At 61.7% G+C, this 57,671-nt stretch carries 51 protein-coding genes and 1 tRNA gene (2 of these 52 only partly in view); 21 read left to right on the forward strand and 31 right to left on the reverse strand.

The features are described 5' to 3' along the window. Positions 1-333 carry the 3' end of a winged helix-turn-helix domain-containing protein gene (locus LZ496_RS05670; RefSeq protein WP_249903615.1) on the forward strand. Its footprint begins 1,224 nt before the window's first position, so 333 of the gene's 1,557 nt are visible here — the last part of the coding sequence; the start codon falls outside the window, past its left edge; it ends in the stop codon at positions 331-333. Here LZ496_RS05670 and LZ496_RS05675 read toward each other — a convergent pair. Continuing rightward, positions 330-2,366 carry a TonB-dependent receptor gene (locus LZ496_RS05675; RefSeq protein ID WP_249903616.1) on the reverse strand — a complete coding sequence of 679 codons (2,037 nt, stop codon included), beginning with the start codon at positions 2,364-2,366 and terminating at the stop codon, positions 330-332. The two genes, LZ496_RS05670 and LZ496_RS05675, sit on opposite strands and share 4 nt — an antisense overlap. A gap of 177 nt (positions 2,367-2,543) precedes the next feature. Here LZ496_RS05675 and LZ496_RS05680 point away from each other — a divergent pair, with 177 nt between their 5' ends. The 8 genes from LZ496_RS05680 to LZ496_RS05715 all read left to right on the forward strand — a co-directional run bounded on the left by LZ496_RS05680 (position 2,544) and on the right by LZ496_RS05715 (position 12,148). Then, a complete protein-coding gene (locus LZ496_RS05680; protein ID WP_249903617.1) occupies positions 2,544-3,209 on the forward strand; it encodes a response regulator transcription factor in 666 nt (221 codons plus the stop codon). 68 nt (positions 3,210-3,277) lie between these two features. Then, positions 3,278-4,606, forward strand: coding sequence for a sensor histidine kinase (locus LZ496_RS05685; protein WP_249903873.1), 1,329 nt, complete (start codon positions 3,278-3,280; stop codon positions 4,604-4,606). A gap of 80 nt (positions 4,607-4,686) precedes the next feature. Then, on the forward strand, positions 4,687-6,714 hold the full coding sequence (locus LZ496_RS05690) for a M13 family metallopeptidase (RefSeq protein ID WP_249903618.1): 2,028 nt from the start codon (positions 4,687-4,689) through the stop codon (positions 6,712-6,714). 126 nt (positions 6,715-6,840) lie between these two features. After that, positions 6,841-7,854, forward strand: a complete 1,014-nt coding sequence (locus LZ496_RS05695; protein WP_249903619.1) for a polyprenyl synthetase family protein — start codon at positions 6,841-6,843, stop codon at positions 7,852-7,854. Positions 7,855-7,861: 7 nt separating this feature from the next. Continuing rightward, positions 7,862-8,296, forward strand: coding sequence for a DUF411 domain-containing protein (locus LZ496_RS05700; protein ID WP_249903620.1), 435 nt, complete (start codon positions 7,862-7,864; stop codon positions 8,294-8,296). 62 nt (positions 8,297-8,358) lie between these two features. Next, positions 8,359-9,333: a L,D-transpeptidase family protein gene (locus LZ496_RS05705; RefSeq protein WP_249903621.1), complete on the forward strand. Its 975-nt coding sequence runs from the start codon at positions 8,359-8,361 to the stop codon at positions 9,331-9,333. Between the two features lie 45 nt (positions 9,334-9,378). Continuing rightward, positions 9,379-11,835, forward strand: coding sequence for an ATP-dependent helicase HrpB (gene hrpB, locus LZ496_RS05710; RefSeq protein WP_249903622.1), 2,457 nt, complete (start codon positions 9,379-9,381; stop codon positions 11,833-11,835). A 31-nt stretch (positions 11,836-11,866) separates the two neighbouring features. Next, positions 11,867-12,148, forward strand: coding sequence for an NADH dehydrogenase ubiquinone Fe-S protein 4 (locus tag LZ496_RS05715; RefSeq protein WP_249903623.1), 282 nt, complete (start codon positions 11,867-11,869; stop codon positions 12,146-12,148). A gap of 3 nt (positions 12,149-12,151) precedes the next feature. Here LZ496_RS05715 and LZ496_RS05720 read toward each other — a convergent pair whose 3' ends face one another. Next, positions 12,152-13,036, reverse strand: a complete 885-nt coding sequence (locus LZ496_RS05720; protein WP_249903624.1) for a phosphodiesterase — start codon at positions 13,034-13,036, stop codon at positions 12,152-12,154. An 82-nt stretch (positions 13,037-13,118) separates the two neighbouring features. Between LZ496_RS05720 and wecB the strand changes: the two genes are divergently transcribed. Together wecB and LZ496_RS05730 are read left to right on the forward strand one after the other, a co-directional pair. Beyond that, entirely contained in the window at positions 13,119-14,297 is a 1,179-nt protein-coding gene (gene wecB, locus LZ496_RS05725) for a non-hydrolyzing UDP-N-acetylglucosamine 2-epimerase (RefSeq protein WP_249903625.1), read from the forward strand. Between the two features lie 52 nt (positions 14,298-14,349). After that, positions 14,350-14,425: transfer RNA gene (locus LZ496_RS05730), tRNA-Glu, on the forward strand. A gap of 85 nt (positions 14,426-14,510) precedes the next feature. Here LZ496_RS05730 and LZ496_RS05735 read toward each other — a convergent pair. The 8 genes from LZ496_RS05735 to LZ496_RS05770 all read right to left on the reverse strand — a co-directional run bounded on the left by LZ496_RS05735 (position 14,511) and on the right by LZ496_RS05770 (position 26,099). Continuing rightward, entirely contained in the window at positions 14,511-14,720 is a 210-nt protein-coding gene (locus LZ496_RS05735) for a hypothetical protein (RefSeq protein ID WP_249903626.1), read from the reverse strand. A gap of 10 nt (positions 14,721-14,730) precedes the next feature. Next, positions 14,731-15,135, reverse strand: coding sequence for a hypothetical protein (locus LZ496_RS05740; protein WP_249903627.1), 405 nt, complete (start codon positions 15,133-15,135; stop codon positions 14,731-14,733). Between the two features lie 38 nt (positions 15,136-15,173). Further along, positions 15,174-17,141: a 3'-5' exonuclease gene (locus LZ496_RS05745; RefSeq protein ID WP_249903628.1), complete on the reverse strand. Its 1,968-nt coding sequence runs from the start codon at positions 17,139-17,141 to the stop codon at positions 15,174-15,176. A 119-nt stretch (positions 17,142-17,260) separates the two neighbouring features. Beyond that, positions 17,261-19,051, reverse strand: coding sequence for a DEAD/DEAH box helicase (locus tag LZ496_RS05750; RefSeq protein ID WP_249903629.1), 1,791 nt, complete (start codon positions 19,049-19,051; stop codon positions 17,261-17,263). A gap of 3 nt (positions 19,052-19,054) precedes the next feature. Further along, positions 19,055-19,729 (reverse strand): hypothetical protein, encoded by a 675-nt coding sequence (locus LZ496_RS05755; RefSeq protein WP_249903630.1) that lies wholly within the window; start codon positions 19,727-19,729, stop codon positions 19,055-19,057. Further along, positions 19,722-20,141, reverse strand: coding sequence for a hypothetical protein (locus tag LZ496_RS05760; RefSeq protein WP_249903631.1), 420 nt, complete (start codon positions 20,139-20,141; stop codon positions 19,722-19,724). Before LZ496_RS05760 ends, LZ496_RS05755 begins: the two co-directional genes overlap by 8 nt. A gap of 1 nt (position 20,142) precedes the next feature. Next, complete coding sequence (locus LZ496_RS05765) at positions 20,143-23,064, reverse strand: site-specific DNA-methyltransferase (protein WP_249903632.1); 2,922 nt, start codon at positions 23,062-23,064, stop codon at positions 20,143-20,145. Then, a complete protein-coding gene (locus tag LZ496_RS05770; RefSeq protein ID WP_366516693.1) occupies positions 23,064-26,099 on the reverse strand; it encodes a BPTD_3080 family restriction endonuclease in 3,036 nt (1,011 codons plus the stop codon). The genes LZ496_RS05765 and LZ496_RS05770 overlap by 1 nt, the downstream gene beginning before the upstream one ends. Before the next feature lie 306 nt (positions 26,100-26,405). On the opposite strand from LZ496_RS05770, the gene LZ496_RS05775 reads away from it, so the two are divergent. Continuing rightward, complete coding sequence (locus LZ496_RS05775) at positions 26,406-26,885, forward strand: hypothetical protein (RefSeq protein ID WP_249903634.1); 480 nt, start codon at positions 26,406-26,408, stop codon at positions 26,883-26,885. Between the two features lie 74 nt (positions 26,886-26,959). Here LZ496_RS05775 and LZ496_RS05780 read toward each other — a convergent pair whose 3' ends face one another. From LZ496_RS05780 to LZ496_RS05835, 12 genes are all read right to left on the reverse strand, one after another. Further along, complete coding sequence (locus LZ496_RS05780) at positions 26,960-27,676, reverse strand: rolling circle replication-associated protein (RefSeq protein WP_249903635.1); 717 nt, start codon at positions 27,674-27,676, stop codon at positions 26,960-26,962. Between the two features lie 235 nt (positions 27,677-27,911). Beyond that, positions 27,912-28,127 carry a transcriptional coactivator p15/PC4 family protein gene (locus LZ496_RS05785; RefSeq protein WP_249903636.1) on the reverse strand — a complete coding sequence of 72 codons (216 nt, stop codon included), beginning with the start codon at positions 28,125-28,127 and terminating at the stop codon, positions 27,912-27,914. Continuing rightward, entirely contained in the window at positions 28,124-28,300 is a 177-nt protein-coding gene (locus LZ496_RS05790; protein ID WP_249903637.1) for a helix-turn-helix domain-containing protein, read from the reverse strand. The genes LZ496_RS05785 and LZ496_RS05790 overlap by 4 nt, the downstream gene beginning before the upstream one ends. A 131-nt stretch (positions 28,301-28,431) precedes the next feature. Beyond that, positions 28,432-29,799, reverse strand: coding sequence for a tyrosine-type recombinase/integrase (locus LZ496_RS05795; RefSeq protein ID WP_249903638.1), 1,368 nt, complete (start codon positions 29,797-29,799; stop codon positions 28,432-28,434). 404 nt (positions 29,800-30,203) lie between these two features. Beyond that, positions 30,204-30,413, reverse strand: a complete 210-nt coding sequence (locus LZ496_RS05800; RefSeq protein ID WP_249903639.1) for a hypothetical protein — start codon at positions 30,411-30,413, stop codon at positions 30,204-30,206. Between the two features lie 412 nt (positions 30,414-30,825). After that, positions 30,826-31,371 carry a PilZ domain-containing protein gene (locus LZ496_RS05805; RefSeq protein WP_249903640.1) on the reverse strand — a complete coding sequence of 182 codons (546 nt, stop codon included), beginning with the start codon at positions 31,369-31,371 and terminating at the stop codon, positions 30,826-30,828. A 76-nt stretch (positions 31,372-31,447) separates the two neighbouring features. After that, positions 31,448-32,833 (reverse strand): efflux transporter outer membrane subunit, encoded by a 1,386-nt coding sequence (locus LZ496_RS05810; RefSeq protein ID WP_249903641.1) that lies wholly within the window; start codon positions 32,831-32,833, stop codon positions 31,448-31,450. Between the two features lie 12 nt (positions 32,834-32,845). Beyond that, entirely contained in the window at positions 32,846-36,025 is a 3,180-nt protein-coding gene (locus LZ496_RS05815) for an efflux RND transporter permease subunit (protein ID WP_249903642.1), read from the reverse strand. A 25-nt stretch (positions 36,026-36,050) separates the two neighbouring features. Further along, positions 36,051-37,325 (reverse strand): efflux RND transporter periplasmic adaptor subunit, encoded by a 1,275-nt coding sequence (locus LZ496_RS05820; protein ID WP_436286454.1) that lies wholly within the window; start codon positions 37,323-37,325, stop codon positions 36,051-36,053. Beyond that, on the reverse strand, positions 37,322-37,714 hold the full coding sequence (locus LZ496_RS05825; protein WP_249903643.1) for a hypothetical protein: 393 nt from the start codon (positions 37,712-37,714) through the stop codon (positions 37,322-37,324). The genes LZ496_RS05820 and LZ496_RS05825 overlap by 4 nt, the downstream gene beginning before the upstream one ends. A gap of 334 nt (positions 37,715-38,048) precedes the next feature. After that, positions 38,049-38,660 (reverse strand): TetR/AcrR family transcriptional regulator, encoded by a 612-nt coding sequence (locus LZ496_RS05830; RefSeq protein ID WP_249903644.1) that lies wholly within the window; start codon positions 38,658-38,660, stop codon positions 38,049-38,051. A gap of 84 nt (positions 38,661-38,744) precedes the next feature. After that, the gene (locus tag LZ496_RS05835; RefSeq protein ID WP_249903645.1) at positions 38,745-40,199 is read right to left on the reverse strand and encodes a DcaP family trimeric outer membrane transporter; all 1,455 of its coding nucleotides are present in this window, start codon (positions 40,197-40,199) and stop codon (positions 38,745-38,747) included. 161 nt (positions 40,200-40,360) lie between these two features. On the opposite strand from LZ496_RS05835, the gene LZ496_RS05840 reads away from it, so the two are divergent. From LZ496_RS05840 to LZ496_RS05855, 4 genes are read left to right on the forward strand one after another with little or no spacing between them, the layout of a single operon-like run. Continuing rightward, positions 40,361-41,182 carry a bestrophin-like domain gene (locus LZ496_RS05840; protein WP_249903646.1) on the forward strand — a complete coding sequence of 274 codons (822 nt, stop codon included), beginning with the start codon at positions 40,361-40,363 and terminating at the stop codon, positions 41,180-41,182. After that, entirely contained in the window at positions 41,179-42,627 is a 1,449-nt protein-coding gene (locus LZ496_RS05845) for an efflux transporter outer membrane subunit (protein WP_249903647.1), read from the forward strand. Before LZ496_RS05840 ends, LZ496_RS05845 begins: the two co-directional genes overlap by 4 nt. After that, positions 42,624-43,775 carry an HlyD family secretion protein gene (locus tag LZ496_RS05850; protein ID WP_249903648.1) on the forward strand — a complete coding sequence of 384 codons (1,152 nt, stop codon included), beginning with the start codon at positions 42,624-42,626 and terminating at the stop codon, positions 43,773-43,775. Before LZ496_RS05845 ends, LZ496_RS05850 begins: the two co-directional genes overlap by 4 nt. Before the next feature lie 2 nt (positions 43,776-43,777). Then, a complete protein-coding gene (locus tag LZ496_RS05855; protein ID WP_249903649.1) occupies positions 43,778-44,839 on the forward strand; it encodes a DUF2955 domain-containing protein in 1,062 nt (353 codons plus the stop codon). Between the two features lie 76 nt (positions 44,840-44,915). Here LZ496_RS05855 and LZ496_RS05860 read toward each other — a convergent pair whose 3' ends face one another. The 3 genes from LZ496_RS05860 to LZ496_RS05870 all read right to left on the reverse strand — a co-directional run bounded on the left by LZ496_RS05860 (position 44,916) and on the right by LZ496_RS05870 (position 47,583). Beyond that, positions 44,916-45,842, reverse strand: a complete 927-nt coding sequence (locus LZ496_RS05860) for a hypothetical protein (RefSeq protein WP_249903650.1) — start codon at positions 45,840-45,842, stop codon at positions 44,916-44,918. A 1-nt stretch (position 45,843) separates the two neighbouring features. Then, a complete protein-coding gene (locus LZ496_RS05865) occupies positions 45,844-46,554 on the reverse strand; it encodes a DUF2092 domain-containing protein (protein WP_249903651.1) in 711 nt (236 codons plus the stop codon). 339 nt (positions 46,555-46,893) lie between these two features. Then, complete coding sequence (locus tag LZ496_RS05870) at positions 46,894-47,583, reverse strand: DUF3313 family protein (protein ID WP_249903652.1); 690 nt, start codon at positions 47,581-47,583, stop codon at positions 46,894-46,896. Positions 47,584-47,927: 344 nt separating this feature from the next. Between LZ496_RS05870 and LZ496_RS05875 the strand changes: the two genes are divergently transcribed. After that, positions 47,928-48,575 (forward strand): response regulator, encoded by a 648-nt coding sequence (locus LZ496_RS05875; RefSeq protein WP_249903653.1) that lies wholly within the window; start codon positions 47,928-47,930, stop codon positions 48,573-48,575. Positions 48,576-48,584: 9 nt separating this feature from the next. Here LZ496_RS05875 and LZ496_RS05880 read toward each other — a convergent pair whose 3' ends face one another. From LZ496_RS05880 to LZ496_RS05900, 5 genes are all read right to left on the reverse strand, one after another. Next, positions 48,585-49,454 (reverse strand): sensor histidine kinase, encoded by an 870-nt coding sequence (locus LZ496_RS05880; RefSeq protein WP_249903654.1) that lies wholly within the window; start codon positions 49,452-49,454, stop codon positions 48,585-48,587. A 445-nt stretch (positions 49,455-49,899) separates the two neighbouring features. Then, complete coding sequence (locus LZ496_RS05885) at positions 49,900-50,595, reverse strand: DUF3313 domain-containing protein (RefSeq protein ID WP_249903655.1); 696 nt, start codon at positions 50,593-50,595, stop codon at positions 49,900-49,902. Positions 50,596-50,729: 134 nt separating this feature from the next. Then, positions 50,730-51,956: a patatin-like phospholipase family protein gene (locus LZ496_RS05890; RefSeq protein WP_249903656.1), complete on the reverse strand. Its 1,227-nt coding sequence runs from the start codon at positions 51,954-51,956 to the stop codon at positions 50,730-50,732. Between the two features lie 122 nt (positions 51,957-52,078). After that, positions 52,079-52,366, reverse strand: coding sequence for a hypothetical protein (locus tag LZ496_RS05895; RefSeq protein WP_249903657.1), 288 nt, complete (start codon positions 52,364-52,366; stop codon positions 52,079-52,081). Continuing rightward, positions 52,363-52,863: a DNA-deoxyinosine glycosylase gene (locus tag LZ496_RS05900; protein ID WP_249903658.1), complete on the reverse strand. Its 501-nt coding sequence runs from the start codon at positions 52,861-52,863 to the stop codon at positions 52,363-52,365. The genes LZ496_RS05895 and LZ496_RS05900 overlap by 4 nt, the downstream gene beginning before the upstream one ends. 72 nt (positions 52,864-52,935) lie before the next feature. Between LZ496_RS05900 and LZ496_RS05905 the strand changes: the two genes are divergently transcribed. Beyond that, complete coding sequence (locus LZ496_RS05905) at positions 52,936-54,096, forward strand: glycosyltransferase family 4 protein (protein WP_249903659.1); 1,161 nt, start codon at positions 52,936-52,938, stop codon at positions 54,094-54,096. Here the strand turns inward: LZ496_RS05905 and LZ496_RS05910 are convergent. Next, positions 54,093-54,743 (reverse strand): PadR family transcriptional regulator, encoded by a 651-nt coding sequence (locus tag LZ496_RS05910; protein WP_249903660.1) that lies wholly within the window; start codon positions 54,741-54,743, stop codon positions 54,093-54,095. The genes LZ496_RS05905 and LZ496_RS05910 overlap by 4 nt on opposite strands. Before the next feature lie 94 nt (positions 54,744-54,837). On the opposite strand from LZ496_RS05910, the gene LZ496_RS05915 reads away from it, so the two are divergent. The 3 genes in view from LZ496_RS05915 to LZ496_RS05925 are tightly spaced (at most 17 nt apart) and all read left to right on the forward strand, a layout consistent with a single transcriptional unit that may run on beyond the window. Continuing rightward, complete coding sequence (locus LZ496_RS05915; RefSeq protein ID WP_249903661.1) at positions 54,838-56,166, forward strand: replication-associated recombination protein A; 1,329 nt, start codon at positions 54,838-54,840, stop codon at positions 56,164-56,166. A 17-nt stretch (positions 56,167-56,183) separates the two neighbouring features. Next, entirely contained in the window at positions 56,184-57,497 is a 1,314-nt protein-coding gene (locus LZ496_RS05920) for a mechanosensitive ion channel (protein ID WP_249903662.1), read from the forward strand. Beyond that, on the forward strand, positions 57,494-57,671 hold the 5' portion of the coding sequence (locus tag LZ496_RS05925) for a hypothetical protein (RefSeq protein ID WP_249903663.1). It continues 671 nt past the right edge of the window; only the first 178 of its 849 coding nucleotides appear in the window; the start codon lies at positions 57,494-57,496; its stop codon lies off the right edge, out of view. Before LZ496_RS05920 ends, LZ496_RS05925 begins: the two co-directional genes overlap by 4 nt.

A 57,671-nucleotide genomic window follows, 5' to 3' on the forward strand; every position in this document is an offset into this window, starting at 1 on the left:
GCGGCGACCGAGGCCAAGTGCCTTGAACAGGCGAAGCTCCATCCGATCGTCGTGAATGACCTCGTCATGGTCCTGTGCGCGATGGGGCGGGTGGATGCCGCATTTGAAGTGACCAATGGCTTCCTGCTGTGGCGCGGCAAGATTGTGAGCGCAGACCAGGCGGATGGGAAGGCGATGGACGACTACAGCCGGCGGATGACGCAGTGGCTGTTCACACCGCCGGTTGCCGCCATGAGGGCCGATCCCCGGTTCCTGAAGCTCTGTGACGAGTTCGGCCTAACCGATTACTGGCGGGAACGCGGCGTGCAGCCAGATTATCAGCGCTTCGACTAGAAGCGGCTCTCGATCCCCACCCCGACCATTCGAGGATCTTCTGCGGTCGCTCCATTCGGATCGCCGGATATCAGGGCGAAATTGTCGAACAGGTTGCGCGCATAAGCGAACAGGGTGAACCGCCGCAGATGATATTCGGCCCGGGCATCGACGATCGTGGCGGGTGATATGCGAACATCGGGATTGCCGCTGTCGTCGCTGTAATAATCGCCGTGGTAGCGGGCTTGGGCAGACAGGCGGAGATTCGGCGTTGCTTCCCAGTCCACCGCCGCGGCCACGCTGAAACGGGGCGAGCGGCCGAATTCATTGCCGGCGAATTCTTCATAGCCTGAACCGGTATCGACCAGTTTGGTGCGCAGCAGGCCGATCGAGACCCGTGTCTCGATTCGATCGGTCGGGCGCCAAGCGAGCCCAACCTCTGCTCCGTAACTGTACGCCTTTTGTGCGTTGAACAGATCGGAGAACCCCACCGGAAAGCCGCCGGGAGCATTGACGAAGATCCCGTTCGCCCGCTGCGCATCCTCCATGTCGTAGTAGAAAAGATTGGCGGACAGGTCGGCGCGGCTGCCGGCCAGGCGCGCGCGGACGAATGCCTCATAGTCCCAGAGAAATTCCGCCTCAAAATTGTCAGGCTCGCCGGTGTCCAAACGAAGGGTCGTCCCGCCCGGGTTATAGGCGCGCTGGGCCAAGGCGCCGACGCGCACGTCCGAGCTCAGGTCGTAGGCCAGCGACAGCTTGGGCAGCCAGGCATGGAACGTCCGGTCGAAATCGAGCGGCACGCTCTCCTCTTCCGCGACAAATGCACCGGTGCGGTCCTGTCGGTCTTGCTGATAGCGAAGGCCGACAGTGAGGGTCATGCGCGGCAGGACCACGATGCTGGTCTCGCCAAACAGGCCGAACGAGCCTTGCTTGTCATCGAAACGGCCGATGCCGCTAAGTAATGACAGGTCGATGGACTGGCGCAGCTGCTGGTGCGTTCGGCTGACTCCGGCAACCCCCTGCAGAGACCCTACTGGCGACCAGTTGAGGATCGCTTCCGCCGACCAGTCGCGGCCGTCGATTTGCGTTTGGCCGAGGCCCGGGAACGCCAGCCGCCGCGTGTCGCTGTCACCGCCAGTGATCACCACTTCCAGGGCGAGATCGGGTGCCAGCGGCTGGTGCGCGGTCGCGGTCAGTGAATCGACGTTGATCTTGAAAACACCGTAAAATCCATTCTCGTCGCGCCTTTCCCGAAACGGTTGGGTGAGGCCGACAATTTGCGGGGCCTGGGAATGGGTGTGGCTGTAGACCAGCTCAAATCGCGCGCCGGGGTTCCAACTCGGTATTGCCAGCAGCTTGACGCGAGCCAGACCGAAAACGTCGTGGTTCGGATCGCCATCCTCGATCCGGTCGGCAATGTGACTGGTCGTGTGGCTGTAGCGGATGTCGCCCGCGACACGGAATGCCACCTCGTCGGTTATGGGACCTGACGCCAGGGCAGAGAATTGGCCGGTGCGATAATTGCCGCCGATCGCTCTGGCACGATGCTCGGGCTTCGATGTCGGGTCGTTGCTGTAGACAAAGATGGCGCCGGCGATCGAATTCTGGCCCTGGGTGGTGGTCTGCGGACTTCGGAAAACCTCGACACGGTCGAGATCCCAAGCCGGCTGTGCCCCGAAGACGAATTCGTTGTAGGTCATTCGCCTGCCGTCCACGATCAGCGTCGTTCGCGGCCGGTTACCGCCGAGGAATGCCGGAAGCGCCTGCAGCGCGCCGGTCGTATCCTGGCCGCGGATCGCGGGACCTTCGCTCCCATTGCCGAGCTGGACGTTCGGGATCAGCGCCAGCAGCTGGTCGACCCTGTCCGCAGATTGCGCCTCGATGTCGCGCTCGCTCACAAGCGACAGGCTTGAAGCGGTCTCGCGCAGAGTCCTTGGAATCCGCTCGCCAGTGACGACAATCTCGTCCCCTTGCTGCTCTTGCGGCTGGTCGATGCCCGGATCGTCGATCACGGCAACCATCGCCATCGATGCAGCGCAGGCCAAAGAGAGCATCGATCCCCCCGTATCGGACCCTGCCAACCTAATCTTTTCGGCACCGAAACGGCAACTCTCTGCTAAAGAGGGCCGGATTGACTTTTGCCCTTCGTGCTTCAGAGCTCGTTGCGGACAAGCAACCGTTCAGCTTCGCGCGTGTTTGTGACAGCGAGCAAATTTTCGAGGAATGAATTCATGCGCGTGTTGATTGTCGAGGACGAACCCAATCTGGGCCGCCAGCTCCGTTCGACACTGGAGGGCGCCGGCTATGCCGTCGATCTGGCGACGGACGGCGAGGATGGCCACTATCTGGGTTCGACCGAAAGCTATGATGCGGTGGTGCTCGACCTTGGCTTGCCCGAGATCGACGGCCTGACCGTGCTGGACCGCTGGCGCAAGGAAGGGCGCAAGATGCCCGTACTGGTGCTGACCGCCCGCGACAGCTGGTCGGACAAGGTTGCTGGTCTTGATGCCGGCGCCGACGATTATCTGGCCAAGCCGTTCCAGACCGAAGAGCTGATCGCGCGGCTTCGCGCGCTCATCCGCCGTGCGGCGGGCGTTGCGTCGTCGGAACTGATTGCCGGTGACATCCGGCTCGACACTCGGTCGGGCAAGGTCACCAAGGCGGGCGAACCGGTGAAGCTGACCGCTCAGGAATATAAGCTGCTGAGCTACCTCATGCACCACAAGGGCAAGGTGGTCAGCCGGACCGAGCTGATCGAACATATCTACGACCAGGATTTCGACCGTGACAGCAACACGATCGAGGTGTTCGTGACGCGTATCCGCAAGAAGCTGGGCGCGGATACGATCACCACCATTCGCGGCCTTGGCTACAGCCTTGAGGATCCCGGCGCTTGAGTGAGGCCGCCTCGGAACAGGCGGTGGTGAAAGTCAGGGAACGCCGCGGCGGGTCGCTTACGCGGCGAATGATCACGATTGCCGCGATCTGGATCGGCGCACTCCTGCTGATCGGCGGCTATGCGCTCGACCGGGTGCTGGCACGCGGGATCGTGCAGAATTTCGACCAGCAGCTCGAATATGTGCTGAACGCGATGATCGCGGCATCCGAGATCGGGCCCGAGGGCGAAGTTCGCTTTTCGAGGCCGCCTGCCGACCAGCGGTTCCTGGAGCCTTATTCGGGTGCCTATTTCCAGATCAGCGGCAAGGGCCAGGAGGTCTTTCCTTCGAGATCGCTGTGGGATCGCAGGCTCAAGGCCGACGAGGCGCACAACGACGTAGAGCTGCACAAGCGCGACAGCTTTGAATTCGAAGGGGAGCCGCTGCGCATATTGGAGCGCGACGTCGTCTTGCCGGGGTCCGACGTCCGCTGGCGGTTCCAGGTAGCGCAATCGCGCGAGGCGATCGACGGGCAGCTAAAGGAGTTGCGTTCGACGCTGGTGCGAAGCTTCGCTGCACTGGGTCTGGGCCTGCTGGTGCTGGCGGCATTGCAGGCGATCTACGGGTTGTGGCCGCTGCGCCGGATTCGGCGCGAAGTTTCCGCGATCCGAAGCGGCATGCAAACCCGGATCGCAGAGGATTTTCCGAGGGAAGTCGAGCCGCTGGTCGACGAGATCAACGAACTTCTGGCCCATAGCGAGGCGCAGGCCGAAGAGGCTCGTCGGCATGCGGGCAACCTAGCCCATGCGCTGAAGACCCCGCTGACCGTAATCACCAACGCGGCGACCGCCCATTCGAGCGATCTCAACGATACTGTCATCCGCGAGGCATCCGTGATGCGCCGTCAGGTGGATCACCATCTTGCCCGAGCCCGAGCGATCGGGCGGCGTGCGTCGGCGCAGGCCAGGGCAACGGTCTGGGAAAGCGCGGAAGCCGTCGAGCGTGCCGTTTCGACGCTCTATCCGCACGTCACCATCGATTTGGTCGGAAGCAAGGACCCACAGGTCCGTGTGGAACGGCAGGATCTGGACGAAATGCTGGGCAACCTCGTCGAGAATGCCGCCAAATATGGGAATGGCCGGGTGTTCATCACCGTCGATCCGGCAATCAATGGCCGGGTCACGGTACAAATCGAAGATGACGGGCCGGGCATCGCCGAAGCGGAGCGGACCGAGATGTTCGAGCGAGGGAAACGGCTCGACACGACCGGCAAGCCCGGAACCGGACTTGGCCTCGCGATCGTTCGCGATGTGGCCGAAATCTATGGCGGCAAGATCTCGCTCGACGAGAGCGAGGATCTGGGCGGGCTTTTGGTCACATTGTCACTACCCGAAGCGCCGCAGCAGATTGCCGCCTGACCATTCATCGAAATGGGCTTGGCAGCGACAGTGCGAGCACTACCTTCGCGCGCTTGAGTTTAGGGTAAGGGGCTGATTCAATGTCGAAAAAATTCCTGCTTCTGGCGGCTGCGTCTATTTTTGCAGTCGCGCCGGCAACCGCGCGCAACGGTCAGCCGACCTTCGCGCCCTGGGGTGTCGACCTCACCGCGATGGATTCCACGGTGAAGCCGGGCGACAATTTCTTCCAGTACGTCAATGGGGCCTGGTCGAAGCGGACCGAGATCGCGCCCGACCGGACCTTCGTCGGTATCGATTCCGTCCTCAACGACCAGATCGACCGCGATGTGCGCGCGATCGTCGAGGATATGGCCAAGGACAGCGCAAGCTCCGGCCACATCGGTCAGCAGATCGGCGATTTCTACGGAAGCTGGATGGATGAGGCGACCATTGCAGCCAAGGGTCTCGCCCCGCTGAAGCCGCACCTCGACCGGATCGCGGCGGTCAAGAACAAGGCGGAACTGGCCGACCTGTTTGCGATCGTCGGTTATCCCTCGCCGGTCAGCCTCTCGATCTTCCCGGACCTGTCGGACCCGACGCGCTACGGCGTCTACACCGGCCAGGGCGGACTCGGACTTCCGAACCGCGATTATTACCTGCTCGAGGGCGCCAAATATGATGGCTATCGCGCAGCCTATAAGGGCTATTTGACCAAGCTGTTCACGCTCGCCGGTATCTCGGATGCTGCCGCCAGGGCGGATCGGGTCTACGCCCTCGAAGCAGCCATCGCGAAGGTCCACTGGAAGCCGGAAGATAGCCGCGACGTCAGCAAGATCTACAATCCGATGGATCGCGCGAAGCTGGCCAGTTTCGCGCCGCAGCTGCAGTGGGACCGGGCACTTCCAAAGCTTGGCCTGGGCGACCTCAAGACGGTCGTGGTGATGGAAACCAGCGCGGTCCAGGAAACCGCCAAGCTGATCGACAGCGTGCCGCTCGACACGTGGAAGGATTATGAAGCCGCCCGCTTCATCAGCAACCACGCGACCTATCTGCCCAAGGAGTTCGACCAGGCACGGTTCGATTTCTATTCGAAGACCTTGCGCGACGTTCCCACCCAGCGCGACCGCTGGAAGCGCGGCGTCGACCTGGTCAACGGCGCACTCGGCGAGGCTGTCGGCCAGATTTACGTCCAGCGCCACTACCCGCCCGAAGCTAGCCGCCAGATGGGCGAGCTCATCCAGAATTTCCGGGCGGCGCTACAGGAAAAGATCGAGACCAACAGCTGGATGGACGCGGCGACAAAGAAGGAAGCGCTGGCCAAGCTCGCCACCTTCGATCCGCGCACCGGGCATCCGGTAAAATACATCGATTATTCGACGTTGAAGGTCGATCGATCCGACCTGCTCGGCAACTACATGCGGTCCGAACAATTCGACTGGAACCTTGAACTGGAGCGGATGAAGAAGCCGGTCGACCGGGCCCTGTGGGGAATGACCCCGCAGACCAACAACGCCTATTATGATCCGACGCAGAACCAGATCACCTTCCCGGCCGCGATCCTGCAGCCGCCCTATTTTGATCCGGATGCGGATGCGGCCGCCAATTACGGCAGCATCGGCGCCACCATCGGCCATGAAATCGGTCATGGCTTCGACGACCAGGGTCGCAAGTTCGACGGTTCGGGCAAGCTTCGCGACTGGTGGACCGAGGCCAGCGCCAAGCAATATGACGCACGCGCGCAGCGGCTGGTGAAGCAATATGACGCCTATGAGCCGATCCCCGGCGTACATATCAAGGGGCAGCTGACGCTGGGCGAAGACCTCGGCGACCTGGGCGGTCTGGAAGTCGCTTACTCCGCCTATCGCCGCTATGTCGCGACGCACGGTGAGCCGCCGGTGATCAACGGCATGACCGGCGACCAGCGCTTCTTCGTCGCCTATGGCTACAGCTGGCAGCGCAAGAACCGCGAAGGCGCGCTCCGCGCCCAGCTCCTGACCGACGAACACTCACCGGCCGAGTATCGCGTCAACGGCGTCGTCCGGAACATGGACGAATGGTACAAGGCCTTCAACGTGAAGCCGGGCAACAAGATGTACCTGCCGCCGGAAGAGCGGGTTCGCATCTGGTAGGCGCCGCTCGATCGTCATTGCGAGGAGCGTGAGCGACGAAGCAATCCACGATGCTGGATTGCTTCGCTCCGCTCACAATGACGCACTTCCTTGCCCTCGCGCACAACGCGCATTACGGCGGCGGCCGTGACTGCGTCTATCCACCAGCTGGGCGACAAGCGCGCCCCTTCGCTCGACCCGATGATCGCGCTGACCGCGGCCGACATGAATGCGGTCAATGCCGTTATCCTGGACCGTATGCAGTCCAAGGTGTCGATGATCCCCGAACTTGCGGGTCATTTGATCGCCGGCGGCGGCAAGCGGATGCGGCCCATGCTGACGCTCGCGAGCGCGGCGATGCTCGATTACACCGGAACGCGGCACCACAAGCTGGCCGCGGCCGTGGAGTTCATCCACACGGCGACCCTGCTTCACGACGATGTCGTCGATGGCTCCGGCATGCGGCGTGGCAAGCGCACGGCCAACATGATCTGGGGCAATCCGGCGAGCGTGCTGGTCGGCGATTTTCTATTTTCCCGCGCGTTCGAGTTGATGGTCGAGGACGGCAGCCTGAAGGTGCTGCGCATCCTCAGCCACGCATCGGCCGTCATCGCCGAGGGCGAGGTCGACCAGCTGACCGCCCAGCGTCAGGTCGAGACCAGCGAAGAACATTACCTGCAGATCATCAATGCCAAGACCGCCGCGCTATTCGCCGCGGCCTGCCGGATTTCGCCGGTCGTCGCCGAGGCCGGCGAGGAAGCGGAAGAAGCGCTGGAGGCCTATGGCCGCTACCTCGGTATTGCCTTCCAGCTGGTCGACGATGCGATCGATTATGCGTCGGACGCCGAGACGATGGGCAAGGGCCAGGGCGACGATTTCCGCGATGGAAAGGTCACCTTGCCCGTCATCCTCGCTTATGCCCGGGGATCGACCGAAGATCGCAAATTCTGGAAGGCAGCGATGCAGGGCGATCGTACAAGCGACGAAGACCTTGCTCATGCCACGAGACTGATTTTTGAAACCGGAGGCTTGTCCGATACGCTGGAACGGGCGCGACATTACGGCCGCCGGGCGATTGACGCGCTGGCAATGTTCCCGGCAAGTCGTACCAAGTCGGCCTTAACCGAAGCGGTCGAATTCGCGGTCTCAAGGGCTTATTGAGGTGACTATGCGTATCAGACGTTCCGCACTGCTTTTCTTCGCCGCCGCTGCCTTTATTTCGACGGCCGCCAACGCGGCCCAGCTGACGGTGATGAAGTCGCCCTATTGCGGCTGCTGCGCCAAATGGATCGAACATGTCCAGCAGCATGGTTTCACGGTGAAGGTGGTCGACACCGAGGATATGGCGGCGGTCAAGAAACGGCTGGGCGTGCCCGACAAGCTGGCCAGCTGTCACACGACGATGGCGGGCGGATACTTCATCGAAGGGCATGTGCCCGCAGCCGACATCAAGCGATTGCTGGCGCAGAAGCCCAAGGCGACCGGCATCGCCGTTCCCGGAATGCCGGCCGGTTCGCCCGGAATGGAAATGGCCGGCAAGGAGCCCTACGCCACCATCCTCGTCCGCGGCGACGGGACGACCGGCGTGTTCGCCCGGCACTAAGTCCGGACGACTAGTATTATTCCCGATGGCTGGCCCGTTTCGGCTCGGCCATCGTCCGGGTCATGAAGCGCCTCACCCTCTCCCTCACCGCAGCAGCGCTGCTTTCCCTTCACGGCCCTGCCCTCGCCCAACAGGTCGAGCTTAAGGGCCGGCCGGTCCTTCAAGCCGTCGAGGGCCTGAAGCCCGGCCAGTACGTCTGGAACCCCGAAGCGGCGCCGGACGGGCCGGTGCTGATGGTGGTCAACCTCGCGACACAGCGCGCGGTCCTGTTCCGCAACGGCGTTCCGATCGGCGCTTCGACGATATCTTCCGGCAAGCCCGGATATGACACCCCGACCGGCGTCTTCACCGTGCTGGAGAAGAAGCAGGAGCATTATTCGAAGACCTATAACAATGCGCCGATGCCCAACATGCAGCGGCTGACGTGGAAGGGCATTGCGCTCCATGCCGGCAACCTGCCCGGATATCCGGCGTCGCACGGATGCATTCGCCTTCCGATGAAATTTTCGAGCCTGCTGTTCGGTGCGACAAAGCTTGGCATGACAGTCATCATCACTAGCCTGCCGGTCACGCCAAACCGGTCCGAAGCCCCGGATTTCGCCGCACCGATCGCGCCGAACACGACCACCTTGGCGCGCGCGCCCTATGAATGGAATCCGGACAAGTCGAAGTCAGGCCCGGTTTCGGTAATCGTCAGCACCTCTGATCAGCGCGCGATCGTACTTCGCAACGGGGTCGAGATCGGCTCTGCCCCCGCGCGCGTCGCCGGCGCGGTGAACGGCGGATGGGCCTACGCCCTGCGCGCCTGGGACGACACGGGGCAGCACTGGCTGCGGCTGCAATTCGCGGGATCGGGATCGGGGATGGAAGTCGCGCCCGGCGAGGGCAATCGGTTCGATACGCCGTGGGATTTCAAGCATGCTGTGCAGACCGTCCTTCGTCCGGGGAGCATCATCATCGTGACGCCGCAGTCGCTGAAGGCCGGCAGCTCCGGCAGTTCCGCGACCGTCATCGAGAATGAGGAGAGCGCGCTCTAGCTAGCGCTGTCCCAACCGGTCGCGATCTGACATTAGCGTCGGTCGATGAGCCGGATTGCCCTTCCCATCGATGAGGTATTGCTCACCTTGCGCGAAGCGCTTCGCGCGGGGCCGAGCGCCTTGCTGATCGCGCCGCCGGGCGCGGGCAAGACGACGCGGGTGGCGCCGGCGTTGCTGGACGAGCCATGGGTCGAGGGGCGGCAGATATTGCTACTTGTGCCGCGCCGGCTCGCCGCCCGAAGCGCGGCTGAATATATGGCGCGGGAACGCGGCGAGGATGCGGGCGCAACAATCGGCTATACCACCAGGCTCGATAGCCGGGTCGGCAAGTCGACGCGCGTCATTGCGATGACGCATGGCGTTTTCCTGTCGCGGATCCAGGCGGACCCGGAGTTGGCGGACGTCGCCGCCGTTTTGTTCGACGAAGTGCATGAGCGGAGCCTGGACAGCGATCTTTCGCTCGCGCTGACACTCGACGCGGCCAAGGAATTGCGGCCCGACCTACGCATCCTGCCGATGTCGGCGACGCTCGATGGGGAGCGGTTCGGGCGGCTGCTGGGCGATCCGCCGCGGATCGAAAGCGAGGGCAAAAGCTATCCGCTGACCCTCGTCCACGAGGGACGCGACACGGCGCAGAAGATCGAACCTCAGGTAGCGAGCGCCATCCGCCGCGCTATGAACGAGTTTGACGGTTCGGTCCTCGCCTTCCTGCCGGGCGTCGCCGAGATCGAGCGGACGGCGGAGGCATTGGGCAACCTACCTCCGAATGTCGTGCTGCATCGGCTGCACGGAGGGATAGAACCGGCAGCCCAGCGCGCGGCTCTTGCATCACCCAAGCCGGGCACGCGCAAGCTGGTGCTGGCCAGCGCGATCGCCGAAACCAGCCTGACCCTCGACGATGTGCGGATCGTCATCGACAGCGGACTTGCGCGTCGCCCGCGCTACGATCGCGGCGCGGGACTGACGCGGCTGGTTACCGAGCGGGCCAGCCGGGCCGCCGTCACGCAGCGCGCCGGGCGTGCGGCGCGCCAAGGACCGGGCATCACCATCCGATTGTGGGAGGAAGCGGCCAATGCCGCCCTCCCCGCGCACGACCCGCCGGAGATATTGGAAGCGGACCTGTCGAGCCTGATGCTGACCAGCCTGCTGTGGGGGGAGAGCGATCCGACGCGGCTGCCCTTCCTTGATCCCCCGCCTGCGCCGGCGATGGCGGAGGCAAGGCAGCGATTGGAGCGGCTGGGGGCGATCGATGGCGACGGCCACATCACAGCGCACGGCCGGGCGATTGCGGCGATTCCGCTGGAACCAAGGCTGGCGCATATGCTGATCGAGGCCGGGAGGCGCGGGTTCGCCAGCGCGGCGGCGGACGCAGCCGCGCTGCTGACCGAGCGAGGCTTGGGCGGCAACGATCCGGACCTGGAGCTGCGCCATCGCCGATGGATGGGCGACCGGTCGCCACGGGCCCAGGCGGCGCGGGGGATGGCCGGAAGATGGGCCAAGGGCAAGGGCGGTGAGAAATCTGCCGCGCATGACATAGCGCGATCCATAGCCCTCGCCTTTCCCGACCGGCTTTCCCGGCGGCGCGATGCATCGGGCGAGCAATGGCAGTCGGTTGGCGGGCGCGGGTTTCGGCTGGATCCTACATCACCGCTGGCGCGGAGCGAGTGGCTGGCGGTTGCGGAGGTCGCGGGTGCAGCGGCGGGGGCCCGGATCCTGTCAGCCGCCGCGATGACAGCGACAGAGGTCGAGGCGCTTTTCGCCAGTGAGATCGAGACCTTCAGTGAAGCGAAGTTCGATCCGGCCACGTCGGCGATCAGCGCGACCAAGGGCCGCAAGCTGGGTTCGATCAAGCTGTCATCATCGCCCGATCCAAGGCCTGATCAGACCGCGATCGAGGCCGGACTTCTCGACGCGGGGCGACGTCACGGCCTATCGCTGTTGCCGTGGAGCGAGGCGGCGGTTGCGCTTCGGCAACGCGCGGCCTTTGCAGCCCAGCATGATCCGGATGTGCCGGACCTCAGCGATGCGAAGTTGTTGGAGCGGCTTGAAGAGTGGCTGGCACCGCTGCTGGTGGGGAAACGAAGGCTGGACGCGATCGGATCAGGCGCCCTCAATAATGCGCTGCAGGGCCTTCTTGGCTACGAAGCGGGGCGCGCGATCGATCGGCTGGCCCCGTCGCAGTTCAACACGCCGGCCGGGTCGTCCCATGCGATCGACTATTCATCGACCGGCGGTCCGACCGTCGAGGTGCGCGCGCAGGCGCTCTATGGCCTCAAGGATCATCCGATGGTCGCCGGCGGGCGGGTGCCGCTGACCTTGTCCATCACCTCCCCCGCGCATCGGCCGATCCAGACGACCAAGGACCTCCCCGCATTCTGGGCCGGAAGCTGGCGAGACGTCGCGAAGGAGATGCGCGGGCGATATCCGAAACATCCCTGGCCGGACGATCCCGGGGCCGCCGCGCCGACACTCAAGACCAAGCGGGCGTCAGGAAATAGTTGATTTGGCGAGCCAGCTACGCCAATCCGCGCCCATGACCGTCGCCCGCATCATCGAAGAACAGCGCAAGACCACCCAGTCCGGCAAGGCCCAGGACGGCCGCTGGACCCTGGAGTTCGAGCGGCAGGAGGCGCAGCGCCCCGATCCGCTGACCGGTTGGAACGGTAGCGGCGACACGAAGACCCAGGTTCGCCTGCGCTTCAACAGCAAGGATGAGGCGCTGGCCTATGCAACGCGGAAGGGCTTCGAGGTTCACATCGTCCCGGCGCCGCCGGTGTCGATGAAGATCCAGGCTTACGCGGACAATTTCCGCTAGGGCTCAGCCCGTCCCGCGTTCCAGCAGGAAATCGCGGATCATCGGCATTGCGTTGCTGTCATAGCTTGCGAGGACATGCCTTGGCCCCGCGACATCGAAGTGACTGAGCAGCCTAAGGCCATTCCAATAGTGAAGCGCGAAGGCGGGCGGATCGGCGAGGATCAGCGGACGTCCGTCGGGGCGTAGCGGATCGATGTCGTCAAGATCGAGCGCTACCCAGGGCGCGGTCGACGGGCAGATGCTGAGCGACTTGCCGGCGAAGCTGGTGGCGATCGGCCGGTGGACATGGCCGGCGATCATCCCGACGACCTGCTTCGCGGGCCTGACCACCGCCTCCAGCCGCTGCACCCAGGCTTCGCAATCCAGCGCGCTCATCCAGTCGATGCCGGTGTCGACCGGCGGGTGGTGGAGGATGATGACGGTCGGTACGTCCTTGCGCTCGCGCAGCCGCTTCTTCAGCCAGGCCGCACGCTGTTCGCAGATCATCCCGCCGTGGCGGCCGGGATCGAGCGTGTCGAGGACGATCCACCGCACCTCGCCATGGTCGACCTCATATTGAAGGAAGCCGTTCTCGTCGGTGGGTACGTCGGGGAAGGTCGCGCGAAAGCCCTCGCGGCTGTCATGATTGCCGAGCGCCCAGACGATCGGGCCCTCCCAGCGGGCAATGAGCGCTTTCATGTGCCGATAGGCGTCGAGGTCGTCGCCGCGTTCGACCAGATCGCCGGTGACCAGCAGGAGCGACGGCTTCTGCCGCATCCCGTTCAGCTGATCGATCACCATGTTGAGGCGCCGGACGTTGATTTCGTGCGGATTGTCGCGGTCGAAACCGATGTGCAGGTCCGTCACCTGCGCCACCAAGATGCCGTCGATCGATGGTCGTCTTGCCAAGTCGATACCCTCCCCGAGAAGCTGTTTCTCGGCAGCGCGAGTTGGCTTGTCCAGCCTTAACTGATCCAGGTTATGCTTTCTCTTGCCCTCCGGCCCGGCTTCGGCGACAAACGGAGCGCCGAAGCCAGGGGGAAAGCTGCGCCAGTATCGTATTGCGCTAGTCGTCGGGACGCGCCCGGAAGCCATCAAACTAAGTCCGATCGCCCATGCCCTCGCCGACCTCGGCGAGCCGCCGGGGCTGTTCGTCACGGGGCAGCATCCGGGCCTCGAGCTGGCCGATCATCGCCTTGAGAGCTTTCCGGCCGTGTCGCTGGGCTGCCCGGGCCAGCCGGATCCGATGCTCCACGCCGACCTGGTTCGCGCGGCAATGCTCAGGATTTTGGCGACGAACCAGCCGGAACTGCTGATCGTCCAGGGCGATACGTCGAGTGCGCTTGGGGGCGCGCTTGCGGCCAGCGAGTTTGGAATGGCGCTGGCGCATGTCGAGGCGGGGCTTCGGACTTACGATCCCAACCTGCCGTGGCCGGAGGAGGAAAATCGTGTCGCGATCGACCGTATGTCCAACCTCCTGTTCGCGCCGACCAGCGGCAATGCTGCAAACCTGCGGCGCGAACAGCTGTCAGGCCGGATTCACGTCACCGGTAACAGCGGCATTGATGCCTTGGCGGCGCTGATCGGCCCATTGCCCTCAAAGCCTCCACGCCGCTGGCTACCGCGGCGGCAGTTCAAGCTGCTGGTAACCTGCCATCGGCGCGAGAATTGGTCGGCCGGCCTCGAAGGGTTGGCGGAGGCGCTGCTCGAACTTGTCGATCACCGCCTGTCGGCCGACGTCATCCTTCCGCCCAACCCGGGAGTTACCGAGCGGATGCATCGCCTTCTCGGCGGGAGGGGTGGAATTTCATTGATCCCTCCGCTTTCTCACGCCGCGACCATCTCGGCGATGCGCGCCGCCGACCTGGTGTTGAGCGATTCTGGGGGAATGCAGGAGGAAGCGCCCGCGCTGGGCGTTCCGCTGCTGGTCCTTCGCGACAAGACGGAACGGCCGGAAGGCCTCACCATGGGATCGATGGAACTGGTCGGAACCGATCGGGACAGGATCGTCGAGGCGGTCGGGCGCCTTCGCAGCGACCGTCGGCTGCTTCGGGAAATGGCGCGGCCCAGCATGCCGTTCGGTGACGGCCGGTCGGCACCGCGCATTGCACAAGCTTGCCTTGCCTATGTGGAGGAAATGGCGGCACTCCGGGCTAGCCGCCGAGCCTGATTGACTAGCTCGCCAAACCCCACCATATGCGCGCCCTTGCCGCCATGGCCGTGGCCCCTTCGTCTAGCGGTCTAGGACGTCGCCCTCTCACGGCGAAAACACGGGTTCGAGTCCCGTAGGGGTCACCAACGATTTCAGTGACTTAGCGTCGCTGGCGCCAGAACTGTCCAATATCAGTCGAATAAACGCCCACGGAAACGGGCGAACAAACCCTCAATCGTTCGTGTCGCTGCCTTCGCATAGAGTGTCGTCGAGCGACTGAAGCATGTCGCCCAATTCCTCGAAGCCTATGACTGGCCGCTCGCATTGATGAGCCAACTGCAACAACATCCCGTAACGAACCCTGCCTAGCTTCAGCGCCATCACGATTGTGCTCAATTCAGAATTGGTCAACGACACCCGGATTGGTTCTTCGGCCAGCATGCGCCTTCGGTCATTCATCGCTCGGTTCCCGCGCGTCTGGATCGCCGCCAGCAACAAGCCGCCAGTCGCCATTCCCAATATTCAGATAGAGTTGGCCTTTGCCCCAGCCGATCGAATGCCCCTCTTCAAGGAAACACTTGGGACACATGTTGGCCCACATGCCGCTCTGTGTCGCGCCATCGATGAATAATTGGAGCTTGTCCAACTGCGCGCTGCAAAGGTCGCATCCATCCGGCGGAGATGGATGGATGCTCGTCGCCCCCCATAAAACGCCAAGTCGGTGCAGCCATGACAACAGGCCGACTATCTCTTCGCGATATTCGTGGCGGAATGCTTCCTGCAGGTCGGGCCGGCTCCGCATTATCGATATGTGCGGCAGGGCGTCCCAGAAGGTCCGATAGTCCGGATCACGCATACTCGAACTCCTGATCGTTACGGTCCGGCCAATAGACCCTAGTGATTCAAGTCAGCGACGAACTCCGAAACAGGTTTGGCCCCACTTATATGCAACCGTTCACGGGCGCGCGTGCAAGCAACGTAGAACAGGTGTCGCTCGGTATCGAATACTTCGCGAAGTTCGTCCTCATCGGTTGCCTCATCGATACGCGACTGAAGCGGTAGGACGTCATCGTCGCAAGCCATGACGGAAACAGCGCGAAACTCTAGGCCCTTGGCGAAATGCATTGTGCCGATTGCGACACGATCAGCGTCGTCCTCAACCCGCTCGGAAAGCTGGCGACACTCCAATCCTGCTTCGGCGACTGCCTGTCGCGCCCGAACGAGCTGGTCGTGTGCTCTAACGAACACGCCAACTTCCATCGCTTGAATGCCATCTTCGATGGCTCGCTTTAGGAATGCAGCAACGATTGCCGTCTCGCTTATCTCATCGTCGCATTCATGGATTTCTGGCTGCGGCCCTTCGAAGACGGATTGAGCGTCGGCACGGCTGACCTCGATGCCATCAACGTCGCGGACCGCCAGCGGGAGCAGTTTGTCAGCGGCTTCGCGTATCTGGCGGGATGTTCGATAATTGATACGCAGGTTAGAGGATCGCCCGCGCACATCCACGCCAAGCGTCAACCAAGAGAAGGGATGTTGGAAGATGCGCTGTCCAATGTCGCCTGCGAAGAACTGGGCATTTAGGCCGACTGCAATCGCCGACATCATGCGCAGCTCGCTGACCCCCAAGTCCTGCGCCTCGTCCACCACAACGTGGGTGAATGGCTTGTCCGCCTTGCTGGCATAAGTTCTCGCGACCTCTTCGAAGTGCTGGTTTGGGGTCAGCATTCCGCGCGCAGAAATAATTTTCCGTGCCTTTTCGAACACGGGCCAGAGAGCGTCGCGCTGCTTCGAACCAAGCCGATTCCGTCGTCCGATGCGTGGAACGGTGGCGTAGCTCTCCTGATCTTCGATCGACCAGCCATCCACCACATGCCGCCACTCGGCCTCGACAAATCGCGCCGGAAGGTCGCTGTAACCAGTATCCGCAATCGCCCGGTCCAAGGCTGCTCGCTGAACCTCGACTGACGCCACTGCGGGTCGACGACCAAAAGCGAGCTCATAGAGATCAGTGGCGGCATCCTCGAATGAGACAACGGACAGCCGGTTGCTGACTGTCGGATCGTCAGAGAGCAGAACCTTCATCTTGGCGGCCAGCGAGTTCGCGAGCGGGCGGGAAAAGGTAGTCAGAAGGACGCGTGAATGCGGATCGCCGAGTAGGGCGCGCGCGGCCCGGTGTATCGCGACAATCGACTTTCCGGTGCCTGCCGAGCCGGTAACGCGCGCAGGGCCGGAGAAATCCTTCGCGACCACCTCGCGCTGCGACGGGTGGAGGAAGACACTCCACTTGTCCCATGGGTAATCGAGAGCATGCGCAAGCTCTTCGCTGCTCTCGATGAGCCGGATGCGCCGCAGCGTGTCGGGATGCTCAAGGGGCTCTGCTTCAGCAGGCTTGCGTTCAGGCAGTCGGCCTGTCGCCGCGTAATCGAGCAGAGCCTCGGTGACCTCAGCGGGAAGATGGTCACTCCGCTGGAAAAAGTCGTCCTCGGTCCAACTCTTGATCTCATCCACCCAGTCGGCGGGGGTGCCAACATCCAAAAGCTCGTCGGAACTTAGGTCGGCAAAAATAGGACGCGGTGGTGCGGCAGGCTGCTCGGCGGGCGGTTCCGCTTCCACTTCTTGGCCGAACCTGAGGAGCGGAGCTGCTGCTTCGATCCGCTCCTGCAACTCGACGATCTGGATTGCACCTGTTCGTGGATGCTCCTCAATCCGCCGCCGCTCAGCCCATGCGTAAGCTTTGTCGTGGTGATCGACGAATGCGAGCATAACGCTCGATTCCGTCCGATGGACGATGATCCGAATGTCCTGACTGACACGGGCCGACCAGAAGTTTCGGTCGCGTGCGCCGTCGAGCTTGTGCATCTGCAAGCCCGGCTGCGACGGGTTGAGCTGCAAGTCGAACGCCGCCGTCTTAACCTGCTTCTGCTCCTGACCGGTAAGACGGGCGAGCGCGTCAGTGAAGGTGTCGGCAATCAGGAACTTCATGTTGAGCGCCCAAATGTGAACGGTCGGCTGTAATCACCCTTCGTCTGCCAGATCTTGCTGCTGATGCCATGAATCTTGGCGAGCGCCGGATGCTTCAAGTCGTCCTGATGATAGGGAATGACCACGTGGGCCTTGGCGCGCGAAACGGCGACATTGATAAGCCGATTGCCATCCGCTCCCGATAGGAATTGCGATGAGGCGTCCACGGGGTCGAAGATGACGACCGTCCGCTCGCTTCCCTGTGCCCGGTGCACGGTGCTGACGGCGATAGTGGGGTGTCGCTTTTTGAGCAGCAACTTCACCAGCGCCCGCTGGGCACGATAGGGCGTCAGGACAAGGATTTCGCTGGGATCGACATATGAGCCTGCCAGTTCGTCTGCGATTTCCTCGATCAGCTTGGCTGATTGAAAACGGATGAAACCGCCATACTTGGCCGAGAAGGTTGCAGCTTCCGAGACCGGATCGAAGCAGATACGCGGCACTTCGCGACCATCGACAAAATAGGGGCTGCGAGCTTGCTTCCACTCCGGGTCGCGCGCGGCCTTGCGGCAAACGATAAGATCGTTGCCATAGAAGGTCGAGCCGACCGCGCGGCAGATGCCTTCGCTCATTCTCGACTGTTCATTCAAATGAACGGTCTTCACATGCTGGAAGATGTCGAAGGCGTTCCTCTTGAGAACCGGGGTTCCGGCCTTGTCATCGGTGCGAACGATAGGGGCGAGCTGCTGAGGGTCGCCCGCGAAAACCGTTTGCTGTCCAAGAGCGGCGATCATCATCGCGGCAGGACCAATGATCTGGCTGGCTTCGTCGCAAATCACGAAGGGGAATGGTTTCTCCGTCAGCGCTTCGTGCCAGCGAAGGGCGGTCGAGACAGTCACGCCTACTACGCGAGCGGAGGAAGAAGTCGTGCCAATGTCGGCAGCAAGCGCTGCGCGGGCAGCGCCGATCCGATCCTTCCATTTTGCATACTCGCCGATCCGTGATTTCGGCGGCTCGGCAAGTTCGAGCATCAAATATTCGGTTACCTTCTCGGCGACCCCCGCTGCGAGGAGGTGTGGTCGGTCCACATATTTGCGCGGATCGAAGTGCGCGCCGATCCGCTTCATCCGCCGCGCAAGGTCGGTCCTGCCGATGCGCGTAAGCCAGTCATCGATCGCCAACAGCGCTGTATCCACTGCAACATTCGTCGGACCCACAACCAGCAAGCGGGCACCCGGATGGCGAGTGAGCAGATACGCACCGAGCGCTCCGATCGTGAAGCTCTTACCGGTGCCGGGAGGCCCGATGAGCAGCGAGCACCGATAGGCGCTGTTCTGAACGGCAAGTGCCTGTCGTTCGCGTAACTCGGCGAACTCGATCGGCAAAGGAAGCACTTCTTGACGTGGCTCCAGCTCCTCCTTCGACTGGGCGAGGCGCTTGGCGGCGCGGCTCGCCATCGGACCACTCCACATCTCGATTAGCGGGCCAAGGAAGTCCCCGGGGAAAAGCCAGATTGTCGAGCCTGCCACCGGCTTGCCGCCCGTCAGTGGCTCAAGGACGATGCGGTCCTGATCCGGATCAACGAACTTGATGCGACCGGCAAACTCGAACTCGTCGCCCCATTTGACTCGGACGCCTTCGAGACCCTCGTCAACGGCTATGCGGGTTCGACCCTTGAGCGGCCTTACGCCAATAACGAGATGGCTATCCTCCCATTCTGCGGATGCGACTTCGAGCCCAATTCCCTTCTGAGAGATCGTGCGCTCGGTTTCCAAAGAGGCCCGGATTCGTTCGCGAGTGATGGACACAGCCTACGGCTTCCATTCTCGATACTCGACGCCGAATGTCTTGGGACTTTGGCGATAGTTGTTGCCCTTCGGATCGCAGTAGACGAGCCAATATTCGACTGGTGGCTCGGACGGCACCTCAGGCGTATCCTTGCCAGCCAACAATGCCAGTCGCGACGGTTGATCGCCACACAGCAGGCTAATTTCGCGCTTAATCCCAAGCGTTTCCTTGACGATCGCTTTCGCAAACTTGGCGGTGGACTTGCATTCGACTCCGAGCAGGAGATCATCCGGTGTCGGATTGCCGCTCACGCCATCATCAACCGCTACAATGTCGATCTCGTGGTAGGCGCTATCATCAAGTGCTGATGATTTGAGCGAGCCAAGCGTCCGCACCTCTATGTCGGTGTAGATTCGGAACGGCTGGCGGCTGGCAGGGTGGTATCCCGAGAAATAGCCGTCTGATGGCTGAATCTTTCCCGGTCCCTGTTTCAGTTCGAGAACCTTCCCGACAAAGCTGAAACTGAACCCTCGGCCCTTCAATTCTTTCAGCAGGCGTCCGAGCACGAAAAGCTCATAGAGCTTCCCACGCGTCAGCTTCTTCTTTTCAGCATCGATGGAAGCCCGCCTGCCCTCGTATTCGAGGATGATGGCTTCGATTTCGGATTTGGCGTCATCAAGTTTGAGAGGGTCAGACATGATCGGCGCCCTGTTCAGGGTCATATCGAAGACGTTCCGAGAGCACTCTCAGTCGCTGGCGCAGATCGGACAAGTTGGGCAGTGACTCAAACCCGAACGCCTCGTCGAAGGCGCCCAGATCAGACAGCTCGTCTCGAAGAGGCACGACTTCGATCGCCACATGGCCGAATCCCTCGGCAGCATCCACAATCTCTCGCCGTGCCTCCTTGAAAGTCGTGATGTCTTCGAGCGCGAGCTGGGACTCCAATGCTTCGACCGTCAGGACAAGCCGCTTCCTTGGACTGAGCCGCCTGACAAACCCGTCTGCATCTCTGAAAGTCAGATCGTCTTGCTGAGCAATCTCTGGTTCCTGAAGGCCCCGCAGGCGGTCCTCAAGAAATCGGTTGATCTCTTCGGCTTCCTGCTCGGTCATGTCAGACCCCAAATACCTTCATTACCTCGTCGCCGAAGTGGTTGATGACCTTCACTGCGATGCGGCCTGACTCTGGTCGTTCGAACGGGCGCGAGGTATCGCTGTAGAGGCTTGCCCATGCCTCCTCATCGATCTCCGCCTTCAGTGATGCCTTGAGCTGCTTGTAGGGGTCGTTTGCACCGAGGAAGTAGGCGTGACGGACGAAGAAACTCTCTTCGTTGTATGCTGTGTCGATGAACCATGCCGCGATGCCCTTCACGTCGTTCGAGCGAACATCGCCGGTGTTCGGGTCGTAGATGTCCACCCCGAGCACCTTGACGACAACGCGACCATCCGGCTGATCGATAATCTCGATGTCGGGTTCGCCGAAGATGGTGAACAGATTGCCCTTGCCGGTGTTCTTTAGATCGCCCGCCATATGCAAGTCGGGATTCATCTTGGCCTTGAGCACCGGCAGCGGACCGAGCCGCGACAGCTCGGACGCATGCGCATCGAAGGAGAAGGCAGTAGCGATCAGCACATCGAAGCGGCTCTCCGCGGCCTCGCGCGCAGCAGCGGTGAGTTGGACGCGGCTGACGGTGCCGAACTCCGGCCCTATGAAGATCGCCGCGCGACGTTCCGTCTCGCCTTCCATGAAGCGGCCTTCGGCGGCGATATACTCGCCGGGCCAAGGCGTGATGCTGGTGAACTCGATGCGGTCGCCACGTTCGACCTGATGCACGCCGGCAGTGCGCAGATGGTCCAAAATCATCGTGGCGAAGTCCGTTTCAGAATCACTCAGCGGCCCACGTGACTTCGCTCTGCCTTCCACCGCTTCGACAAGGTGGATCAGCTCGTCGTCGGCGGGGACGATGCGGTGCGGCGACAAGCTTTCAACGGTGAATGGGCCGGCGACGCGAACTCGGGTCGGATCAGCGTAGGGCTTGTCGTAGAGAAATTCGACGTCGGCAGCACGAGCGATGGACGAGTCAATTTCCTTCTGACGTGCGATCCGCGCTTCCCACCACTGCTTGTGCACGGTCGCAGCGTTTGCGCCCCATGCCGGATCAGCCGCACGCGGGATTTCCCATTCCTGCCAGTCGTTGCCCACTGCTTGATTGAGTTCAATGCGCAGTGGCTCCAGCCGAGCCTGCCACTGCTCCCAGATCACGTCTATCTCGGCATTGTTAGCGATGGATTTCAGCGTGACGTGTGGCACGCGTTCATAGACAAAGCCCTGCCGGACATCGCCGTAGCCGGACCCATCGCTCGGTGGCTTGCCGGTGATCTCTGCTTCCTTGCGCCGCCCCTCGGGACTGTCGGCGAGCAAATACCAAGGATAGCGAGCCGCCATGAGCCGTGCGCGAGCCAGTGCAAGCGCCACGCGGCTGGTGTCGATTGTAATCCAGCGGCGGCCCCATTGCTCGGCGACATAAGCCGTGGTCCCCGAACCGCATGTGGGATCGAGCACAAGATCGCCGGGGTCGGTGGCCAGCAGGAGACAACGTTCGACAATTTTGGTCGATGTTTGAACGGTATAAATAATGTCCATTTCGCCGCGCGTGTCAGTCCAAAGGTTGCTAATCTCAACCACCGGAAAATCATCAAAGTAGCGACGATAGCCAATTCTCTTTGCACTGCCGCCCAGCCTGTTGGCCTTGGCAAGTCGGTGCATCCCCCCCGGATAACTTGCTTTCCAGTTATCTCCCGGCTTTAAATTGTAGGTCTGCCCTCTGAACTCAAATGGCTGATCGAGCTTCGATCCGCCGCCGCTCGTGACGGCATGAACTCCAAAGAAGCGCGAACCAATCTGTAAGGACGTCGGATCCGCCTTCTCTTCGGCAGATGATGGGCGCTCATAACCCGGTGAGACTTCGACCAAGCCATAGTTGCTCATTCCGCTCTTACTTGCTGCCTTGGGCACATACAGCGGGCGGAATTTGGCTGATTTTTTGTTACGCCCATACACAATCACGAGGTCGTAAACTCCGGTTAAGTGATCCGAAGCAAACCCACCTGTTTTCTGAACGACAATCTCGGCCAAAAAGTTTGTGTCACCGAATACTTCGTCCATTAGAGCCCGCAGCCGGTGCACGTTCTCATCGCTAATTTGCACGAAGATCGATCCACTCTCCGTCAGCAACTCCCGCATAACGGTTAGGCGATCGCGCAAGTAGGTCAGATATGAATGGACTCCGTCCTTCCACGTGTCGCGGAACGCCTTCACCTGTTCAGGCTCGCGACTTAGATCAGCTTGCTTGTCGCCAACGGTCCTGTTGGCCGTTGATACCTGCCAGTTAGAGTTGAACTTGATGCCATATGGCGGATCAAAATAGATCGCCTGCACCTTACCCTTCAGCGCTTCGCGTTCGGCAAGGCTGGCCATCACTTGAAGGCTGTCGCCAAGGATCATCCGGTTCGACCAATGCTGGGGGTGCTGGTAAAACTCTGTCCGGGCCATCGGGTCAGTCAGGCCGTTAAAGTCCCCGAATAGGTCTGGCGCGTCACTGGTGTCGTCACGCGCCTGCTTCGATCTCCGCACCAGATCGTCGATGATTGCCTTGGGGTGCACCTTCTCCTGCACATGGATCATCGGCGCCTGAACAATCAGGTCCGACCAATCTTGCCGGTCCTTGCCGCGCCAGACGAGTTGCGCTTCGCCAATCTCGATCGTGCCTGTCTGCTGGAGGTGTTCGATCTGGTCCTTCGTCAGCGTGATCTTCGCGCCGTTCCAGACAATCTGCGGGTCGAGGTCGGGATCGCGGTCGCGCTGTTCACCTTCTTCTAGCAGGCGCGCTCGCGAAAAATTGAGCGGTGCAAGCGGTTGCTGCTCCTCCTGCATGGCCGCGAGATCGGCCATCTCAGCAGTCGGGATGTTCGGACGGGTATCGCGCTCGTGATTGAGTGTGGCGACGGATTTGGGACGGGCGGGAGGGCGGGCCATTACGCTGCCACCTTCACACTGAGGCCATCGGCCAGCGCTGCGAAATCGCTCTCGATCGCGAACACGTCCGTGAACTCTTCGAACGCCCAATTTCCTAATGTGCCGAGGTTGTTCACCCCCGGCACCCACATCGTTTTCATGGTCTCGGCCTTTAGTTGGGCATCGCCTTTGCGATACCCCTTGGTTTCCAAAATGAGGTTGAGCGGCTCGCCGGTGCCAACGTCGAGCCGCACAATGAAGTCGGGGACGTAGCGGCGCGGTGTCGAGCCATCGCGGTATGGCACTTCGAAGCCGAGCCCTTGGTTCTTCACGTAGCCGATGACACTGGGGTGATGCTCCAGCACGCGGGCGAGCTCCGCCTCCCAATCGCTATCGCAGACGACGTGGCTGACATGTGAGCGCTTCGGGTTGGTTTCGAACACGGCCTTGGTCGTCGTGAAGTTGACGAAACGGGAACTGCCCTTCGGGTTGTAGGAATTGAGGATCGCCTTGATCCTGTTCTCACCTTCCTCGAAGCGCTGACATGCGAGGAAGATGCGCTCGGCAGCCTGTTCCTTGATGTCGAGATAATCGATCACACCCTTCGGAACGGCCTTGGGTTCGAAATAACCGCCGTCGAGCCACTCGCGAACCACTCGCCTGACTTGGCCGAACAAGTGGACGGGAAGCGTGCCGTCTTCCCCCGCAAACCGCTTCAGGACGTGGGAAGCGAGGTTGTATGCGATTGCGCTTGGCCGCTGATCCGAGAGTCCCTCGGCACGAATCTCGATCTGTTGGCCGACGATGCCGCCCATCGTGACAGCGGTAGGGCCGATCATCGTTGGATCGACACGCAGCCTGCTATCCTCTGTGAACTTCGCTGTAATCCGCTCCTCCGGCAGATCGACGCGGTAACCCTCGACGCGGGGGAACTCGATCTCCAGCTCCGGCTTGGCGGCGACCCGCTCCTTCACGGCGTGGACGCGCGTCGTGACCTTCGGGACGGTAGGCTTCACGACGACTGGCTTCGCGGTGAAGTCGAACGGAATGCCGAGCACGTCCGAATATTCGACGTCGAAAAGACCTTCGCTGTTCAGCTCGTAGGATTGCCGCCTGAGGCCCCGCCCGACGACCTGCTCGCAAAGGAGCTGCGTGCCAAAGGCGCGGACACCGAGGATGTGCGTGACGGTGTTGGCGTCCCAGCCCTCTGTCAGCATCGATACGGAGACGACACAGCGGACATTCTCACCCAGTCGCCCCTGCCTACCGACCGTGTTCATGACTTCGCGGAGTAGCTCGGCATCGTCAATGTCTTCGACGCTCTCGATGCGTCCGGTCCGCTCTTGCCGTTCGCGACGAAACTGTTCGATCTCAGGTGCGGCGATCTTTCGGAACTCAGGATCGAGAGCCTCTCCACTTTCGAGCTGAGCACTGTCGATCAGCAAAGTGGGCGCGCGGCTGATGCGGTTTCCGTGCTCGTCGTAGTTGCGGAAAAGCGAGAGATGGCCGCGATGGACATTGACCAGCTCGCCATCCTCGTTGGGACGGTCCCAGCCAGAAATGTATTCGTAGATGAGCTTCGACGTGGATGTGTTGTTGCACACCACGATGAAGACGGGCGGCACCTTGATGCCGACCTGCTTCCACGCCTCGTCCACCTTCAGATAGTGGTTGTAGAGTGCGTCGAGGGCCGTCAACAGCGGTCTGGGCAGCTTCAGCGGGTTCAGCTCTTCGGATTTCTTCGCGCCCTTCTTCGGCATGTCCTTGCCGATGTGGTCCCACAGCTTCCGGTAGATCGGCATTTCCGCGATCGGCAGGTTGTCGGCCACTGGCACGCGAGGGAGCTTCACGATACCGCACTCAATTGCGTCCATCAGGCTGAAGTCGCTGACCACCCACGGGAACAGCGTGCCCTCGGCGTAACCGGAACCCGAGAGGAAGAATGGGGTCGCTGACAGGTCATAGACGGCGCGCACACCGACCTTCCGCTTCAGCGCCTTGATGCCGTTAATCCAGAGGCGGGCTGCTTCCTTGTTCTCCTTGGCCTCCGCCTTGATGTCGGAGTCTTTGATCTCTTCGACGCTGCCCTGTGGCCGTTCTTCGTAACAGTGGTGCGCCTCGTCGTTGATGACGACCACATTCTTCATCGCCAGTAGCTCGCCGCAGGCCCGCTGAAGCATTTGGCCCTCTGTCTCGGTCGTCATCGGCGCTTCGCCGCGACCTTGCAGCAGGCCCTTCCCGACCCTGCTCAGGTCCATCGTCTCGCGGCGCTTGAAGGAATGGTAGTTGGTGATGACCACCTTTGCCTTGCGGATTTCGCCAAGCATCTCGTGAGGGACTAGATCGCGATGCTCATAGTAGTTGTCCGGGTCGTCGGGCAGAAGCACCCGCAGCCGGTCTTTGATGGTGATGCCCGGCGTGACGATCAGGAAGCCGCGACTGAAATGGGAGCTGGTTGGCGAGCGGACTGCGTTCACCGCCTGCCACGCCATGAGCATGGCCATGACGGTCGTCTTGCCGCTGCCAGTGGCCATCTTCATCGCGATACGGAGCAGGTCGGGGCTGGACTGCTTGTTAGCCGCGCGGACGTGTTCCCACAGGTGGGCATATTGCTTTCGCTGGGAAGCAACTTCGGTCAGCCAGATCACCGTCTCGACCGCCTCGACCTGACAGAAGAAGGGACGGACGCCCTCGACCTCCGTCCGCCGCCAGTAGTGGAGGAGCTTCGCAGTGGCCGGGGTCACGCCCCAGTCGCGGTCGCTCGGCAAGGCTCGCCACGTCGCGACGTGGGAGCGAATCTCGTTGATGATCGGCTTCGGATTATATTCCTGCTCCTCGGCGCTCAGGCCGAGCTCATCTTCGAACACCATCGCGGCCTGAGCCGCCTTGCTCGACTTTTTCTTGGGCTTCGGGACCGGGGTGACGAAGTCGCAGGGCCGCCGCCCTTGGTTCGGCGGCAGCTCCAGCGGCTGCCCGTCCGCATCAAGGGCATGATGGAGCTTCGGCACCTCATACGGCGAGTTGAGAATCGGTCTGTCGTAGAAACTCTGAGCCAAAACGCGCCCCTCCTGAACGGAGGAGTATTTCCGGCCTAGCGGGATGACAAGTCACACAGAGCACTTAACCATTTTGATTTTGAAGGGAGCGAGCGAGAACCCCGGAATATGGCGCGATCAGGTTGCAATTTTCACCATGCCGATTTGGTTCAATTCATCGAAAACGCCAGATTTTCTTGGGAAATTGGACGATTGAGGTCTCAGGTGGGCTTCATGGCCGATCATGGCAGAACGGATCGATCAGGTAGGTTACCCTATCCACCTTGATCGGAACATGAGCTGTTCAGGTTGAAGGATGGTTCTGCCATGGCCAGAAGGAAGCAGCGTGCTCTCGAGGAGCGATTTATCCTCGTTGCCACAATAGAATCTGTCGAGCGAAACTACTTCGTCTCCGAGGAACACGACCTGCGACGGGTCGATGATGAAGCGAGCCTCATCATCTGCGGGCACATCACGGAAATTGACCGAAAGCATCGCCGTCACAACGGCCTGTCGATCGAGATGAAGTTTCTTTGCGCTCGATCGTTCCAACGTGACCGTGACGTTCCGGCTGCTGACAGGCCGTTCTTAATGTCAGTCAATCTTCGCGGCGATCAGCGCTCCCTTGGGGCCTATTTGCCGGCAGATGCATTCTGGGAGCTGCCGAGCATGATCGCGTCTGGCGCGGTCACCCACATCGAAGCCCAGTTCGGTCCAACCCGCCAAGGCCATGCGGATTTGCTCTTTGTGAATTTCACAACCGCCACGAGGCTAGAGGCTGACCGACAACTTTTGTTGTCACGTTAGGGGCCTACTCTCACATTGACGCGTGGTGTTTTGAAATTTCCCCCCCACCCGTCACGATTGCCTGTATGGAACCGTCAAGGGAAAAGCCGGGTCGCCTGCACCACGTTGCCCCTGCCTCCACGCGCTATCCATTGGCGCCGCGCCTTTTGGCCAATGTTCTCGCTCCAACCTGCGCGCTTGCCCAAGGCTCGGCCGCCCGTCTTGCGGCGATCGAGGCCAAGGGCGTCGGCCACCTCAGGTGACGCGCCCTTGCAGAGATAGCCGACAAGCACGCTCAGGTTCTCGTCATAAGCAGACTGGGGGATGCGTTTCGTCTTGATCGTGCCGGCTCGATACGGCCTGCCGGAAATCGCCTCAATCCAACGTCGCGAGCGTTGGCCTGTAAGTGACACCCCCGGTGGCAGATGGAGCAGAATGTGGACGTGCGATCCAATGATGGGACCGCACTCCCTCACCCACGTAAAGGCCGTGCGATGGCCCTTCTTACGAAGCCAGTCGCGCAGCCGGGTCAGGAACCCCCCGATTGCCCAGACAGCATCGCCGTCAGAGATGCCCGCCTGCTCAAGCCGGATGGTCACATGGCGGTTTAATGGAAGTCCGATCCGACGAGCATGAAAAGCCGCCGCGATCACCCCATTAGCCTGATGCCCTGACAGGCCGTCAGTCGGACGAACAGCACGCTTGCGCTCGGAACTGCTCGAACCAGCAAGGCGAGACATGCCGCCAACGATAGTCTTATATATATAATGCGAGCCGCTGTCGGATGATCGCAACTCTTCAATTTCTTGCATCTATTCAATCGCTTACCGTTATCGACCCCATGGGATGGATTGCCGAATCCTTGCCGTGGGCATTTCTGTCAGAAACGCTGCAATTTCATTGACTTAGGTAGAACGGCGCACCGCTGACAGCAAAAGCATTCCCAAGTTTCGGATTTCACGGCCCGAACAAAGACTTACGAACGATTGCGGAGAACACGGGACGGCGGGGGCCTCCTTTGCCCCTTCCGCCGCCCCAGCGCGTCCCTCAATAGTGGTTACCGTCCAGATAGACGCCAATGGCTTCGTGCAGTTCGGGCAGGCGTTCCAGCGGGAAAGTCACGCCCTCCTTGGTGGGCCTGAGGTTGTCGCCTTGCTGAAACCATTTGCGTAAGTTTACGAACTCATGACCATTGTATGCCGAGACTTCCAGTCGCCACACATTTCCACGATGACGGTGTTGAAACAGGATCGTGCCGCTCATGCCGCACTCGCCAGCGAGTTAGCGAAAGCCGTCAGGCTTTCGACGCGAATGAGACGGCGTTGTCCGATCTTAACTGATTCCAGCTCCCCCGACAGGATGAACTGATAGAGCTTCGACCGCCCGATATTCAGGGCGTCCTTAGCCTCACGCACGCTGTAAAAAATCTTCTGCATGGATTCCCCATGGTTGTCGGCCCTCCTTCATGACCGAAGTTGCGGCATCGTCGCCGGCCGGCAACCACTGCCGACATCTATAGCAAGTCCCGAATCGGCATGGACGCGCAAGGACCTACTTCAAAAAAAATTTATGCCCGTTGAGGCAGGCTAACGACATCGCCGTCGTCTCGCTGGGGAACCAGAGGAACCACGCTACGAGCTGCCAGCTCGTCCAGTCCATCGGCAACAAATCGGCCGTAGTGGCGCTCGATCATAGCTACCGACGTATCGTGCAATGCCGCCACCAGCCGAATTGGAAGGTTGGCCCGGATGCCCCTAACGATGCTCGTATGACGGAGAGCATACGAGATGACTTCGGACATCTTAGCTCGCTCCCGGATAGCGGCCCATGGACGAACCAGTTCGGATGCCGACTGCCACGAACCGCGACCTACGCGCTCCCATCGAATGCCCCCGGCGACTTGCTTGCTCCGCCAACGCTCCAAGAGTGGCGCTTGGCTCGCGCGGCCCTTCAATGCCGGCATCAGCGCTTCCAATACATCAGCACCGATTGGGACCGGCGTGCCGCCACTCTTGCTGCCCCTTCCTTTTCGACTGACTGGCACGAAGAGGCGCTGGGCTTTCACTTGAACGTCGCCCACTCGCAATCGTGCTATCTGCGAAAAGCGTGCTCCGGTTGCGGCCAGCACAAGGACCAGCCGAAACAGATCACCTTCCCAGCCCTGTTCCGCGTCGATGTCTCGCGCCGCACCAAGTAGCCGAGCGACTTCCACATCTGACAAAATCTGGTTCTCGCGGGCGACTTCATCGGCATCGCCATCGCCCTCGTTTAGCGCCCGAAGTGCGTGCTTGATGGTAGCAGGGAACGTTGCTGGCAGTCGGCTCCGGTTGGCCGCAAACGCCTCATTCAGCGCCGCTTTCAGGTCATTGATGAGCCTCTGTTTCGTGGTCCCCTTCAGCGCTCCCGGCAAAGCCGCGCGCCAAGCCAACAAGTCGCTTTCGCTGAGCTCATATAGCGCGATTTCGGCAAGGGCAGTCGCTTCCACTTCCTTGCGCTTTCCCCTCGCCTGCTGGCCGGTGACGTAACGAGTTAGGCGGCTCGTTGCGTCAGAGCGAACAGGACGTCCCTTTCGGGCAGTATCACGGGCGTCGCGAGCCGCAGAATATGTTTCAACCGCGTTCCTGACGGTGAGCAATGGTCCCTCGGCAGCTGCCCGAGCCTTCCTTCGCTCAACCGCAACGAGGTTCCGCGCTTCTCTTACGGCATCATCGAAGTCCAATGTGCCTTCAGGCAATTCGTCGTCAGCGGTGGCGAAGGTGCGCTGCCGATAATCCTCATCTCCAATATACCAGCGAACAAGCCACTTCCCGCCACGCTTGCCCTTGCGATAACCGAGGTGAACTTCAGGATCGATACCCCGCCAGTGGACGCCAATCGGCAGCTTCTTGCGCTGTTCACGGGTTGTGATTTTCGCTTCGGTCAGTGTCTTTGCCATATTGGCCCCGCCATTTCGTCAAATATTCGTCAAATATACAGGGGCGAACTGGATTGGACAATGATGGATGTTTCCTCTCTACGTGCACCGCATGTTTGGACGGTCACGGACGTTCGGAGCAAGCTTTTCACGCCCTCTCACGGCGAAAACACGGGTTCGAGTCCCGTAGGGGTCACCAGCGATTTCAGCCATCGTCAGCTTGGGGAGATTGAAGCGGGGGCACCGCATCAACCTCCCCACCACAGCGGCCTGCGCAATCTCCCCTTTGTCAGGCCGATGGGGTCTCGTGGAGCTGTGGAATCCGAGCCAAGGCTCCGAAGCGCTTGCGATCATGGACCGATCGCGGCGAGCAAGCTGCCGGAAACTAAAGCTGGCGCAGGTGCGCGATTTCCTGTCTCACGCTTTTACTGGCACAGCCATGGCTCGACCAGGCACCTTTCGTCTTCGTCGTCGTTCCCGTCGTCTGAGCTGGCGACTTGGGTAACCAGCAATGCCGCAGCGGCGAGACCAGCAACAATGAGTAGAACCTCGCCGGCATCCGGTCCGTCTTCATCTTCGGCCAAGGCAAGGCGCTTGCCGCCAAAGTATAGGCCCTGATCCTTGCCGCTGTTCACTTTGAATTCGATCGTTGATGGACGCGCAATCGCTGCTGAGGCATCCCTGAGCGGCTGGCGGCGTATACCAGCCCCGAACCGCAGGCTCGGTCGGGATCTACCTTCACTCGATCGAAACAAGGATATCGTTGCACCGAGATAAGCGGCACTGACGTTACTTTCGCCCCGGTCACCCAAGTGGGTCATTCGATCGGCACCAGCTGCGGGTGATGCCATGAGCAAGGCAAGAATTGCAGAATAGCCAAATAAAGATGAGCGCATAGCATACCTCTTTTTCCGGGAAGGGAATTGTTCGCCTTCCCACGCAAGACGTAGCCGGGAGCGAGTCACCTTTATTCCAGCAAATCATGTAAAGAATTTAACCAGGCTGCTCAGGCATATCTTCAGACAATTCCGAAATTTAGCACCTTTATCAACTTAAATGCTTTAGGATTCGCTCAACGCGCTGCAGTGCGATGTCGACCAGTTGGATTTCCGGGTGCGTGGCCACGAGAATGACATCCGCCGCGAGTGTATTCCCAAGCTGGACCAGGTCGGAGCGGAGCAGTTGAAGCAGCTCCCTGGACCCCGCGGTTGAAGCTTCGATCGCGTCGTTCTGCACCACGTCCTGGCTCTTGAGCTGGGTCACGATCTCGTCGATCCGGTCTTGCTGCGCGTTTGCGCGTTTGCTCATCCAGTCGGATACGTCGACCAGGGTCCCGAACGCCAAGCCCGCCTGCCGCGCCGAAACCCAGGCGACCCGGCCGCTAACTTCCAGGCTTCCGCGCTTCAATACGATCAGGCTTCCGGGCTGGGGCAGGACCGCGGCCTCGATGAGCGCGCCCTTGGCGGACATGTTGCGGATGTGGGCGGGCGTGGATCCTTCATTCCAGCACAGCGTCGCGATCACGAACAAATGGGTTCGCGAGCTATGCCGGTGTTCGGCCGGTTCACAAGCTACGGTAGTTGCGCTGTCCATCGCCGGCCCCTTGTCCGGCCAACCATGAAGATTTGCCAGATCAAGCCTCCGAAACGGATGCGATCGGTGTCAGACGTCAGGCGCCCCAGCCGCCGCCGAGCGCGCGGAACAGGTCGATCTGAGCAGTCGATAAGCGTCCGTTCATGTCGGCGAGGTCTGCTTCGGCCTCCGCGAAGGTGCGTTCGGCGTCGAGCAGGGCAAGCGAATCCACTTCGCCCTCGCGTTGCTGGGCGCGGACGATGTTCGCTGCCACTGCGGCCTGGTCACGGGCGGCCTTGAGTGCTTCGAGGCGCCGCAGCGAGTTGGCGTAGACCGACAAGGCGGTCTCGGTTTCCTGGAGCGAGCGGAGTATCGCGCCGTCGAACTCGGCCAGTGCCTCGTCCGCGCCTGCTTCCGCCCCTTTGACTCGGGCGCGGGCGCGCTCATGATCGGTGAAGGACCAGCTGATCAACGGGCCAAGGAGGAAGCCGATCGGGTTGCTGAACAGGTTTCCGATATTACCAGCCGCGGACCCGACCGACGCGCCGAGGCTGATCGTCGGGTAGAGTTCTGCTGTCGCAACGCCGATGCGCGCGGTGGCGGCGGCAAGGCGGCGCTCGGCGGCGCGGATGTCCGGTCGGCGGGACAATAGCTGCGCACCGTCGCCGACCGGGATCGGCTGATTGATGCGCAGGGAAAGGTCGCGCGCGCCCGCGGTTTGGGGCAGCTCTGCGGGCGCGCGCCCGGTCAGCATCGCCAGACGGAACAACGCGCTGTCGCGCTCCGCGGCAATGGCCGGAATTTCTGCTTGTCGCTGGTTCTTGAGCGCGGCGATCCGTGCCGTATCGAGCCGCGTGGTCTCGCCGATCTCGACACGGCGCTTGGTGATCTGCTCCGATTGTCCGAGCAGTTCGACGATGCGCGTCGCGACCGCCAGCCGCTCGGCGGCGCTGGCTGCGTCGGCATAGGCGCGAGCGGTTTCGGCGACGATCGCCACGCGGACCGCGTCGGCGTCGCCTTCAGCCGCGCCGACATCGCCGCGTGCGGCCTCGACATTGCGGCTGACGCGACCGAACAGGTCAAGTTCATAGGCGACGTCGAGCCGGCCGTCGAAGCTGGTCATGGCGTCTGTCGAACCGGTTTCGCGGCCGCGAGTGACGGAAGCGTTGGCGCCGACCTGTGGCAGTCGGTCGACCTTGACCTCGCTGAGCGCGGCCCGCGCCCTCGCCAGCCGGGCAACGGACGCGCGAACGTCGGTATTGGCCTTGAGCGCGTCGGCGATCAGGCCGTTGAGGACCGGATCGTTATAGAGCCGCCACCAGTCCGCCGGGACCGGCGCCAGCGGCTGCACCGCATCCGAATTGGCGGCGACGAATTTCCCTGCCGCCGCGGAAGGCGTGGCGGGCGCCGCATAGTCCGGGCCGGCCGCGCAGGCCGCGAGGGCGAGCGCCGAGGCCATGATCGCAAATTGCTTCAAACGCATGGAAAAGATTCCTTATTCGGCCGGGATCAGCAGCGGCTGATCTTCGGCCGGCTTGTCGCGGCCACGCTTCAGCCAGTCGCCCAGCGAGCGGGTCGCGACGTAGAACATCGGCGTAAAGATGAGGCCGAAGGCGGTGACCCCGATCATTCCAAAGAAGACCGCGGTGCCGAGTGCCTGGCGAAGCTCGAAGCCGGGACCCGACGCAACCACCAGCGGCAGCACGCCGAGGATGAAGGCGAAGCTGGTCATCAGGATCGGGCGAAGCCGCGTCCGGGCTGCCTCGACCGCCGCCTGGATCGCGGTCGAACCGCGCTCTTCGGCCTGCTTGGCGAACTCGACGATCAGGATCGCGTTCTTGGCCGCCAGGGCGATGAGGACGATAAGGCCGACCTGGGTCAGGATATTATTGTCCATGCCCCGAAGGTTCACGCCGGCCATCGCCGCCAGCAAGGTCATCGGCACGATCAGAATGATCGACAGAGGAAGCAGCAGGCTTTCGAACTGCGCCGCCAGCACCAGGAAGACGAACACCACCGACAGTCCGAAGATCAGGATGGCGATATTGCCCGCCGCCTTCTGCTGAAAGGCGATGTCGGTCCATTCGGTCGCGAAACCCTGCGGCAGCGCCGAGGCGAGTTTCTCCATCGTCTTGATCGACTGGCCGGTCGAGAAACCGGGCGCCGTGTCACCATCCAATTCAACCGCCGGATAGAGGTTGTAGCGGGTGACGCGATACGGACCGGTCTTGTCCTGGAAGGTCGCGACTGCGCCGATCGGCACCATCTGGCCGCTGTTCGAGCGGGTCTTCAGCTGGGCGATGTCGGCGGGATCGTCGCGCGCCGTGGCTTCGGCCTGAGCGGTTACGCGGAAGGTGCGGCCGAGCAGGTTGAAGTCGTTGACGTAGGCCGATCCCAGATAGACCTGCAGCGCCTCGAACACGCGTTCCGGCGGGACGCCGAGCATGTCGGACTTGGCCCGGTCGATGTCGGCGTAAATGCGCGGAGTCGCGGTGTTGTAGAGGGTGAAGACGTTGGCCAGCCCCTTCTCCTGCTGCGCGCCGCCCATCATCTGGTAAGCGGCCTGCTCCAGGGCCTGGAAGCCGTTGTCGGCGCGATCCTGGATGATCATGCGATAGCCGCCGCCATTGCCGATGCCCTGCACGACGGGCGGCGGGATGACGAACACCATCGCTTCGTCGACGTCGGCGAGCGCGGCGCGCATTTCATTTTCGATGTTGAGCTCGGTCCGGTCGGTCCCGGCCCGCTCCTCGAACGGCTTGAAGGTGACATAGGCCGCGCCGGCGTTGGACGCCTGCGTGCCCGAAGCACCGTCAAAGCCCGCGAACATCACCGCCGCCTCGGTGCCAGGCACCTTGAGCAGACGGTCGACGACCTTCTTCAGAACCGCGTCGGTGCGTTCGATCGAACTTCCGGGAGGAAGCTGTACGGCGGCCAAGGCATAGCCCTGGTCCTGCGCGGGAATGAAGCCCGCGGGCGTGGCCCAGAAGAGGGAAACCGTCAGGACGACGAGGCCGGCATAGGCGGTAAATGCCTTCTTCGGGGCACCGGCGACGCGTGCGGTGAAGCGGCCGTACCATTCGCTGAGCGCGGCGAAGCGCTCGTTGAATTTGTCGCCGGCGCGATGAAGGAAACCCATCACGCCGGTCTCGGCACGGTGGTCGCTCTTCGGCTTCAGCAGCATCGCCGCAACCGCCGGCGACAGGGTCAGCGACAGGATCAGCGAAATGATCGTCGCGGCCGAGATCGTCACGGCGAACTGGCGATAGAATTCGCCGGTGATGCCGGTGAGGAAAGTGACGGGCACGAACACGGCGCAGAGCACGAGGACGATCGCGACCAGCGCGGTCGACACTTCGTCCATCGACTTGTGCGCGGCTTCGCGCGGGGTCAGGCCATGTTCGAGATTGCGCTCGACATTTTCGACCACGACGATTGCGTCGTCGACGACGATGCCGATCGCCAGCACAAGGCCGAACATCGAGAGCGTGTTCAAGGAATAGCCGAGACCCGCCAGCACCGCGAAGGTGCCGATCAAGGAAACCGGGATGGCGATGATCGGAACGACCGCCGCGCGCCAGCTCTGCAGGAAGACGATGATGACCAGCACGACCAAAAGGACGGCTTCGGCCAGGGTCTTCTGAACCTCGCTCATCGATTCGCTGATGAACTCGGTCGGGTTCCAGATGATCTTATATTCGAGCCCCTTGGGGAAGCTCTTGGCGGCATCGGCGAGCTGCGCCTTGATGCCTTCAGCCGCGGCAAGCGCGTTGGTGCCCGGCCGCTGGGTGATACCGAGAATGACGGAGTCCGTGCCCGAGAGATAGGCATTCACGCCATAATCCTCGGCGCCGAGCTCGACGCGAGCGACGTCGCGTAGGCGAGTGATCGCGCCGGACGCGGGGTCCGAGCGGATGACGATGTTGGCGAATTCGTCGGCGGTCTTGAAGCGGCCCTGCGTTTCGACGTTGAGCTGCTGAGCGGCGCCGGTGTCGAACGGCGGCTGGCCGACGGTTCCGGCGGCGACCTGCACATTCTGAGAGCGAAGTGCCCGGACGACTTCCCCGGCGGTAAGGCCGAGAGTCGAAGCGCGGCCCGGGTCGATCCATACGCGCATCGCATAGTCGCGGGCGCCGAAGATCGAGACGTCGCCGATGCCGTCGACGCGCGACAGCCGGTCCTTCAATTGGGTCAGCGCATAGTTGGAGACATAGCCCCGATCCAATGACCCGTCGGGCGACAGCACGTTGACCGCCATAAGCCAGGACGGCGACGTCTTGCGCACGACGACGCCCTGCCTGCGTACGTCTTCGGGCAAGCTGGGCGTGGCCAGCGCCACGCGATTCTGGACCAGCACCTGCGCCGTATCGAGGTCGGTTCCGAGCTTGAAGGTGACGGTGATCGTCACCCGCCCGTCGCCGGTCGATTGCGACGACTGGTAAAGCATATTGTCGACGCCGTTGATCTGCTGCTCGATCGGAGCGGCGACCGTATCCGCGACGGTTTCCGCCGAGGCACCGGGGTAATAGGTGCTGACGGTCACCGTCGGCGGGACGATGTCCGGGAACTGCGAGACCGGAAGGCCGAAGTAGGAGAAGGCACCGACAATCGTGATGATGATCGCGATGACCCCGGCAAAGATCGGCCGCCGGATAAAGAAGTGGCTAAAGCGCATGGGAGTGCCCCGCTTTTAAGATTTTTTAGTTGGCGGCCAGCGTTGCCTGGGAAGCGCTTGGCGACGTCTGCGTGGGCGCCTTGGCCGCGGCCATTTCGGTCGGCCGGATCTGCGTCACGCGGGTGTTCACCTTGCTTCCCGGCATTGCGAACTGGACGCCCTGCACGACGATGCGGTCGGTCTTGGCGATTCCAGAACGGACGACGCGAAGGCCAGCGACTAGCGGACCGGTTTCGACCGGCTTGGCCGCGACCGTTCCGTCCTTGCCGACGGTAAGCACGATCTTGCGCGCCTGGTCGGTGCGGATCGCCGCGTCGGGAACCAGCAGCGCGGCAGTGGTTCCGCCGTCGGCCAAACGCATGTTGCCGAACATTCCCGGCGCCAGGAAATAGTTGGGGTTGGGAACGATCGCCCTCGCCCGGACGGTGCCCGAGTTCTGGTTGATGCCATTGTCGGTGAAATCGAGCCGGCCGCGCCAATTATAATCGGCTTCGTCCTGCAGTCGAATTTCGGTCACGTCGCCTGCTTCGCCGCCCTGCCGCTGACGGTTGGACTTGAGGTAGAGCGATTCCGGAACGTCGAAGGTAAAGTAGATCGGGTCGAGCGCGTTGATCGTGGTCAGCAAGGTGCCGCCGGCGTCACCCGAGCTTACCAGGTTGCCGGCATCGATACGGCGGTCGGAAATGCGGCCGCTGATCGGTGCGCGAACCTTGGTGAATTCGACATCGAGCGCGCGGGCCTGAACCCGTGCCTGGGCGGCGGCGAGCGCCGCGCGTGCCGAACGCTCCTTGGCGATCAACTGGTCGACGCTGGCCTGTGAGACCGATCCTGATTCCACGAGCCGACGACCGCGGCCCAGATTGGTTTCGGCTAGAGCCAATTCGCTCTGCGCCGTCGCGACGCCGGCGCGGGCCTCGGCCAGCGCTGCCGTGAACGGGCGAGGATCGATCGTGAAGAGCAGCTGTCCCTGACGGACGATCGCGCCGTCGGTGAAGTGGACGGCGACGATCGCGCCGGAAACGCGAGGACGCACCTCGACGCTTCGGCTCGCTTCGAAGCGGCCGACATAGTCGTCCCACTGATTGACGTTCCGCTCGATGGGTGCCGCGACCGTCACCGTAGGGGCAGTTGGAGCAGCAGCTGGGGAAGGGTCGCTGGTCCAGAAGGTGGCGGCCGCGGCAAGCAGGATGAGCGGCGAGCCGACAAGCGCGGCTCGCTGCCAAAGCGGACGGGTCGAGAATTTCGCGCCCAGCGAGGTCAATTCACCGGCATCGGGCGTGACTTTGGTCAGCATATTCATGCGGCAATCCTTTTCGGAGCGCCGACGGCCGCGCGAATGCTGCGCACCATCAGCTCATACTGGTCCGGGCTGAACCCGGAGGAAATGAAGGAGGCGACATCGTCACCGGGGACGGTGAAGCCATAGTGCCAGCTCAACACAGCCATACGACGGAGCGCCTCGAGCTTTTCATTGGCGAGCTCAGGCCCGCCGCTGCGGCCCATCAGCCAGCTGAAGAAGCGGCTGATGCGGCCGGCCGGGCGAAGCGTCGAAACGCTATCGCTCCGCGCGTCCCGAATGACGGACCATTCGAGCGGGTTGAAGAAGGGCGTTTCGGTGTCATTGGCCGGAACAGCCGTGCGGGTGATCAGCTCGGCGTTTTGCGTTTCAATTCGTGCTGCATAAGCCATGCTCAATCTCCCTTTTTTGGGCCAAGCTTCTCCGTTCGCAGGAGGAGACCTCGCTGCGGTTGCGGTTCGCCAGGCTCGCAAAGACCCTTTCGGCGAAGCACGGCTTCGACGCGATCAAGTCAGCTAAATCTGGTTCTTACGGACTACTGGCGGGGAAGAGGTCCCGCGGAGGTTTGAATGTTCAGACCATCGGCCCCTTTTCTTGTCGACGGTTCAGAAAGCGAAGCTGAAACCTTGCTCCAACCTTTCTGTACCGGTCAGTACAAAGTCAGATAGGCGACGTCAAGAAAATTTCTATACCGACCGATAAAAAAATTCGATCAGCCTATAAAATTTACTCGCTTGGCCAGAGCAGCATCGCTGCGTCGACGAGCTTTTCGAGCTCTTCGCGGCTGGCGCCCTGGTTGGCCTGGACGGAGATTCCCTGAAGGATGGCGATCAATACGCGGGTCAGGCCTTCGGTATCGACATGGGCGGGAAGATCGCCTTCGGCCTTGGCCCGATCGAAACGTTCGACCAGCGCCTGCTTGCCCTTGTTGCTGCGCGCGACGACTTCGTCGTGGATCGATTGGGCGGCGGGACCGCAGGCGACGGAACTGATAACCCGGAGGCAGCCATGCGGCTCGTCAGTTCCGGCCACATTCTCCATGGCGCCATGGGCCATATGTTCCGCGACCTTGCGGGCTGTCGGCTGGGCGAGGGCCTTGCCGATGTAGGCCATCTTTTCGTGCTCGTAGAGATCGAGCGCCTTGCGAAAGAGCGCTTCCTTATTGCCGAAGGCGGCGTAAAGACTCGGCCGGGTGATCCCCATCGCCTCGGTCAGGTCCGTAAGCGACGCGCCTTCATAGCCCTTGCTCCAGAAGACGTGCAGCGCCTGCGAAAGCGCATAATCGACGCAAAATTCGCGAGGTCTGCCGCGGGCGGGAATGGATTCGGGCTTATTCATATCGTTCGGTACATAATGCACCGTCCGGAAAAATCCAGAAGTTTCGTAAACTAAGCGACAATCGGGCGGTTGGCCGGCACCCGGCTAGTCCCAGATATCCTTGCTGGAGAAGTTGAACTTGAAGGTTGTCTGCAGCCTCAAGTCCGTACCATCGTCGCCGTCATTATCCTCGCGCTTGCCCCACATAAGCTCGACGCCGGCAAGGATCCGATCGGCCGGCATCCACAGGAGGTTGCCCGATGCGTAGGAACCCTTGTGGAAAGCGCTGCCTTCCTGGAAATTGGTGTTGTCGACCTTGGTGAAGCTGTAGCCGAGCGCGGAACTGAGCTGCTTCGTCCACTGCAGGTCGACATAGGCGCTGATGCCGGTCAGCTTGACCGCTGTGGCACTTAGCAGCGTTGCGAGGAAGTCAGGATCCGGCGGCTCGATCGGCGGGACTACACCCAGCGCTGCGGAAGGCGCCAGGTCCATGCCGCCGTCATTCATATAAGTGGCGATGCCGCGACCATGAACGATTCCGAGCCGGAATGTGGCCAGCGAGAGCTTTGCCGACCCGCTGAGGCTGACGCCCCATCCGGTCTCGCTGCCCTCCGGCTCATTGTCTTCCGTTCCGACGGTGTCGAAACCGACTTTCCGAAGGATCCCGCCAAGCTGGACGTGACCCCAATCGCCGCCATAGCGGACCATGGCCGTCAGGTCGGGCAATTCTTCGTCGTTCCGGATATTGCTTCCCAATTCCGGATCGATCAGGCGGATTGCGCCGGGGTCGATATCGTCGCTCGGATTCTCAAGTGCGACCGCGGCCTTCCATCCGTTGCTATTGAGGAAGGTGAACCGGATCTGGGGATTGCGGACGAACACCATGCCCGGCGGACCCCAATAGTCGACGACGTTGGGGAAGAGATCGGCGTCCATCCATGTCGTGTTGGTCTGGCCGACGAGGATCGGGCCCCAACTGCCGTACATGTGGCGGACGCGGAAGGTCGTCTGCCCCGCATCGACGCCGGTACCGAACAGGTCAAACTCGAATTTCGCCTCATAGGGCTTTCCGGCAAGCATGCCGTTGGCCTTGGCGCCAAGCCGCGACTGGCGGACACTGAACAAGGTTTGCCCGTCGCTTCCGAATTCGCCTTCGGTCGTTGGAATGCGCGACGGCCTTAAGGTGGCATCCCAGTCCGGGTTGACGCGCTTGAAGTCCTGGATCGCGTCGAGTTGGAGAAAGCCGTACAGCTCGAAATTATGTTCGCCGGCCAGCTTGTGGCGCTGCGGCATTTCCGGACTGTACTGGACTTGCGACGCCCGGTTTTCGAGAGCACCGACGCGGTCTCTCAGGCTGCGGATCTCTTGCAGCAGCATATCGCGTTCTTCAGCAGAGCCGGGTGCCGGGTTTGCCTGGGCAGCGGTAGCGGCCGACGCCGCGCCGGTCGCCAATTCCGGGCCGGATTGACTGGATTCCGGCTTCTGAGCTGTCGCTTCATCGGCCGCCCAGGCGGGAGTTGCAACGAGGATCGCCGTGCAGGCGAGCAGGGCCTTGCGCATCTTAGTCCCCCAGCCGCTGTTTCTAACCTAGATTACGGCCCGCCGACGATCCCGGTAACTCGGGGGAATTCCCTATCCTTCCTGAGGAAACCCCCAATTCTCGATCCGGCGTTTCTCCGCTTAGCTCGGGCAAGTAGCTGAAGGAGGGGAATGGGCAGCTCATGCAATGGTTAGCCGGGCTATCCTTGGTCGGTTTGGCGGTCGCTACATTCGCTTCGTTGCTGGTCGCATCGCTGATCGGCTACGGCTTCCGGCGCCTGGAACGCCGCCTGACGGTACGGGCGGAGGAGCCGGAGCACAGCCAGGAAAGCTATCTGGTCGGCGGGATGATCGGCCTCATGGCCCTGCTGCTTGCCTTCAGCTTCAGCATCGCCCTCGAGCGCTTCGATGAGCGCCGGCACCTGGTTGTCCAGGAAGCCAATGCGATCGGCACATCCTATTTGCGCGCCCAGATGCTGGACGAGCCGCACCGCTCACGGCTCAGCAGCCTGCTTGTCGCCTACACCGACAATCGGATCAGATTGGCAAGCATCCCGCCTGACCAGCTAACAACTCAGCTTGCGATCAACGACAAGCTTCTCGTCGACATCTGGTCCGCGGTTACGGCCGCACGAGATTCGGCGCTGGCGCACGGCATTTCCGTGCCGCTTCTCAATACGTTCAACGAGGTCATCGACCTCGACACGGAGCGGAAGATATCGCGAACCGTGCGGATGCCAAGCGAGGTGTTGGAGCTGCTGCTCGGCTTCCTGCTTCTGACGGCATTGGTCCTCGGCTATGTCCTTGAAGAGCGGCGCGGAAGGATCGGAGCCCTTGTCCTGTTCGTGCTGCTGTCGCTTTACATTGGCATCATCGCCGATCTCAACCGGCCCAGCTCCGGCAGGATCAAGGAAGCGCAGGATGCGATGCTGATGCTCCAGGCCTCGCTGAAATCCCAACCGCCGCACGCATTCGATCGCTATCTGAACGGAGCGGTGCAGTGAGACGTCAGGCATCTGGTTTTGCGGCGCTTGCGCTCTGCCTGACGGCCGGATGCGTCCAGGGTCCGAACTATCAGAAGCCGGCAGTGGAGGTACCGGCGGCCTACCGCTTTGGCGACGAGGCCTATCAAGCGTCGACCCCTACCGGCAGCGAAGTTTGGTGGAACGGCTTTGGTGATCCAGTTCTCGATGGGCTGGTCGTCGAGGCGCTGGAGAATAATCGCGACCTTCGCATTGCGACGGCGCGGGTCGATGAATTCGCTGCCATCCTTGCCGGAACAAAATCACAGGGCCTGCCCCAGGTTGGTTATGGCCTAAGCGGCAATCGCCAGCGCACGAGTGAGGAAAAGCTTCCGGCACTGATCGACCCCGAAAGCACGACGTGGAGCGCGCTACTGTCGGCGAGTTGGGAGATTGACCTGTGGGGCCGGATCCGACGTGAAACGGAAGCGGCCAGGGCCAACCTTCTTGTTACCGAAGAAGCCCGCCGCGGTGTCATCCTCACCATTATTTCCTCAGTCGTCATCAGTTATGTGACGCTGCTGGATCTCGACGAGCAGAGGCGGGTTACCGAGGCAACCATTGCCGGACGAAGCAAGTCCGTTGACGTGTTTGAGACCCGCCTCGCCGGTGGCTGGATCTCGGAGTTCGAAATGTCGCAGGTCCGCAGCGAATATGAGGCGGCGCAGGCGCAACTTCCGGCAGTCAAGCAGGCGATTGCTGTCCAGGAAAATGCGCTTTCCGTACTAGTTGGGCACAACCCCACCCCAGTAGTTCGAGGTCGGGATATCGCATCCCTCAACGCACCTCCAATCCCCGCTGGACTACCTTCCGACCTGCTCAATCGCAGGCCAGACATCATGGCGGCGGAACAACAGCTTGTCGCGTCGAACGCCCTGATCGGAGCGGCACGAGCACTCTTTTTCCCGCGTATCAGCCTGACCGCCGTCTTCGGCTTTGTGAGCGAGGATTTGGGCAGGCTTTTTACCGGGTCAGCCAACACATGGTCGTTTACCGGCGATGTTGCCGGCCCAATCTATACCGGTGGCGGGCTGACGGCCGCGGTAGACCAGGCGGAGGCCCGGAAAGTTCAATCGTTCGCCAACTATGAATTGACCGTCCAGAATGCGTTCCGCGACGTGGAAGACGCGCTCGCCGCTGTAAGGAACAGCCGGGAGTTTCGCGAAACCCTGGAACGTCGGGTGGCGACACTTCGCCGCGGTGTCGAGCTGGCGACCGAGCGATATGAAAACGGCTATTCCGATTATCTGGAAGTGCTCGATACGGAGCGAAGCCTGTTCAACGCCGAACTGCAGCTTTCGTCTGCACGCGGCGATTATTATCGCGCCATCGCCAGCCTATACCTCGCGCTGGGCGGCGACTGGACGAATGCCGGTTATGTCACGCAGCCCGCCCCAAACAGCCAGTCTGATCGGAGCAAGGAATGACGGAAAGCGATCAAGCTCGCCCGCAAGCCAAGGAGGTCAGCGTCAGCGAAGTTGACGTTGGGACCGGCGAGCCGCCACCCAATCCGGTCCGCAAGATTGTCCTGATTGCGCTCGTGATCCTGCTGCTGCTGTTCGTCTACCATGTGCTTTCGGACCGCTACACACCCTACACTTCGCAGGCACGCGTCGAGACTTTCCTGACGCAGATCGCACCGGAAGTCGCCGGCGACGTGCTGGAGGTCGGCACCAAGGACAATAGCCCGGTCAGGAAGGGGCAATTGCTGTTCCGCATCGATCCGGAGCCATATCAGGTGGCGATCAAATCGGCCGAGGCCAACCTTTCGGTAGCCTTGCAAGCCGCCGATGTTTCCGTCGCGGACGTCTCCGCAGCACAGGCGTCACTGCACAAACAACGCGTCGATCTTGCCGCCAACCGCAAGCTCGGGAAGATCGTGACGGACCTGGTCGACAAGCGGGCATTGGCCGAAACGCAAGGCATTCGGGCCGTGGCCGAAGTCGACAAGACTGCCGCCGACCTTTCCCGGGCCGAAGCGGATTTGCGCAAGGCGCGGGCGAACCTCGGCGCGCCGGGCATGAACAATCCCAAGGTTCGCCAGGCCCTGGCCGCGCTCGACCAGGCTCGCCTCGACGTTCGGAATACAACCGTCATTGCGCCAGCCAACGGCATTGTGACCAACCTTCGATTGGCAAGCGGACAGTTTGTGAGCCCGGGACAGCCGCTCTTGAGCTTCCTCGAAAGCGGGCCGCGGTGGATCTCGGCCGACCTGCGTGAGAACCAGCTCGGCAATGTGCGGCCCGGGCAGGAGGTCCTGATCGCGCTCGACGTCATGCCCGGCAAGCTCTTCCACGGCCGAGTGCACAGCGTTGGATTTGGCGTAAGCCAGGGAGATGAAGCGCCGACCGGCCAGCTGGCTTCCAACCCTCCCGCCCAGGGCTGGCTCCGCGATCCGCAGCGCTTCCCGGTCCGCATCCTGCTCGACCCCGAGGACGCGAAAGAGTCGGGAATCGACATGGGCCGGAGCGGCGCACAGGCCAATGTCATCATCTTCACCGAAGAGGATTCGATCATGAATCCGATCGGGCGGCTGTGGCTGAAGGTCGTCGCGATGCTTAGCTACCTGCAATAGCGATGGCAGCCGCGTCGAGCTTTCGGCCTCTGTGGATTGAGCCGGTCGATTCCGCGAGGCTGCACTACATACTTCGCTTCGCAGTCGGAACGACGGCAAGCTTCACGATCTGCGAATATATGGGATGGCAGCCCTCGGCGCTCGCGGCGGTGCTGTCGGGGATCATGCTCGCAAAATTGCCGGTGTCTCCGCCGCTAAAGGTCGGCGTGGCACTTGCGCTCGTCATGGGCCTTTCTGCCTGGTTCTTCCTTGCGCTGACCATGTGGCTGCAAGAGGTGCCACAGGTCTTGTTCGGCCTGATCGGAGTCATACTCTTCCTGGCTTTTTACATGCTCGCCCAGGCCAAGGCGCAGCTGCCACTGACCTTGATGCTGATCTGCATCGCGATCATGCCGGTCATAACGCTTACACATCCGGACCAAGCACCGCGGATGCGCGAAGTCCTTACCCAGGCGATGATCTGGGCCATCCTGATGGCGTGGACCATGCACGCCTTCTGGCCGAAATTGGCAAAGGTGGCCCCCGCCCCGCCGCAGGCGGCCGCGGCCGCTCCTGCCGCGACGGCGCTTGCAGGTACGTTCATCGTGCTTCCGGTAATGCTCGTCTATTGGCTGTTCGGTCTGACGGACGCGATGCCGGTACTGCTTCAGGTAGTGTTGCTGGTCGCGAAGATGGAGGAAGAACGGAGCAAGGCCACCGCCGGAGCCAAGCTGATCAGCAATTTCCTTGGCGGCTTTGTCGGACTTGGCGCCTACATGGTACTTGGCATCGCGCCGACACTCCTCACCTTCACCATCATCGTCTTCATCCTATCTATGTGGTTCGGCTACCAGATTTCGAAGGGCGGAATCCGGGGAAGCAACGCCGAGCTGGCCTTCAATGCGACGATGATCATCTTCGGGATCTTCGTCATGAAGGGCGATTCAAACGCGGGAGCCTGGTTTGCTCGCATCATCCAGTTCTTCATCGGCTGCTCGGTCGCAGTCGGCATGATGGCGTTACTGTGGCCGAGGCTGGAAAAGCGGCGCGCCAAGATGCTGTCGACCGATCCGGTTCCTCTTTAGATTGAATTCCAATTGGCGCCCAAAACAACAGGGGCGGCTTTCGCCGCCCCTGCGTCCGGTCAATCGTACGGATCGTCTACTGCTGGACCGTCACCGTCGCAGGATCCGGGACGGTCACATAGACGACCGTGTCACCTTCATATTGCGGCTGATAATAGGCCCCGCCGCAATTGTAATAAGTGTAGGTGTGCCACGGATAGGGCGAACAGCCCCCCGGTAGGGCATAGTATGCGGAACCATAGGCCATTGCGGTCATGCCGGCGACTGCACCAATCGCGATGCCAGCACCGATCGGATAATCGCCCCAGCCGTCCCAATCGCCACCCCAATCATTATCGATGTCGATGTCGTTATCGATATTGATGTTGTTGTTGCTGAAACGATCGCCATCGCCGCGATTGTTCTGCCGGTTGGTCCGATTGTCTTGCCGGTTGGACTGGCGGTCCCCGCGATTGGCCATCCGGTCGTCTTGCCGGCCCTGACGATCACCTTGCCTCGTATCGCGATTGCCGGCGCGATCCGATTGCCTTGTATCGCGACCCGCCTGGCGATCGCCCTGCCTGGTGCCGCGGTTGGCCTGGCGGTCGCCAGCGCGCTGTCCAGCGCCGCCCTGGCCCATTCGATCTCCGGCAGCGCCGCCTCGGCCGCCTCTGTTCATGCCAGTGCTTGGGTTGGATGGCCGGCTATAGCCGGCACTGCCGCGACCACCGGCGCCGCCGCCCGGACGGCTGTAACTGCCACCGCGACTAAAGCCTGAACCTCCGCCGCGGCTTGCGCTGCCGCCGCGGTTCATGCTTCCACGGCTTGCGCTGCCGCCGCTGCGGTTGAACCCGCCGCCGCCTCCGCGGCTCATGCTGCTCGATCCGCCGCGACTGAATCCGCCGCCGCCGCGACCACCGCCGCCACCGCCGCGCCCACCGCGTGCATCCACTTCCTGGACCATGAAGGCCGCAAGGCTCACAAAAGCGCCGACCATAGCCAGCCGAGAGATTGTACCGCGCATGTTACTCTCCCTTGAAGGTGGCCAACTGGATCTTCTTCGCGTTCGCATCGGGCACGAACGTGAAGTCGGCATCCGTGAAGGTCGGGTTGATCTGCCAGCTCAGGCGAGCAATGAAGGTTGGGCGAGCCGGATCGGTCCGGTCGACGATCACCAGCTTGCGAGGCAGTGGCTGGTCGCCCTTCTGGATCCAGATTTCCCAATCCACATCGGCTTCGCGGAAGGCGAAGTGATCCGTGTCGACACCGTCGATGGTCGCCGATCCCACCTCATAGGCGGACTTGAGCGCCTTGATGCGATCTTCATTTTCACCGGCGCCCCAGCGCAGGAAGTCTACCAGCGGCAGGGAGATGCCATATTTGTCGTAGATGGCGTCCAGCACTTCCTTGTTGGTCGCCGGTGCCGGCGCCTGAGCGTAGAAGCCTAGCTTGGGCGAAAAGACGGTGAATGACTTGCCGTCATAGATGAAGCGGCGGCTCTTGATGTTGCTGTCGTAATCGATGACGAAGCCGGGCTTGCGCACCTTGTAGGTGGTAACGCCGTCGAGCTGGATCCGCTGACCGTCATTGGTGACCACGTCCAGGCTGCCTTGCGACGTAATGGCCAATGTATTGGCCGTCGCCAGATAGGCGCTCATGTCCTTGATGGCCTGGATGGCCCCCTCTTCAACCACGCCCTCTTTGACGATGGGATCATCGCCGGCATAATGCGGCATTGTAGTGCTCGCTGCCGGCGCTTGTGCACCGGAAGCAGTTTGTGCGGCGCCACCTTGCGCGCAAATCAACGTTAGAGTCAGCCCCAAGGCTAACGGTCGAAAATGGGAGCTCGCCATTTGTCATTCTCCATGACAGCGCAGAGGAACTAGTTGGCTTGCCTAACACCCGAATGATGCCGCTTTTATCGGGGTAACCCTTATCCTGCGGGGGTAACTAACCTGATGCCGCAGGACCTAGGGAGGGCCAGTATTTGCGACTAGCCCCCGTCACCGGAGCCGCCCGGGGGGGGGAGTGGAGGGAGCAGCTCCGGTGTCGGGGACATGGAAGAGGTCCGAAGGCTATTGCTTTCGAATCCCGTCCGTATTCACTGGCGAAGCTGCCTTGAGTTCGGTCAGCCCGCGGGCAGCAATTCTCGCCCAGGTATCGAAGAGTGCTTCGAAGTCGGCGATGTTGCTGGTGTAATTGCGGCGATAAGTGGGACCCTCGCCAGCCTCCCGCCGATCAACGGCGCGGCCGAGCAGTTGTCCCGTCAAGGAGTCCCGGGCTTCGATCGCGAAAGTCGCTTCACCTGCATCCACGGCATAGGTGGCCGAACGTCCGGGGATGTCGCGCTCGGGAGCATTGACCTCCAGATTGACGATCGCGACGCCGAGCCGAAGCACATCAGGACCGGCTTCGTTGACGACTTGATATCCGTCCTCGGTAAAGCGCTGGGGAAAGATCTTGGAAAGGCTTTCTTCGGCCTGAGTCACCGCGTCCCGAACGTCCTTGTCTGAAATCCGCCCCGACAGGGTCATCGCCGATCGGTTGAAATCGCGCTGCCAATTCTTCGAGAAGGCGACCTCGGGCTTGTCGAACATGACTTTCGAATAGGCGCGGAAGTCCGCGTCGGGCAGCAGATAGGCAAGATTGAGCTTCTTCGACTTGACCTGAACCAGGCCGTCCCAGGTCGCCGGCGCCTTGGCAATCGCGCCCGTCGCACCAACGGTCAAAGCCAATGCAGCAACGATCCACTTCACCGAACGCATGTATCCCTCCCTCGCCCCAAACTCGGCGGCTTTTCTGCATTATGAATGAGTTAACTGGCGCGCCCATCGGGGAAAGGCCCGATGAAGAGCTAAGGATCGCTAGTTGGTGCTTATGCGGATGCCGCGGTTCGGGCATGGATGATCGGCGCTTAACGAGGCCGCCGCAATTGTGAGATAAGGGGCCATCACGTAGCCGGGCGGGGGTTTACCCCGATATGAAAGGAAGGCCTGTCGGTTATCGAAATGGTAGCGGAGCTCGACTTCCGATCCGGATGAATCGAGGGGGTGTTTCAGTTGCAGATGCTTTGCAGGTTGAACACAGAATGATGGTGGACTGACGAACCATGACTAGCCCGATCCGGCGTATCATGATTGTCGACGATCACGATGCCGTTCGTCGCGGCGTGCGCAACCTTGTTGAGACCAAGCCATATTATCAGGTGGTCGGTGAAGCGGCGAATGGCCGTGACGCACTTGAGCTGGCGCGCGATACGAATCCCGACATCACCATTCTCGACTATTCGTTGCCGGAGCTGAACGGCCTCGACCTCGCCCACAGCTTGAAGAAGAACCATCCCCGGATGGAGATCCTGCTCTATACGATGCACGATCGCGAGGAAGTGATCATGGAAGTGTTGCGGGCGGGCGTCCGCGGATTCGTGCTCAAGTCCGACGCGGAACGCCATTTGATCGCCGCGCTCGATGCGCTTTCGATCCACCGCCCCTATTTTTCCGGAGCGATCTCCGAGACGCTTCTCGACAAGTTCCTCGAGAGCAAGCCCCAGCCTTGCGCAAGCAGCCTCACCCACCGCGAGCGCGAAGTGGTTCAGCAGATCGCCGAGGGCCGGATCAACAAGGAAATCGCACAGGAGCTGAACATCAGCGTCAAGACGGTGGAGACCCATCGGGCCAGCGCGATGCACAAGCTTAAGCTTCGCACCACGGCGGACCTGGTCCGCTATGCGATCCGGAACAACATCATTCAGGCTTGAAAAGGTGCGCTAGGCCGGAACCGAAGCGACGATCTTTGTCCCGCGCTTCATCCGCCGGATCGCAAAGCGCCCGCCGAGCCGTTCCACACGGTGCCGCATTCCTAACAGCCCGACGCCATGAGACTCTTCGAGATCATGATCCAGCGGGATGCCGACGCCGTCATCGCGTACGGTCAGTTCGAGAACGCCGCCGCGCAGCGTCAGGCCCATCTGTACGTGGAACGCCTGGGCGTGCCGGTGAACGTTCAGAAGCGCCTCTTGCGCGATCCGAAGTAGGGCCAGTGCGACCTGCCCCGAATGAGCGACGCTGTCGGGGATCGACGTGAAATTGATCCTGAGCCCCGTCCGGTTCGCGAAGCCCCGGGCCAGGGATCGAAGGGCCGGGCCGAGGCCTTCACGGCCAATCTCGGCGGGATAATGGGTGAACGAAAAGGCGCGGATCTCGCGGTCGATTTCCCGAACCGTGCCTTCGATTTCGTCGAGCAAGGAACCTTGCGCCGACGCCCCATGCACTTCCCGAAGTCTGGCAATCTCCAGCCTGAGCGCAAGCAACAGCTGGCCGGTGGAATCGTGCAATTCCCGGCCAAGCTTCAACCGCTCATTCTCCTGCGCCCGAAGACAGCTTTCAAAATATTGCGATCGCTCGGCCGAACTCAGGTCGGAAACATATGCACCGACGAAATGATTCCGCCGGCCGGATTGGACCGTTCCAATGCCAGTCGATCCCCATCCATGCGGGTCGGAATGCGGAATCTGGGGCACGCCGAGGGTGTCATATTTTTGTGTAACGGTGAACAGATCGCCCTGATCTTCGGCTTCACCTACGCAATGGGGCTCGGGAAACCCGGACGCTCCAATCAGATCTGCGTGCCCATCCATTCGACAACGCCCCCCGCTGCCATTTTGAACTCGCCTAAGGTCGATTACGCATTGGCTACGCTACACAACAGGGGGTTCCGAGCTCACCCTGATTTCTAACTCAGGTTATACCCCGCTTTATCCACAGAGTCATGGAGAATCCGATCAGGAAAAGCCGGAGGCACTCAGGTTTTGGAGCAGTGAGCGGCTCAGCTTAATCCGCAATAGAATCAGCCATTTCTGCCATTTTTTGGAAGCCTGAGAAACTCTAAACCCTTGGGCGTCGAAGATCGGCCATCGCGGGATTCCATCCGCCACTCGTCGAAAATTGGCCGCTACGAACCGATGTGGCCGAACTTCAGCAAAAATGCGCGCGCCCGAGTCGGTAATTTCGCCTTAAATTCCAATGAAGCAGCGACCGCCGGACCCTCCTGTCCGACGGCCGCCGCAGCAGAGTTATTGTTGGTTAGTTCTGGACGCCCGTCAGGTCCTGGAGCCGCTCACGTGCGCCGTCGGCGAATTCGCGCGCAACCGCCTTGACGGTTTCCTCTGTGCCGAGCGTAGCCGGGACGTCGAGCGGATCCGGATGGCGCCGCCGAACCGCGGCAAGCAACAGCTCGTTGGTTCGAGCATCATAGAGCTCCACCGCGAACAGGACCGAACCCGTGAACGAACCACCCTTGCCAACCGCGCTCTTCAGTGCGCTGAGACCGAAACCCATAGGCGTGACGCGCGTCGCGGTAGCGATCCCGCCCTTGGTCTTCGTCGCGCCGAGCAGCGTAACCTTCAGGCGAAGCGTGTCGGCCTGCGGACTCGGCGGGTTGGGGAATGACTTTGCCAGCTCCGACCGGAGCTCATTGGTGACGATTGATGCGAACTTCGCTCGATCGGCTGCCGGGATCCCGTCGAACTGGGCGTCAGCCCCGGTGTAGACCACGGTATTGTCGACGATTAGCGTCCGGTACTTGCCGAACACTTCGCGGGGCTGGGCATAGGTCCATGATTCGCTGTTAGCCTTGTCCTGCGTCATCTTGCTCGACGATTTGAGAGCGACCGGGGCACGATCCTTGGTCTGTGCAATCGCTGGATAAGCGCCGATTAGAAGCGTCGCTCCCAATATGCCGGTAGCGATGCCGCGGTATGAAGAACGACGAGAAATCATTGCCTGCTTCCTTCAACGCGTTCCCGCCAAACCGGCGGAATTGATCAGGAAGAACCCTTGCACGCGGTCAGGCTGCGCTCCATCGGGACAAACCCCGACTTGTAGGCATCGGCGTCCAACTCGTTGACGTCAGTTCACTTGGCTTGGGCCGGCGGGCGATCCTCGAATCCCGGTGGATATTTCTTCCAAGCGCCACCGCTCTGCGCCGCCTGAATTCCAACGGCATAGAGCTCTCGCATATAGTTTGTGTCAAACTCTTCGAGGTGCGGCGTGTTGAACGTCGGCGGAATATAGGTGAGGTTGAAATCGATGCCGTCGCGCTGGGTCGTCGTGTAGATCCGATAGAGATCGCCCACTCCCTGAGTGCGGGTCAGCGAACCGATCGCCCTTGCGGCAATCGACATGGTGCTCCTCTCGACGCTCGCCCAATCCACGTCCAGCCTGGCGTTGCGGATGATGTAAAGCGTACGCTTGCGCTGGAGGTCGGCACCGGCCTGCGAAAGGTTTACCGACGGCGGATAGAAGAAGACCTGGGCCATCGTGCCGCCGTCAACGTGCATTTCCTGATAGCGCGTCCCACCCACATTCACGTCGATCAGCACCGGCGGGAATGCCCCCGGAATGGAAGCCGATGCGAGCAGAATTTTGCGGAACAACGGAATTGCGTTCGGATCCTTGCTGGCCGCGATGGCAGTCATGTTCCAGACCACGGGCTCCAGCGAATCCAGGTTGGCCGTGCCCACCAGCAATATTCGGCCCTTGGCATATTCGGCCGCGATTTCGTCCATCAGCTGCTGGTTGACATATGCCGCGATCGTATCCGCCAGCGGCCTGCTGTCCGCCATTGCGTCGCCAAGGACACCCTTGATCAGCCCGCGCTTCTTGAAAATGTCCTTCTGCGATGTCTGGGTGTAGACCCTCTCCAGCACATAGTCATATTTCGGGCCCAGGAAGGCGAAGGGAGCAATTAATGCTCCCGTACTGACGCCGGTTACCGCCTTGAATTCCGGTCGGGTACCTGCTGCGGTCCAGCCGTTCAACAAGCCGGCACCATAGGCGCCATTGTCGCCGCCGCCTGAGATTGCCAGGAAGTTGACTGGCGGCAGCGGACCGCTTTGCCCCTGGCTGGCAAGCCACGCCTTTTCACGTTCCAAGGATGCACGTGCCGCAGCTTCAAAGCTGTCCGTTTCCCTCGTGACCAAAAAGCGGACCGGCTCGGTCGAAGTTCCCGGATCCGGAACCGCCCACGATGCAGCGGATTGGGGAACCGCCGGCAAGCGTTCCGGCGTGGAGCATCCGGAGATGCCGAGTTGCAGCGTCGCTGCAGCGAAGAGTCCGAGAGACCATGAGCGGAAGGCCATCACCAAGCTCCCTTAAGGAGCTTCCAGCATTCCGCGCTGGCTTCCGATCATTCCATCAGGAGAAACCCCGAAGCACGATCATTCGGCTACGGACCGTCCCGGCCGGGCCGGATTCAGCTTGATCACTTGTCAGAAAGGAAGTGCATCAGCTGGGCCAGGGTCGCTTCCATCTGGTCCTGCATCTGACTGATCAGCTCATTTTCCCGCATATTCTCATGATCGAGCGGCTTGGAATAGCTGTCCGAAAAGGCATGCAGGTCGTCGGCGTCGAACACGCCCTTGGCAACGAGCCGTGCCAGGATGACCAGGAGACCGTTCGTGTTGGCGATATTGCCCGCTACCAGCGCTTCATCGACGATTGTCAGCTGGCGGTCGTCGTCGTCGGTGTCGTTTTCAATGGTGTCGCTCATCGCCCCAATGTGGCAGCTTCCGGCTGCCATGCAAGCGGTCCCAGCTCAATCCAGCGCTTCGCTTTCTCCGCAAACGAAAGGGTAAAGGCGGGACTGGACGACGGGAGATCGATCAGCTCCACCCCGGCCAGATCTCCGAGCGCCGCCCGTCCGATGCGCGCGGCGGTCTTCCCGTTGAAGGCGATCGCCCGGAGATCCGTGTGTTTGGCCGCATAGTCGCGAAGCTGGTTGGGAGTGGCTCCGCGGATCGCCCCGTCGAGACTTCCCGATCGGCTCGCTTCGCCGACGACGTCCCAAAGGGCGATGCGGCGCGCGGCCAGCCGGTCAAGCCGGTCGGCATAGCCAATAGCGTCCAGTTCCTCGCCGATCGAGTGGCCGAGTAGACGCCAGAACTGGTTTTGCGGATGAGCATAATAGCGCTGCGCCTTGAGCGACGCCTCGCCTGGCAAGCTGCCCAGGATCAGCAAGGTTGCATCGCCCGAACCCGCGGGGGCCATGCTTCGCTTGCGTGTGATCGGCGCCTCCAATGGTTGCGGTCGAAGCTTTCCTGCCGCTAAGGGCAGGCGACCATGAAGCCCGAAGAGCTCCGTATCGCCCTGTTCTCGGGCAACTATAATTATGTTCGCGACGGCGCCAACCAGGCGCTGAACCGGCTGGTCGGCTATTTGTTGCGCCAAGGCGCCCAGGTGAGGGTCTATTCGCCCACCGTCGAGCATCCGGCCTTTCCGCCGACCGGAGACTTGGTCAGCGTTCCTTCCGTTCCTATCCCGGGGCGGCCGGAATATCGCTTGGCGGTCAGCTTGCCCGATCGGGTTCGCCGCGACATCGAAGCGTTCAATCCCAATGTCTTCCACGTAGCGGCGCCGGACATCGTCGCGCATCGCGCAGTCACCTGGGCGCGAAAGCACAATATCCCGGTGATCTCATCGGTGCACACGCGGTTCGACACCTACCTTCAATATTATGGGTTGAAGTGGCTGGAGCCGGCGGCGCGCGCGATCATGCGCCGCTATTACCGCCGCTGCGACGCCATCGTGGTTCCGGCCCAGTCGACGGCGGCCATCATGCGGGCACAGCGCATGAACAAGGATATCTCGATCTGGGCGCGCGGAGTCGACCGGACGCAGTTCAATCCCGAGCGACGAAGCCTCGAGTGGCGGCGTTCGCATGGCATCGGAGACGACGAGATGGTCGTCTGCTTCCTCGGCCGACTGGTGCTGGAGAAAGGGCTCGATGTCTTCGCCGATGCGATCGATGCGGCCCGGGCAATGGGCGTGCCGCTTCGTGTCGTGGCGATCGGTGCTGGTCCGGCACACGACTATTTTCAGGAACGCTTGCCGGACGCGATTTTCACCGGCCAGCTGACGGGAACCGAGCTGGCCACGGCGCTTGCGTCAACCGACGTGTTCTTGAATCCCTCGATCACCGAGACATTCGGCAATGTGACGCTTGAGGCCATGGCCAGCGGCCTGCCGGTCATGGCGGCAGCCGCTTCCGGGACGACCAGCCTGGTTCAGGATAATGTTACCGGTCGCCTTGCGGAGCCCGGTGACAATGAGGCGATGGCCAATGAACTGGCCGACTATCAGCGCGACCCTGCTCTCAGGACAAGGCATGGCGCCGCCGGCCTGGAGTTCGCCAAGACGATGGACTGGGACGAAATCAACGCCGTCGTGATGCACGTTTACGAACGTGTCATCGAACGACGGCGCAGATTGGCCAAGTCCTAGTCTTCATCCTTGCCCTTGGCGTCCTTGACGCGCTCGATCCGCTGGGCGGCCTCGTCGAGGATGTCGATGACTTCTTCCAACAACTCATCGTTCCAACCGTCATGGACGATCCGATTGCGGAGGGCGGCCATCAAATTGCCCATCGCGCGCCCGATCTCCGGCCGTTGCCCACGCCGGCGATGATGGCCATGGCCCTCGAGCCGCTCGATCAGCTCATCGACCTCGTCTGAATTCTCTTCGAGGTGAGCCCGGCCTTCGTCGGTCGCTTCATAGATTTTCTTGGTCGACTTCGACTTGGCCTCGGTGATCAGCCCCATGTCCTCGAGCATGGTGAGCGTCGGATAGACGATGCCAGGGCTCGGCGCATATTCGCCACCGGTCAGTTCCTCGACCGCCTTGATCAGCTCATATCCGTGACGCGGTTCGTCCGCGATCAGCTTCAACAGCACGAGGCGGAGCTGGCCGCCCTCGAACATCCGCTTACGATCGCGGCCGCGGCGACCGCCGCCCCAACCGCCCCGGCCCTTGCCTTCGTTGATGCCGAAATCGACGTCGAAGTCGAACGGCCCCAGGCTGAACGAGCGCCTCTGCCGGCCTGCGTGGCGCCGATGATTGCCGTTGTCATCGCATTCATAATGGAAATGCATTTAGTCCTCCTTGCGATAGCTCTAAGATATATCTTAGATGCATCTCGTCAAGGATAGGTGCAACTTTCGTCGAAGCTGCCTATTCCATCGATCAATGGCCGATCTGTTCGCCGACGAAGCACCGCCCAGCGCCCCAATCGAAGAGGTGTCGCCGCATGCGCCGCTGGCCGACCGGCTGCGTCCCGCGTCGCTAGACGAGGTCGTCGGGCAGGAGCATCTAACCGGGCCCGAAGGCGCGATCGGCAGAATGGTCGCAGCGGGCAAACTGAGCTCGATGATCCTGTGGGGGCCGCCAGGAACCGGCAAGACCAGCATCGCCCGATTGCTGGCGGATGCCGTGGGCCTGCGCTTCGTCGCCTTGTCGGCCGTCTTCTCCGGGGTAGCCGACCTCAAGAAGGTTTTCGCGGAGGCGAAGGTGGCGGCCAAGGCCGGTCGCCGGACCCTGCTGTTCGTTGACGAAATCCATCGCTTCAACCGATCGCAGCAGGACGGATTCCTGCCCTTCGTCGAAGACGGCACCATCACACTGGTGGGAGCGACCACGGAAAACCCCAGCTTCGAACTGAACGCGGCGCTTCTGTCGCGGTGCCAGGTGTTGATCCTTCATCGCCTCGATAGCGATGCGCTTTGCAAATTGCTCCAACGCGCGGAAGAACTGGTCGAACAGCCTCTGCCGCTTACCGCCGACGCTCGCGATGCGCTGGTCGCCAGCGCCGACGGCGACGGCCGCTTCCTGCTGAACCAGGCGGAAACGCTGTTCGATGTCGGGCTGGAGGAACCGCTTGATCCTGCAGGGCTGGCGGGTTTCCTGCAGCGCAGGGTCGCAGTCTACGACAAGGATCGCGAGGGCCACTACAACCTTATCTCAGCGTTGCATAAGGCGATCCGCGGCTCCGATCCGCAGGCGTCGCTCTATTATCTGGCGCGCATGCTGGTGGCTGGCGAGGAGCCATTGTTCGTGCTTCGGCGGCTGATCCGTGCAGCGGTCGAGGATATCGGAATGGCCGACCCCAATGCGCTGACGCAGTGCATCGCGGCCAAGGATGCTTACGACTTCCTCGGATCGCCCGAAGGCGAGCTGGCGATCGTGCAGGCCTGCCTCTACCTTGCCACCGCGCCCAAATCGAACGCCGCTTACATGGCGCAGAAATCCGCCTGGCGGTCGGCGCAGGAAACCGGCTCGCTGATGCCGCCGAGGAACATACTCAACGCGCCAACGAAACTGATGGAGCAGGTCGGCTACGGCAAGGGTTATGAGTATGACCATAATGCCGACGAGGGATTTTCCGGCGCCAACTATTGGCCCGACGAGATGAGCCCGCAGCGCTTTTACGAGCCGACCGGACGCGGGTTTGAGGCAAAGGTCGTGGAGCGGCTTGCCTATTGGGATGAAAAGCGCCGAGAACGGCGCGAGACGGACTGATCTGACAGGGGACGCAAATGTACCAGAACACCGAACCCGCCCGTTACTGGCAGCAGCAACTGGTCGAATGGGGGCCGAAAGTCCTCTTCGCCATCCTGATCCTGATCGTCACCCATTTCGTCGCCAAGGCGGTGCAATGGGCGATCGCCAAGCTGATCGACCGGGTTCCGATCCTGAAGCGGCATCCGGGTGTCGGCGGCGACAGCATCGGGACGGAGCTGGGGCGGCTTGCCTATTGGCTGGTGTGGCTGGTCGGCCTGATCGCCGCGCTCCAGCCGCTCGGGCTGTCGGGCGTCCTTACGCCGGTTACTGCGCTGACCAATGAGGTATTTGCCTTCCTGCCGCGGCTTCTCGGAGCTGGCCTGTTCTTCTTTGCGGGGCTAATCCTTGCCCGGATCGTTCGCCATGTGGTTGAAGCATTCCTCGGGGCATTGAACCTGGAGCGGCTGCTGGGCAGAGCCGGTCTCAGCATCGGGGAACAGCCGATTGCCGTCGACGAAACCGGCACCGCCAGCGAAGGCGCCGCTCCTGCCCGTAGCTCGATCGCTCGCGCCGTCGGTGTCACGGTATCTGCGATCATCATCCTCTTCGCCGCGATCGGCGCCCTTCAAATCCTGCAGATCACGGCAATTTCCGATCCCGCGACGAACATGCTGAACGCGATCGCGCTCGCCATTCCAAACGTGCTTGCAGCGCTGGTCTGGCTGACCCTGGCATTCATCATCGGCCGCTGGGTGAAGAGTCTCCTTGAGACCGTGCTCCCCAGCCTTGGCTTCGACAATGCCGTGCGGGCGCTTGGCGTCATGCCGGCCAATGCGGTCCCGTCGCGCGTCGTCGGCACGCTGGCGATGACGGCCGCGATCATCATCGGCTTGATGGAAGCAGCGCGACAGGTCGGCGGCGATTCCACCGCGGCCCTGATGCTTCAGGTCACTGAGCTTGGCGGAAAGGTCATCTTCGGCACCGTCATTATTGTCGTCGGCATCTTCCTGGCCCGCATCCTTTCGAACCTTGTCGGAAGCTCGACCGGTGAAGCAGGCTATGCCCAGACGATCGTCAAATATGCGATCATCGCCCTGTTCACGGCGATTGGCCTCACGTTCATGGGCCTCGCCGACCAGATCGTGATGATGGCCTTCGGTTTGATCCTCGGTTCGGCTGCGATCGCGACGGCGCTGGCGTTTGGTCTTGGCGGGCGGGACTATGCGGCGCGCGTGCTTGAGGAATGGCACGAGGGAACCCCTCCGCCTTCACCCCGCCGACCGGCCCCGCCGCCCCGCCTGAAGAAAGCGCCGGAGCCTGAGGACGACAGCCAGCCGCCGCTGGTGTGAGCCGGTTCGCGGCGTACGTCGCAATCGATTGGTCGGGCGCAAAGGGCCGCCGCCACAAGGGCATCGCGATTGCGGAAGCGCGCGGCGATGAAGCACCGAGGCTTGTGCGGCCCGGCCATGTCTGGTCGCGCGAAGAGGTGCTGGACTGGCTGGTGAAGCGCGCGGCAAAGGAAC

The organism is Sphingomonas caseinilytica, from assembly GCF_023516455.1.
In the GTDB taxonomy this organism is placed as follows: Bacteria; Pseudomonadota; Alphaproteobacteria; order Sphingomonadales; family Sphingomonadaceae; genus Sphingomicrobium; species Sphingomicrobium caseinilyticum.

Excerpts from the sequence above, each read along its gene's own strand:
- LZ496_RS05735 (WP_249903626.1), bottom strand. The coding sequence starts at position 14,720 with ATGCTGGCCGAAGAACCAATCCGGGTGTCGTTGACCAATTCTGAATTG.
- LZ496_RS05860 (WP_249903650.1), bottom strand. The coding sequence starts at position 45,842 with ATGCGCGGTACAATCTCTCGGCTGGCTATGGTCGGCGCTTTTGTGAGC.
- LZ496_RS05820 (WP_436286454.1), bottom strand. The coding sequence starts at position 37,325 with ATGAATATGCTGACCAAAGTCACGCCCGATGCCGGTGAATTGACCTCG.
- LZ496_RS05895 (WP_249903657.1), bottom strand. The coding sequence starts at position 52,366 with ATGAGCGACACCATTGAAAACGACACCGACGACGACGACCGCCAGCTG.
- LZ496_RS05755 (WP_249903630.1), bottom strand. The coding sequence starts at position 19,729 with ATGTCTGACCCTCTCAAACTTGATGACGCCAAATCCGAAATCGAAGCC.
- hrpB (WP_249903622.1), top strand. The coding sequence starts at position 9,379 with ATGAGCCGGATTGCCCTTCCCATCGATGAGGTATTGCTCACCTTGCGC.
- LZ496_RS05675 (WP_249903616.1), bottom strand. The coding sequence starts at position 2,366 with ATGCTCTCTTTGGCCTGCGCTGCATCGATGGCGATGGTTGCCGTGATC.
- LZ496_RS05790 (WP_249903637.1), bottom strand. The coding sequence starts at position 28,300 with ATGCAGAAGATTTTTTACAGCGTGCGTGAGGCTAAGGACGCCCTGAAT.
- LZ496_RS05780 (WP_249903635.1), bottom strand. The coding sequence starts at position 27,676 with ATGCAAGAAATTGAAGAGTTGCGATCATCCGACAGCGGCTCGCATTAT.
- LZ496_RS05900 (WP_249903658.1), bottom strand. The coding sequence starts at position 52,863 with ATGGCCCCCGCGGGTTCGGGCGATGCAACCTTGCTGATCCTGGGCAGC.
- LZ496_RS05835 (WP_249903645.1), bottom strand. The coding sequence starts at position 40,199 with ATGCGCAAGGCCCTGCTCGCCTGCACGGCGATCCTCGTTGCAACTCCC.
- LZ496_RS05830 (WP_249903644.1), bottom strand. The coding sequence starts at position 38,660 with ATGAATAAGCCCGAATCCATTCCCGCCCGCGGCAGACCTCGCGAATTT.
- LZ496_RS05840 (WP_249903646.1), top strand. The coding sequence starts at position 40,361 with ATGCAATGGTTAGCCGGGCTATCCTTGGTCGGTTTGGCGGTCGCTACA.
- LZ496_RS05705 (WP_249903621.1), top strand. The coding sequence starts at position 8,359 with ATGAAGCGCCTCACCCTCTCCCTCACCGCAGCAGCGCTGCTTTCCCTT.
- LZ496_RS05880 (WP_249903654.1), bottom strand. The coding sequence starts at position 49,454 with ATGGATGGGCACGCAGATCTGATTGGAGCGTCCGGGTTTCCCGAGCCC.
- LZ496_RS05680 (WP_249903617.1), top strand. The coding sequence starts at position 2,544 with ATGCGCGTGTTGATTGTCGAGGACGAACCCAATCTGGGCCGCCAGCTC.
- LZ496_RS05745 (WP_249903628.1), bottom strand. The coding sequence starts at position 17,141 with ATGCACAAGCTCGACGGCGCACGCGACCGAAACTTCTGGTCGGCCCGT.
- LZ496_RS05765 (WP_249903632.1), bottom strand. The coding sequence starts at position 23,064 with ATGGCCCGCCCTCCCGCCCGTCCCAAATCCGTCGCCACACTCAATCAC.
- LZ496_RS05815 (WP_249903642.1), bottom strand. The coding sequence starts at position 36,025 with ATGCGCTTTAGCCACTTCTTTATCCGGCGGCCGATCTTTGCCGGGGTC.
- LZ496_RS05700 (WP_249903620.1), top strand. The coding sequence starts at position 7,862 with ATGCGTATCAGACGTTCCGCACTGCTTTTCTTCGCCGCCGCTGCCTTT.
- LZ496_RS05775 (WP_249903634.1), top strand. The coding sequence starts at position 26,406 with ATGGCCAGAAGGAAGCAGCGTGCTCTCGAGGAGCGATTTATCCTCGTT.
- LZ496_RS05915 (WP_249903661.1), top strand. The coding sequence starts at position 54,838 with ATGGCCGATCTGTTCGCCGACGAAGCACCGCCCAGCGCCCCAATCGAA.
- LZ496_RS05760 (WP_249903631.1), bottom strand. The coding sequence starts at position 20,141 with ATGACCGAGCAGGAAGCCGAAGAGATCAACCGATTTCTTGAGGACCGC.
- LZ496_RS05715 (WP_249903623.1), top strand. The coding sequence starts at position 11,867 with ATGACCGTCGCCCGCATCATCGAAGAACAGCGCAAGACCACCCAGTCC.
- LZ496_RS05850 (WP_249903648.1), top strand. The coding sequence starts at position 42,624 with ATGACGGAAAGCGATCAAGCTCGCCCGCAAGCCAAGGAGGTCAGCGTC.
- LZ496_RS05890 (WP_249903656.1), bottom strand. The coding sequence starts at position 51,956 with ATGGCCTTCCGCTCATGGTCTCTCGGACTCTTCGCTGCAGCGACGCTG.
- LZ496_RS05805 (WP_249903640.1), bottom strand. The coding sequence starts at position 31,371 with ATGGACAGCGCAACTACCGTAGCTTGTGAACCGGCCGAACACCGGCAT.
- LZ496_RS05870 (WP_249903652.1), bottom strand. The coding sequence starts at position 47,583 with ATGCGTTCGGTGAAGTGGATCGTTGCTGCATTGGCTTTGACCGTTGGT.
- LZ496_RS05885 (WP_249903655.1), bottom strand. The coding sequence starts at position 50,595 with ATGATTTCTCGTCGTTCTTCATACCGCGGCATCGCTACCGGCATATTG.
- LZ496_RS05905 (WP_249903659.1), top strand. The coding sequence starts at position 52,936 with ATGAAGCCCGAAGAGCTCCGTATCGCCCTGTTCTCGGGCAACTATAAT.
- LZ496_RS05865 (WP_249903651.1), bottom strand. The coding sequence starts at position 46,554 with ATGCCGCATTATGCCGGCGATGATCCCATCGTCAAAGAGGGCGTGGTT.
- LZ496_RS05810 (WP_249903641.1), bottom strand. The coding sequence starts at position 32,833 with ATGCGTTTGAAGCAATTTGCGATCATGGCCTCGGCGCTCGCCCTCGCG.
- LZ496_RS05785 (WP_249903636.1), bottom strand. The coding sequence starts at position 28,127 with ATGAGCGGCACGATCCTGTTTCAACACCGTCATCGTGGAAATGTGTGG.
- LZ496_RS05795 (WP_249903638.1), bottom strand. The coding sequence starts at position 29,799 with ATGGCAAAGACACTGACCGAAGCGAAAATCACAACCCGTGAACAGCGC.
- LZ496_RS05855 (WP_249903649.1), top strand. The coding sequence starts at position 43,778 with ATGGCAGCCGCGTCGAGCTTTCGGCCTCTGTGGATTGAGCCGGTCGAT.
- LZ496_RS05740 (WP_249903627.1), bottom strand. The coding sequence starts at position 15,135 with ATGCGTGATCCGGACTATCGGACCTTCTGGGACGCCCTGCCGCACATA.
- LZ496_RS05690 (WP_249903618.1), top strand. The coding sequence starts at position 4,687 with ATGTCGAAAAAATTCCTGCTTCTGGCGGCTGCGTCTATTTTTGCAGTC.
- LZ496_RS05875 (WP_249903653.1), top strand. The coding sequence starts at position 47,928 with ATGACTAGCCCGATCCGGCGTATCATGATTGTCGACGATCACGATGCC.
- LZ496_RS05920 (WP_249903662.1), top strand. The coding sequence starts at position 56,184 with ATGTACCAGAACACCGAACCCGCCCGTTACTGGCAGCAGCAACTGGTC.
- LZ496_RS05910 (WP_249903660.1), bottom strand. The coding sequence starts at position 54,743 with ATGCATTTCCATTATGAATGCGATGACAACGGCAATCATCGGCGCCAC.
- LZ496_RS05825 (WP_249903643.1), bottom strand. The coding sequence starts at position 37,714 with ATGGCTTATGCAGCACGAATTGAAACGCAAAACGCCGAGCTGATCACC.
- LZ496_RS05685 (WP_249903873.1), top strand. The coding sequence starts at position 3,278 with ATGATCACGATTGCCGCGATCTGGATCGGCGCACTCCTGCTGATCGGC.